The sequence below is a fragment of the Streptomyces sp. NPDC002754 genome (assembly GCF_053592315.1).
On sequence record NZ_JBSFVM010000011.1, the window covers coordinates 54637 to 110934 of the forward strand.

52 protein-coding genes and 2 pseudogenes (2 of these 54 cut by a window edge) are annotated in these 56298 nt (G+C 70.5%); 35 read left to right on the forward strand and 19 right to left on the reverse strand.

Annotated features, from left to right (window positions below; translation table 11 throughout):
• The 3 genes in view from ACWD2L_RS22790 to ACWD2L_RS22800 are tightly spaced (at most 52 nt apart) and all read right to left on the reverse strand, a layout consistent with a single transcriptional unit that may run on beyond the window.
• Positions 1-321 carry the 5' portion of a ribose-5-phosphate isomerase gene (locus ACWD2L_RS22790; RefSeq protein ID WP_451190821.1) on the reverse strand. Its footprint begins 141 nt before the window's first position, so only the first 321 of its 462 coding nucleotides appear in the window; the start codon lies at positions 319-321; its stop codon lies beyond the left edge, outside the window.
• Between the two features lie 52 nt (positions 322-373).
• Positions 374-2101: a dihydroxyacetone kinase family protein gene (locus tag ACWD2L_RS22795; RefSeq protein WP_451190824.1), complete on the reverse strand. Its 1728-nt coding sequence runs from the start codon at positions 2099-2101 to the stop codon at positions 374-376.
• Positions 2098-3465 carry an MFS transporter gene (locus ACWD2L_RS22800; RefSeq protein WP_451190827.1) on the reverse strand — a complete coding sequence of 456 codons (1368 nt, stop codon included), beginning with the start codon at positions 3463-3465 and terminating at the stop codon, positions 2098-2100. Before ACWD2L_RS22800 ends, ACWD2L_RS22795 begins: the two co-directional genes overlap by 4 nt.
• 263 nt (positions 3466-3728) lie before the next feature.
• On the opposite strand from ACWD2L_RS22800, the gene ACWD2L_RS22805 reads away from it, so the two are divergent.
• The gene (locus ACWD2L_RS22805; RefSeq protein WP_451190830.1) at positions 3729-4493 is read left to right on the forward strand and encodes a FadR/GntR family transcriptional regulator; all 765 of its coding nucleotides are present in this window, start codon (positions 3729-3731) and stop codon (positions 4491-4493) included.
• A 66-nt stretch (positions 4494-4559) separates the two neighbouring features.
• Here ACWD2L_RS22805 and ACWD2L_RS22810 read toward each other — a convergent pair whose 3' ends face one another.
• Positions 4560-5351 (reverse strand): SDR family NAD(P)-dependent oxidoreductase, encoded by a 792-nt coding sequence (locus ACWD2L_RS22810; protein WP_451190833.1) that lies wholly within the window; start codon positions 5349-5351, stop codon positions 4560-4562.
• 168 nt (positions 5352-5519) lie between these two features.
• On the opposite strand from ACWD2L_RS22810, the gene ACWD2L_RS22815 reads away from it, so the two are divergent.
• From ACWD2L_RS22815 to manD, 10 genes are all read left to right on the forward strand, one after another.
• Positions 5520-6371, forward strand: coding sequence for a helix-turn-helix domain-containing protein (locus ACWD2L_RS22815; protein WP_451191183.1), 852 nt, complete (start codon positions 5520-5522; stop codon positions 6369-6371).
• 170 nt (positions 6372-6541) lie between these two features.
• Positions 6542-7465, forward strand: a complete 924-nt coding sequence (locus ACWD2L_RS22820) for an ABC transporter ATP-binding protein (RefSeq protein ID WP_451190836.1) — start codon at positions 6542-6544, stop codon at positions 7463-7465.
• A 72-nt stretch (positions 7466-7537) separates the two neighbouring features.
• Positions 7538-8602, forward strand: a complete 1065-nt coding sequence (locus ACWD2L_RS22825) for an iron-siderophore ABC transporter substrate-binding protein (RefSeq protein WP_451190839.1) — start codon at positions 7538-7540, stop codon at positions 8600-8602.
• A gap of 10 nt (positions 8603-8612) precedes the next feature.
• Positions 8613-10727 (forward strand): iron ABC transporter permease, encoded by a 2115-nt coding sequence (locus ACWD2L_RS22830; RefSeq protein WP_451190841.1) that lies wholly within the window; start codon positions 8613-8615, stop codon positions 10725-10727.
• A gap of 2 nt (positions 10728-10729) precedes the next feature.
• Positions 10730-11830: a peptidase C39 family protein gene (locus tag ACWD2L_RS22835; RefSeq protein ID WP_451191186.1), complete on the forward strand. Its 1101-nt coding sequence runs from the start codon at positions 10730-10732 to the stop codon at positions 11828-11830.
• A 65-nt stretch (positions 11831-11895) separates the two neighbouring features.
• Positions 11896-12648 (forward strand): FadR/GntR family transcriptional regulator, encoded by a 753-nt coding sequence (locus ACWD2L_RS22840; RefSeq protein WP_451190843.1) that lies wholly within the window; start codon positions 11896-11898, stop codon positions 12646-12648.
• A 135-nt stretch (positions 12649-12783) separates the two neighbouring features.
• Entirely contained in the window at positions 12784-14094 is a 1311-nt protein-coding gene (locus ACWD2L_RS22845) for an ABC transporter substrate-binding protein (RefSeq protein WP_451190846.1), read from the forward strand.
• A complete protein-coding gene (locus ACWD2L_RS22850) occupies positions 14094-15056 on the forward strand; it encodes a carbohydrate ABC transporter permease (protein ID WP_451190849.1) in 963 nt (320 codons plus the stop codon). The genes ACWD2L_RS22845 and ACWD2L_RS22850 overlap by 1 nt, the downstream gene beginning before the upstream one ends.
• Positions 15053-15883: a carbohydrate ABC transporter permease gene (locus tag ACWD2L_RS22855; RefSeq protein ID WP_451190851.1), complete on the forward strand. Its 831-nt coding sequence runs from the start codon at positions 15053-15055 to the stop codon at positions 15881-15883. The genes ACWD2L_RS22850 and ACWD2L_RS22855 overlap by 4 nt, the downstream gene beginning before the upstream one ends.
• Before the next feature lie 60 nt (positions 15884-15943).
• A complete protein-coding gene (gene manD / locus ACWD2L_RS22860; RefSeq protein ID WP_451190854.1) occupies positions 15944-17140 on the forward strand; it encodes a D-mannonate dehydratase ManD in 1197 nt (398 codons plus the stop codon).
• On the opposite strand, the gene ACWD2L_RS22865 is transcribed toward manD, so the two are convergent.
• From ACWD2L_RS22865 to ACWD2L_RS22880, 4 genes are read right to left on the reverse strand one after another with little or no spacing between them, the layout of a single operon-like run.
• Complete coding sequence (locus ACWD2L_RS22865; protein WP_451190857.1) at positions 17103-18230, reverse strand: LLM class flavin-dependent oxidoreductase; 1128 nt, start codon at positions 18228-18230, stop codon at positions 17103-17105. The two genes, manD and ACWD2L_RS22865, sit on opposite strands and share 38 nt — an antisense overlap.
• A complete protein-coding gene (locus tag ACWD2L_RS22870) occupies positions 18227-19054 on the reverse strand; it encodes an ABC transporter ATP-binding protein (protein WP_451190860.1) in 828 nt (275 codons plus the stop codon). The genes ACWD2L_RS22865 and ACWD2L_RS22870 overlap by 4 nt, the downstream gene beginning before the upstream one ends.
• Complete coding sequence (locus tag ACWD2L_RS22875) at positions 19030-19887, reverse strand: ABC transporter permease (RefSeq protein WP_451190863.1); 858 nt, start codon at positions 19885-19887, stop codon at positions 19030-19032. The genes ACWD2L_RS22870 and ACWD2L_RS22875 overlap by 25 nt, the downstream gene beginning before the upstream one ends.
• Positions 19884-20948 (reverse strand): ABC transporter substrate-binding protein, encoded by a 1065-nt coding sequence (locus ACWD2L_RS22880; protein WP_451190865.1) that lies wholly within the window; start codon positions 20946-20948, stop codon positions 19884-19886. The genes ACWD2L_RS22875 and ACWD2L_RS22880 overlap by 4 nt, the downstream gene beginning before the upstream one ends.
• Positions 20949-21397: 449 nt before the next feature.
• Here ACWD2L_RS22880 and ACWD2L_RS22885 point away from each other — a divergent pair, with 449 nt between their 5' ends.
• On the forward strand, positions 21398-21766 hold the full coding sequence (locus tag ACWD2L_RS22885) for a hypothetical protein (protein ID WP_451190868.1): 369 nt from the start codon (positions 21398-21400) through the stop codon (positions 21764-21766).
• 22 nt (positions 21767-21788) lie between these two features.
• Here ACWD2L_RS22885 and ACWD2L_RS22890 read toward each other — a convergent pair whose 3' ends face one another.
• Complete coding sequence (locus tag ACWD2L_RS22890; protein WP_451190870.1) at positions 21789-22679, reverse strand: carbon-nitrogen hydrolase family protein; 891 nt, start codon at positions 22677-22679, stop codon at positions 21789-21791.
• Positions 22680-22810: 131 nt separating this feature from the next.
• Here ACWD2L_RS22890 and ACWD2L_RS22895 point away from each other — a divergent pair, with 131 nt between their 5' ends.
• The 3 genes from ACWD2L_RS22895 to ACWD2L_RS22905 all read left to right on the forward strand — a co-directional run bounded on the left by ACWD2L_RS22895 (position 22811) and on the right by ACWD2L_RS22905 (position 26709).
• Positions 22811-23722 (forward strand): LysR family transcriptional regulator, encoded by a 912-nt coding sequence (locus tag ACWD2L_RS22895; protein WP_451190873.1) that lies wholly within the window; start codon positions 22811-22813, stop codon positions 23720-23722.
• 94 nt (positions 23723-23816) lie between these two features.
• Complete coding sequence (gene hisD, locus ACWD2L_RS22900; protein WP_451190875.1) at positions 23817-25178, forward strand: histidinol dehydrogenase; 1362 nt, start codon at positions 23817-23819, stop codon at positions 25176-25178.
• A 133-nt stretch (positions 25179-25311) separates the two neighbouring features.
• Positions 25312-26709, forward strand: coding sequence for an amino acid permease (locus ACWD2L_RS22905; RefSeq protein ID WP_451190878.1), 1398 nt, complete (start codon positions 25312-25314; stop codon positions 26707-26709).
• A gap of 4 nt (positions 26710-26713) precedes the next feature.
• Here ACWD2L_RS22905 and ACWD2L_RS22910 read toward each other — a convergent pair whose 3' ends face one another.
• Positions 26714-27712: a LacI family DNA-binding transcriptional regulator gene (locus tag ACWD2L_RS22910; RefSeq protein ID WP_451190881.1), complete on the reverse strand. Its 999-nt coding sequence runs from the start codon at positions 27710-27712 to the stop codon at positions 26714-26716.
• A 247-nt stretch (positions 27713-27959) separates the two neighbouring features.
• Here ACWD2L_RS22910 and ACWD2L_RS22915 point away from each other — a divergent pair, with 247 nt between their 5' ends.
• The 7 genes from ACWD2L_RS22915 (at position 27960) to ACWD2L_RS22945 (ending at position 35297) form a co-directional block, all read left to right on the forward strand.
• Entirely contained in the window at positions 27960-29099 is a 1140-nt protein-coding gene (locus ACWD2L_RS22915; RefSeq protein WP_451190884.1) for a cupin domain-containing protein, read from the forward strand.
• Between the two features lie 5 nt (positions 29100-29104).
• Positions 29105-29800: an alpha/beta fold hydrolase gene (locus ACWD2L_RS22920; protein ID WP_451190887.1), complete on the forward strand. Its 696-nt coding sequence runs from the start codon at positions 29105-29107 to the stop codon at positions 29798-29800.
• Between the two features lie 91 nt (positions 29801-29891).
• Positions 29892-31202: a histidinol dehydrogenase gene (gene hisD / locus ACWD2L_RS22925; protein ID WP_451190890.1), complete on the forward strand. Its 1311-nt coding sequence runs from the start codon at positions 29892-29894 to the stop codon at positions 31200-31202.
• Positions 31199-31978: an SDR family NAD(P)-dependent oxidoreductase gene (locus ACWD2L_RS22930; RefSeq protein ID WP_451190893.1), complete on the forward strand. Its 780-nt coding sequence runs from the start codon at positions 31199-31201 to the stop codon at positions 31976-31978. The genes hisD (ACWD2L_RS22925) and ACWD2L_RS22930 overlap by 4 nt, the downstream gene beginning before the upstream one ends.
• Entirely contained in the window at positions 31975-32742 is a 768-nt protein-coding gene (locus tag ACWD2L_RS22935; RefSeq protein ID WP_451190896.1) for an HpcH/HpaI aldolase family protein, read from the forward strand. The genes ACWD2L_RS22930 and ACWD2L_RS22935 overlap by 4 nt, the downstream gene beginning before the upstream one ends.
• Before the next feature lie 100 nt (positions 32743-32842).
• Positions 32843-34210: an MFS transporter gene (locus ACWD2L_RS22940; protein WP_451190898.1), complete on the forward strand. Its 1368-nt coding sequence runs from the start codon at positions 32843-32845 to the stop codon at positions 34208-34210.
• An 88-nt stretch (positions 34211-34298) separates the two neighbouring features.
• The gene (locus tag ACWD2L_RS22945; RefSeq protein ID WP_451190901.1) at positions 34299-35297 is read left to right on the forward strand and encodes an ester cyclase; all 999 of its coding nucleotides are present in this window, start codon (positions 34299-34301) and stop codon (positions 35295-35297) included.
• Positions 35298-35646: 349 nt separating this feature from the next.
• Here the strand turns inward: ACWD2L_RS22945 and ACWD2L_RS22950 are convergent, their stop codons facing one another.
• The 3 genes from ACWD2L_RS22950 to ACWD2L_RS22960 form a co-directional block, all read right to left on the reverse strand.
• Complete coding sequence (locus tag ACWD2L_RS22950) at positions 35647-36102, reverse strand: GntT/GntP/DsdX family permease (RefSeq protein WP_451190904.1); 456 nt, start codon at positions 36100-36102, stop codon at positions 35647-35649.
• Positions 36103-36216: 114 nt separating this feature from the next.
• On the reverse strand, positions 36217-36843 hold the full coding sequence (locus ACWD2L_RS22955) for a histidine phosphatase family protein (RefSeq protein ID WP_451190907.1): 627 nt from the start codon (positions 36841-36843) through the stop codon (positions 36217-36219).
• Positions 36844-36891: 48 nt separating this feature from the next.
• Positions 36892-37329, reverse strand: coding sequence for a pyridoxamine 5'-phosphate oxidase family protein (locus ACWD2L_RS22960; RefSeq protein WP_451190910.1), 438 nt, complete (start codon positions 37327-37329; stop codon positions 36892-36894).
• A gap of 270 nt (positions 37330-37599) precedes the next feature.
• On the opposite strand from ACWD2L_RS22960, the gene ACWD2L_RS22965 reads away from it, so the two are divergent.
• On the forward strand, positions 37600-38514 hold the full coding sequence (locus ACWD2L_RS22965) for an endonuclease/exonuclease/phosphatase family protein (RefSeq protein WP_451190913.1): 915 nt from the start codon (positions 37600-37602) through the stop codon (positions 38512-38514).
• Between the two features lie 130 nt (positions 38515-38644).
• Entirely contained in the window at positions 38645-41371 is a 2727-nt protein-coding gene (locus ACWD2L_RS22970; RefSeq protein ID WP_451190916.1) for a beta-N-acetylglucosaminidase domain-containing protein, read from the forward strand.
• 99 nt (positions 41372-41470) lie between these two features.
• Here ACWD2L_RS22970 and ACWD2L_RS22975 read toward each other — a convergent pair whose 3' ends face one another.
• Complete coding sequence (locus tag ACWD2L_RS22975) at positions 41471-42430, reverse strand: ABC transporter substrate-binding protein (protein ID WP_451190919.1); 960 nt, start codon at positions 42428-42430, stop codon at positions 41471-41473.
• A gap of 627 nt (positions 42431-43057) precedes the next feature.
• Between ACWD2L_RS22975 and ACWD2L_RS22980 the strand changes: the two genes are divergently transcribed.
• The 10 genes from ACWD2L_RS22980 (at position 43058) to ACWD2L_RS23025 (ending at position 52536) form a co-directional block, all read left to right on the forward strand.
• Entirely contained in the window at positions 43058-44056 is a 999-nt protein-coding gene (locus tag ACWD2L_RS22980; RefSeq protein WP_451190922.1) for an amino acid ABC transporter permease, read from the forward strand.
• A 282-nt stretch (positions 44057-44338) separates the two neighbouring features.
• Entirely contained in the window at positions 44339-44875 is a 537-nt protein-coding gene (locus ACWD2L_RS22985) for a winged helix-turn-helix domain-containing protein (RefSeq protein WP_451190925.1), read from the forward strand.
• Between the two features lie 168 nt (positions 44876-45043).
• A complete protein-coding gene (locus ACWD2L_RS22990) occupies positions 45044-46273 on the forward strand; it encodes an acyl-CoA dehydrogenase family protein (protein ID WP_451190928.1) in 1230 nt (409 codons plus the stop codon).
• 131 nt (positions 46274-46404) lie between these two features.
• On the forward strand, positions 46405-46506 hold the full coding sequence (locus tag ACWD2L_RS22995) for a putative leader peptide (protein WP_451190930.1): 102 nt from the start codon (positions 46405-46407) through the stop codon (positions 46504-46506).
• Positions 46507-46619: 113 nt separating this feature from the next.
• Complete coding sequence (locus ACWD2L_RS23000) at positions 46620-47726, forward strand: ABC transporter substrate-binding protein (protein WP_451190933.1); 1107 nt, start codon at positions 46620-46622, stop codon at positions 47724-47726.
• Positions 47727-47808: 82 nt separating this feature from the next.
• Complete coding sequence (locus ACWD2L_RS23005; protein ID WP_451190937.1) at positions 47809-48606, forward strand: ABC transporter ATP-binding protein; 798 nt, start codon at positions 47809-47811, stop codon at positions 48604-48606.
• Positions 48593-49531 (forward strand): ABC transporter permease, encoded by a 939-nt coding sequence (locus tag ACWD2L_RS23010; protein WP_451190940.1) that lies wholly within the window; start codon positions 48593-48595, stop codon positions 49529-49531. Before ACWD2L_RS23005 ends, ACWD2L_RS23010 begins: the two co-directional genes overlap by 14 nt.
• A 177-nt stretch (positions 49532-49708) precedes the next feature.
• Positions 49709-49963 (forward strand): hypothetical protein, encoded by a 255-nt coding sequence (locus tag ACWD2L_RS23015; protein WP_451190943.1) that lies wholly within the window; start codon positions 49709-49711, stop codon positions 49961-49963.
• 157 nt (positions 49964-50120) lie between these two features.
• Positions 50121-50927: a PTS sugar transporter subunit IIA gene (locus ACWD2L_RS23020; RefSeq protein WP_451190946.1), complete on the forward strand. Its 807-nt coding sequence runs from the start codon at positions 50121-50123 to the stop codon at positions 50925-50927.
• A 37-nt stretch (positions 50928-50964) separates the two neighbouring features.
• Positions 50965-52536 (forward strand): PTS ascorbate transporter subunit IIC, encoded by a 1572-nt coding sequence (locus tag ACWD2L_RS23025; RefSeq protein ID WP_451190948.1) that lies wholly within the window; start codon positions 50965-50967, stop codon positions 52534-52536.
• An 84-nt stretch (positions 52537-52620) separates the two neighbouring features.
• Here the strand turns inward: ACWD2L_RS23025 and ACWD2L_RS23030 are convergent, their stop codons facing one another.
• Entirely contained in the window at positions 52621-53577 is a 957-nt protein-coding gene (locus ACWD2L_RS23030) for a D-alanyl-D-alanine carboxypeptidase family protein (RefSeq protein ID WP_451190951.1), read from the reverse strand.
• 228 nt (positions 53578-53805) lie between these two features.
• Positions 53806-53970: pseudogene (locus tag ACWD2L_RS23035) on the reverse strand (winged helix-turn-helix transcriptional regulator); the annotation flags it as partial.
• Between ACWD2L_RS23035 and ACWD2L_RS23040 the strand changes: the two are divergent.
• A pseudogene (locus tag ACWD2L_RS23040) lies at positions 53955-54068 on the forward strand (RidA family protein); the annotation flags it as partial. The pseudogenes ACWD2L_RS23035 and ACWD2L_RS23040 sit on opposite strands and share 16 nt — an antisense overlap.
• A gap of 30 nt (positions 54069-54098) precedes the next feature.
• On the opposite strand, the gene ACWD2L_RS23045 reads toward ACWD2L_RS23040, so the two are convergent.
• The 3 genes in view from ACWD2L_RS23045 to ACWD2L_RS23055 are tightly spaced (at most 57 nt apart) and all read right to left on the reverse strand, a layout consistent with a single transcriptional unit that may run on beyond the window.
• Entirely contained in the window at positions 54099-54695 is a 597-nt protein-coding gene (locus tag ACWD2L_RS23045) for a gamma carbonic anhydrase family protein (RefSeq protein WP_451190954.1), read from the reverse strand.
• Between the two features lie 57 nt (positions 54696-54752).
• The gene (locus ACWD2L_RS23050) at positions 54753-55364 is read right to left on the reverse strand and encodes a class I SAM-dependent methyltransferase (RefSeq protein ID WP_451190957.1); all 612 of its coding nucleotides are present in this window, start codon (positions 55362-55364) and stop codon (positions 54753-54755) included.
• Positions 55365-55395: 31 nt separating this feature from the next.
• Positions 55396-56298 carry the 3' portion of an MFS transporter gene (locus ACWD2L_RS23055; protein ID WP_451190960.1) on the reverse strand. The gene runs 531 nt beyond the window's last position, so the window shows 903 of its 1434 coding nt (coding positions 532-1434); its start codon lies off the right edge, out of view; it ends in the stop codon at positions 55396-55398.

The window sequence follows — 56298 nt, forward strand, 5'->3', positions numbered from 1 at the left end:
GGCGTTGTTGGAGAGGATCGCGCGCTCGACGGAGAAGGAGTCGTGCGCGGTGACGGCGCGAACACCCTTGACCTTGTTGGCGGCGATGGCGACACCAAGGCCGGTGCCGCACACGAGGAGGGCCCGGTCGGCCCCGCCGCGGGCCACCATCTCGGCGGCGGCGATGGCGACCTTCGGGTAGGCGGTGTGTCCGTCGGCGTCCACGCCCACGTCGGTGACGGAGGCGACCAGGTCGCTCGCCTGAAGGTCCTGCTTCAGGGCCTCCTTGTACTGGAATCCGGCGTCGTCGCAGCCGACGACGATCCGCAGCTTGTCACTCATGTCGCTTTTCCTTAGAAGGAGTTGCTGGAAAAAGGTGTTGCCGGACAGGGTGCTACTCGCAGGTGGCGAGCGCGTCGTGGACGGCGCGGGCGATCAGGGCGAGGGAGTGGGCGCCCGCGTCGGGGGTGCCCAGGGACTTCTCGGCGTGGGGACGGGCGCGGCCCATCCGGGGCAGCAGGTGGGCGGTGCCACGGGCGGCGGTCTCGGCGGCGGTGGCCGCAGTGTCCCAGGCGTCGGTGAGGGATGCGCCCGCGTCGACCTGTCGGCCGAGTGTCTCGGCGAAGGGCACGAGGACGTCGACCATGGTCTTGTCGCCGACCTCGGCGCCGCCGGTCCTGCGGACGCCGTCGGACGCCTGAAGGACTCCGTGGGCGACGGACGCCGGGGTCGGCCGTTCGGTGTCGCCGAGCGCGTCGGCAAGGGCGCGCAGGACGATGCCCCACAGCGCGCCGGAGGTGCCGCCCGCCTTGTCGGCCCAGGCGTCGCCCGCCGCGGTCAGCAGGGAGCGGACTCCCGCGCCCAACTCCTTGGCCTGCAGAGCGGCTTCGTAGGCTCCGGTCGATCCGCGCTGCATGCCGATGCCGTGGTCGCCGTCGCCGGCGACGGCGTCGATGCGGCCGAGTTCGTCGGCGTGGGTGTCGACGGTCTCCTTGAGGCGGCGCAGCGCGTCGAGCGCGGTCGCGGCCGCCTGTCGGGACTCCTCGCTCGCGGTGTACGCCTCCGGGCCGGTCTCGGTCTCGTACGACTCCTCGTCAGCGGGGGCCGCTTCGGGGACGGCGCCCTTGCGGTAGGCGGGGGTGTCGGCCGGGGCGGTCCACAGCGCTTCGAGGGTGTCATCGAGCCACGTAAGGGTGAGCGAGACACCTGCCATGTCGAAGCTGGTGACGAGCTCGCCGACCTCGGGGTCGACGACCGTGACACCCGCCTCCGCGAGCAGTTGCCCGACCCTGCGGTAGACGACGAACAGCTCCTCGTACTTCACGGAGCCGAGCCCGTTGAGGATGACGGCGGCGCGCCGGCCGTCCGGCGACCCGATCCCTTCGGGGAGTTCCTTGAGGAGGGTGGACACCAGGAGTTCGGCGGACTCGTCCGCGCTGGGGACGTCCTCCTCGCCGATGCCGGGCTCGCCGTGGATGCCGAGGCCGACGGCCATCCGGCTCTCGGGGACCGTGAACAGCGGGTGGTCGGCGCCCGGGAGCGTACAGCCGGAGAAGGCGATGCCGAAGGAGCGGGTGCGGTCGTTGGTGTGTGCGGCGATCCGCACCACCTCGTCGAGGGGCAGTCCCTGTTCGGCGGCGACGGCGGCGGCCTTGAAGACGGGCAGGTCGCCTGCGATCCCGCGGCGCTTGTGGGCCTCTTCGGGTCCCGCGCTGGATATGTCGTCGGTGACGGCGAACGTGCGCGTCGGGACGCCCTCGGCGTTCAGCCGCTCGGCGGCCTGCCCGAAGTGCAGGACGTCGCCCGCGTAGTTGCCGTACATGAGCAGCACACCGCCGCCCGTCTGCGCCGCCTTGGCGACGCCGCGTATCTGCTGGGCGGAGGGCGAGGCGAAGACGTTGCCGACGGCGGCGCCGTGCGCGAGCCCCTGCCCCACCAGGCCGGAGAAGGCCGGGTAGTGGCCGGAACCCCCGCCGATGACGACGGCGACCTGGCCGGGGGTCTTGGCGGTGGCGCGGACCACGCCTCCGGGGACGGGGCGCACCCAGCGGCGGTGGGCGGCGGCGAAACCTTCGAGCGCTTCGTCGGCGAAGGCGGCGGGGTCGTTGTGGAGGCGGGTCATCGCTGGTTCTCCGGGAGGGACGAGGTACTGGTGGGTGCGCGGCGGGCGAGGATGATCATGAGCGCCGCGGACAGCAGCATGAAGAGGCCGACGAGGTAGAGCGGTACGTAGTAGTCGCCCGTCCAGTCCTTGAGCCAGCCGGTGATGTAGCTGGAGGCGAAGCCCGCGATGTTGCCGGCGGTGTTGATGAGCGCGATGCCCGCCGCGGCGGCGGCTCCGGTCAGGAAGCGGGAGGGCACGGCCCAGAACACGGGGAGGGCGGCGAAGATGGCGCAGGCGGTCACGGTGATGACGGCGACAGTGGCGGCCGGCGAGCCCATGTAGAGGGCCAGCGGGATGGAGACACCGCCGACGACCGCGGGACCGGCGATGTGCCAGGTGCGGGCGCCGTGCTTGGTGGCGTGCCGGCTCCAGAAGAAGAGGGCGACCGCGGCCGGCAGGTACGGGATCGCGGTGATCCACGCCTTGTCCATCACGCTGAACGTGGTGTGGTACTGGTCCTGGAAACCGTCGATGATCGTCGGCAAGAAGAAGGCGAGCGCGTACAGGCCGTAGACGAAGCCGAAGTAGACGACGGCCAGGATCCAGACGCGGCCGTTGCTGAACGCGGCCTTCAGGTCACCCTTGGCGTGCTTGTCCTCGTGGCCTGTCTTCTGCGCGTTCTCGGCGGCCAGTTCCTCGGTCAGCCAGTCCCGCTCCTCGGTCGTCAGCCACTTCGCGTCGGCGGGGCGGTCGATCAGGTAGAACCAGCCGATGACACCGAGCAGGATCGCCGGGATCGACACGAACAGGAACATCACTCGCCAGCCCTCGAGGCCGAACAGGCCGTGGTGGCCGATCAGCCAGCCGGCGAGCGGGGCGCCGAAGACCGTGGTCAGCGGCTGTGCGAGGTAGAAGAGGCCGAGGATCTTGGTGCGGTGGCGGCTGGGCACCCACTGGCTCAGGAAGAGGATCGCGCCGGGGAAGAACCCGGCTTCGGCGACACCCAGCAGGAAGCGCAGCGTGTAGAGGCCACCGCTGCTGTCCACCCAGGTGAAGAGGAGCGAGACGATGCCCCAGGTCACCATGATCCGGGCGAGCCAGCGGCGGGCGCCGAAGCGGTGCAGCGCCATGTTGCTGGGGATCTCCAGCACGATGTAACCGACGAAGAAGATCCCGGAGGCGAAGCCGAACTGGGCGGCGGTGAGCGCCAGGTCCTGACCCATGCCGTTCGGTTCCGCGAACGAGACCGCGGTGCGGTCCAGATAGTTCACGAAGAACATCAGGGCCACGAAGGGCACCAAGCGGCTCGAGATCTTCTTGATGGCCGACTTCTCGACGGCCGACCTCGCCCCCTTCACGGGCGGCGCGGCAGTGGCGGGCATGGCGACTCCTCGGCTTGCCGGACAGCTCTGTCCGGACTTGGGTCTCGTTCGGCACGAGGGGCGAGGGCACTGCAGCAGCTGGCTGGCCGCTCAGGTCGGGCCGATCTGCGTCTCACGCTAGACCCGATCTTCAAATTGGTCACCAATTTACCAATGTGGCGTGCGTCGCAGTTGTTATTCATGGCTGAACCCTTGACAAAACGGGCATGGAAGGGGCTCGCGCGCGGCCGTGAAAGGACCCGGACGACCCGTCTGGTCTACTGGTGACCGTGACCAACCAGCCCTCCGACGCCACCCCCGAGCCCGATCTCGCCCAGCTTCTGCGCCCCGTCGTACGCGAGTCCTCCGTCAGCGAGGTCGCCAAGCGCCTGCTCGACCACCTCTCCGCGGGGAACATCAAGCCCGGCACCCGGCTGCCCGCCGAGCGCCAGCTCGCGGAGGCCCTCGGGGTCGCGCGCTCCAGCGTGCGCGGCGCGCTGTCCGCGCTCGACGTACTCGGCATCATCGAGATCCGGCCGGGCTCCGGCTCGTACGTGCGCGAGGGCACCTCGGAGTTCCTGCCGCGCGCCATCAACTGGGGCCTGATGCTGGGCCAGCGCCGCACCCGGGACCTGGTCGAGGTGCGCACCTACATGGAGGGTGTCTCGGCGCGGCTCGCCGCGGAGCACGCGGGGGACGAGGACGTGGCGCGCCTGGAGGAGCACCTGCGGCACATGCAGGAGGCGGGCAGCGACGTACAGGCGTTCATCGACGCCGACATCGCCTTCCACCTGGAGTGCGCGCACATCGCCCGCAACACCGTCCTGAGCGACATCCTGCACAGCATCCGCGCGCTGCTCCAGGTCTGGATGGAGCGGGTCAGCGACATCGAGGGCACCGTCAGCGGCACCCTGTGCGAACACGACGCCGTCCTCAAGGCGATCCGCGACCGGGACCCCGAGGGCGCGGACCGCGCCATGGCCGAGCACATGCGGATGGCCAGCGCCCGACTGCGGGAGTCGGTGGCGGACGAACCGCAACAGGGGTGACTTCGGGGCGAGTTGACGCCGCCGCAGCCGTCCCGTAACATCCGCTCGCGTCGACGGGGGCAACCGTCAGATCGCGAGGATGCCCCCGTCCACCGCCACATGACTCCCGGTGGCGAACGACGAACGGTCGCTCAACAGCCACAGCGCCGCTTCCGCCACCTCCTGGGGGTCGGCCATCCGCTTCTGGATCTGGCGTGCCACGAAGGCTTCCTCCAGCGCGGGGTTGTCCTCCACCGCCGCACTGATCATCTCCGTCCGAGTGGTGCCCACGACAAGGGAGTTGACGCGGATGCCCTGTTCTCCGTACTCGGCGGCCGTGGCCTTCGTCAGCCCCAGTACGGCATGCTTCGCCGCGACGTATGGGGACGGTGCGCCGGTGGCGATGACGGCCGCCGAGCTGGCGGTGTTGACGATCGCGCCGCGTCCGGCCTCCAGCATGACGGGGATCTGGCGCCGCAGGCAGTTCCACGTCCCGCGCACGCTGACGTCCATGATCCGGTCGAAGTCCTTCTCCGGCACCTCATGCGTGCGGCCGAAGACGGACCCGGCGTAACCGGCGTTGTTGAAGGCTCCGTCGAGGCCGCCGAAGCGTTCCACGGCCGTCGCGACGGCACGCTCGACGTCCTCGGCCCGCGCCACGTCGCCGACGCTGAAGGCCGCCCGGCCGCCGGACGCCTCGACCTCCTGGGCAAGCTCGGTGAGCCGGTCCTCGCGGCGTGCCATGAGGACGACGGCCGCCCCCTCGGCGGCGAACAGCCGTGCCGCCGCTTCACCGATGCCGCTCGAGGCACCGGTGATCATCACGGTCCTGTCGGTCAGCTGGCCGGTGCCGTTCGCTGGGCGTGTCCGATCATTCATGGCGCCGAGTAAACCCGAACCGACGATCCAGCACGCCGGTTTCCGACCGAACTGGTAGCCGTTGCCGCTGCAGACGTAAGCCGCAGGGCGCCGCCCGGCCTGCAGGAGCCCCCGGCTAAAGTCGTCCGCATGGCCGTTCGAACATCCCGTAGCGAGGCACACCCCGGGATGTGGCGTCGCGAGGCGGGCACCGTCGTGCGGCGGGTCCTGCCGGTCGCGGAGCAGGCCGCGGAGCCTTTCACCATCATCGCCGGGTTCCGTATCCCCCGGGTGCCCACGGAGTGGTCCTCGCACTCGCACTCCCAGCACGAGCTCGTCTGGGTACGCAGGGGAACGCTGACGTCGCGGGTGAACGACCACGTCTTCACCGTGTCCAAGGGGCACGGACTGTGGATGCCCGCCGGAGTGGTGCACGCGGGCCGGTCGACGGCGGGCGCGGAGTTCCACGACGCGTTCTTCGCCCCCGAACGCACCCCCATCACGTTCACGGAACCGAAGGCGATCACGATGACTCCGCTGCTGGAGTCACTGCTGGCCCACCTGTCGCGGACGGATCTGGACGCGGCGGCCAGGGAGCGCGCCGAGGCGGTCGTGTTCGACGTGGTGCGGCCGTCGGAGCACCAGTTCACGCTGCAACTGCCCAGTGACACCCGGATAGTGGCGATCGCCGAAGCCCTGCTCGAGGACCCCGGCGACGGCCGCTCCCTGGAGGAGTGGGCGCGGACGCTGGGCATCAGCGACCGCACGATCACCCGCGCGTTCCGGCACGCGACGGGGCTCTCCTTCGCCCAGTGGCGGCAGATGCTGCGCGTGCACCGGGCTCTGCTGCTCCTCGCCGAGGGCTTCGAGGTGACGACGGTCTCCGAGGTGCTCGGTTACGCGCAGCCCAGCTCCTTCATCGACGCCTTCCGGCGGGTGATGGGGACGACGCCGGGCGCGTTCATCGGCTCGGCCGAGGGTGCCCTCGTCGACACCTCCGAAGATGTCCGGAATCCCGAACCGGGTGTCCAGAACGCCTGATTGTGGACACGGCGAGCGGACTATAGCCTCATCGGGTTAGGTAACCCTTAGTTGGTTCTGGCCGTGTACGGCGCTGCCCGTGCGCGCACAGGACGCTGCCCGCACGGCCACGGTCGCGGCCGGACGGAGGGTGCCGAAGCCCCCGCCCCTCCGAGCACCCGGAACCGTCCATGTTCACAAGCCCCTTCCGGCACACCGCCCGCACCGCGGTCGACTCCGCCGCGCCCGCGGCTGCCCTGCACGGGCACGACCTCGTCCTGCGGTACGGCGGCGAACCGGTCGTCCATGGTGTCTCGCTCGGCCTCGAACCCGGCCGCGCGACCGCCCTGGTGGGGCCGAACGGCAGCGGCAAGTCCACGCTGCTGCGCGCCCTGTCCCGGCTGCACAAGGTGGACGGCGGCCGGGTCACGCTCGGCGCTCCCGAAAGCGCCTCCAAAGAAGCCTCCCAACGCACATCCGAAAGCACCTCCGAAGGCGCCGCCAAGGGGCCGCCCGCCCGGGACGTGTCCCTGCTCAGCGCCCGCGAGTTCGCCCGCGAGGTCACGCTCTTCTCCCAGTCGCGGGCCGCGCCCCAGGGCCTGACGGTCACGGAGGTCGTGGCCTTCGGACGCCACCCCTACCGGCGCGGCTTCGCAGGACCGACCGCCGAGGACCGGGCCGCCATCGACCACGCCATGGGTGTCACCGGCGTACGGGACATGGCACAGCGGCCGGTCGGAGAACTCTCCGGCGGCGAGATGCAACGTGTCTGGCTCGCGGCCTGCCTCGCCCAGGACACCGGTGTCGTGCTCCTCGACGAACCGACCAACCACCTCGACCTGCGCTACCAGATCGAGACGCTCGACCTGGTGCGCGATCTCGTCCAGGAGCACGGCATCGCCGTCGGGATCGTGCTGCACGACCTCGACCAGGCGTCGCGCGTCGCGGACACCCTCGTCCTGATGCGCTCCGGCCGCGTCCACGCGGTGGGCGCACCCGCCGACGTACTCACCGCCGAGAACATCGGCGAGGTCTACGAGTTGCGGGTCGAGGTCGGCGTCGACGCCCGCACGGGCCGGCTCCGGATCGACCCGGTCGGGCGGCACCCCGCCTGACGCGGCACCCCTCGTGCCAAGAAACAGCCGCCCCCGCATCCCACACCGCATCCCAAGAAAGAGGACCCCTTCATGAAGCGTGCCCGTAGATTGGTGGCGTCGGCCTCCACCGGCCTCTTCGTACTCGCCGCGACGGCCTGCGGCACGACCAACGTCGGCAGCGCCGGATCGGACAGCAGCGCCGCCAAGAAGCCCGCGTCCAAGAGCTGCTCCGACGACTCCACGAGCACCTCGACGAAGCCGGTCTCCTTCAAGGACGGCGTCGGCCGGCAGGTGAAGCTCGACAAGCCCGCCAAGAAGATCGCGGTCCTGGAGTGGCAGCAGGTCGAGGACGCGCTCACGCTGTGCGTCACCCCCACCGCCGTCTCCGACGCGAAGGGCTACCGCACCTGGACCAGCGCCGAGAAGCTGCCCAGCGGCGTGAAGGACATCGGCACCCGTGACGAGCCCGACCTCGACACCCTCTACGCGGCCAAGCCCGACCTCATCGTCGTCGAGGCGTTCAAGGCCGACGACGAGACCGTCAAGAAGCTGGAGAAGCGCGACGTCCCCGTGATGGTCACGCGCGGCGCGGACCCGAAGGACCCGATCGGGAACATGCGCGAGGTGTTCAGCATGATCGGCAAGGCGACGGGCCGCACCGAGCGGGCCGACCAGGTGCTCACAGAGTTCGACGAGCACCTCGCGAAGGCGAAGAAGAAGGTCGTCGACGCCGATCTGCCCACGAAGGACTTCGTGTTCTTCGACGGCTGGCTGGAGGGCGGCAACCTCACCGTCCGCCCCTACAGCAACGGGGCCCTGTTCACCGAGATAGGCAAGGAACTCGGTATGAAGCCCGCCTGGACCAATGACGTCAACAAGGCCCACGGCGACGGCGGGGTCGACCCCTCGTACGGCCTTGCCCAGACCGACGTCGAGGGTCTCAGCGCGGTCGGCGACGCCAACCTCTTCTACGCCAACGACGACGGGGCCGGCGGCTACGTCAAGGCACTGGAGAAGAACCCCATCTGGAAGACCCTTCCCGCCGTGAAGGAAGGCCGCGCGCACTCGTTCCCCGCCCGCGTGTGGGGTGCCGGTGGCCCGCGCTCCAACGAGCAGGCCATCGACGCGTACGTCAACGTGCTCGACAAGAAGTGAACGGCACGAAGTGAACACAGCACGGGTATCGGCATCCTCACAAGCACTCGCCGGTAAGCCGCCGTCGCCCGCGAAGCGCGGTGGCGGCCCCGCCGGGGTGGCGGTCCTGGCTCTCCTGCTCGTCGTGACCGCCGTGGTCGGCCTGTGGCACCTGACGCAGGGGACGTCGGGGGTCGGCGCGGGCGATCTGATGCGCTACCTCACCGGGTCCCGTGACACGAGCGGCGGTGCGCCGGTCGGTGAGATCTTCACCGGCTCGCGCCTGCCGCGGCTGCTCGCAGGCGTGGCGGTGGGCTTCGCCCTCGGCTGCGCCGGCACGCTGCTCCAGTCCGTCACGCACAATTCGCTCGCCTCCCCCGACACCCTCGCGGTCACGTCCGGGGCCTACTTCACGCTGACCGTCGTCGCGGCCTTCGGCATCGCCGTACCGCTGTGGGCCTCGGGCGCCGCCGCCTTCGTCGGCGGCCTGGCCGCGGCCGCCCTCGTACTGCTCCTCGCGGGGCGAGCCGCCGGCACCACCGGCACCCGTCTCATCCTCGCCGGATCGGCGACGGCGATGGCCCTGGACGCGGCGACCGGCACCCTCCTCATCCTCTTCGACCAGAACACCACCGGTCTCTTCGCCTGGGGCAGCGGGTCGTTGGCGCAGCTGAACATCGACGCATCGCTGCGCGCCCTGCCCGTCATGGCCGTGGTGCTGTGCGTCGCGCTCGCGCTGTCGCGGCGGCTCGACGTGATGAACCTCGGCGACGACACCGCGGCCACGCTCGGCGTACCGATCCGGACCACCCGCGTGACGGCCGTGATCTGCGCGGTGTTCCTGACGGGCGCGGCGGTGACCCTCGCCGGGCCGATCGGTTTCGTCGGCCTCGGCGCGCCCGTCCTGGCCCGGCTGATCGCGAGTCGGGTCCAGGCGTTGCGCCGGCATCTCTACGCGGTGCCCGCTGCGGGGCTGTTCGGCGCGCTGCTCATCCTGCTCGCCGACGGGACGCTGCGCGCGGTGCAGGGCGCGGACGGCGCGGCCTCCATTCCCACCGGTGTGCCCACCGCGCTGCTCGGCGCCGTCGTGATCATCGTCCTCGCGCTGCGGCTGCGCGACACCGGCCAGATCCGGCAGCCGCCAGGCGCGCGCGTCAAGCTGCGCTCGCGCCGCGCGTTCCTCCTCGTCGTGTGCGGCGCGACGGCGCTGCTGGTCGTGGCCGTGCTCGTCGCGGTCCTCGCCGGGAGTCTGTGGCTGCGCACCGGCGACCTCGCGCTCTGGGCTCGGGGCGCCGCCCCGGACCTCGTCGGGATGGCGCTCGAAGACCGGGTCCCGCGGGTGGCCGCCGCCGTCCTCGCGGGCGCGGCGCTCGGGCTCGCCGGGAGTGTCGTGCAGGGCGCGGTGCGCAATCCGCTCGCCGAGCCGGGCATCCTCGGCATCACGGCGGGCGCGGGGCTCGGTGCGGCGAGCGTGGTCACGTCCGGGCTTCCGGGCGGGCGAGCAGTCATGATCGCGGTCGCGGTGGCGGCCGGGCTCGCCACGTTCGCGGTGATCGCCCTGCTGTCCTGGCGCGGCGGCTTCCTGCCGGACCGGTTCGTCCTCATCGGCATCGGCTGCGGCTACGGCCTCAGCTCCGTCACCACGTTCCTGCTGCTGCGCGCCGACCCGTACAACACGCCCCAGATCTTCACGTGGCTGTCCGGTACGACGTACGGGCGCACGATGTCCGACGTCGTACCGGTCGCCGTGGCCCTTGCGCTCGCACTGCCCGTCCTCCTCGCCATGCGCAGCCGGCTCGACCTGCTCGCGGTCGACGAGGACACGCCGCGCATCGTCGGTGTGCGGGTCGAGCGCACCCGGTTCACCGCGCTGGCGATCGCCGCGGTCCTCGCCGCGCTCAGTGTGATCGCGGTCGGTGTCGTCGGCTTCGTGGGGCTCGTCGCCCCGCACCTCGCCCGGTCCCTGGTGGGCGCCCGGCACGGCCGTTCGATCCCGGTGGCGATGCTGCTGGGCGCGGTGCTGGTCTGCGTGGCCGACGCGCTCGGCCGCACGCTGGTCGCCCCCGCCCAGATGCCTGCGGGCCTGATGATCGCGCTGGTCGGTGCCCCGTACTTCGTGTGGGTGCTGCGGCGGTCCCGCGCGTGACCATGACCCCGCCCGTGGCCCGCGCATCGAACCGAAGCCCCAAGGGAGCGTCCGCACCCGTGAACAGCATCGTTCTCCCCTACGAGCCCGACGCCTCACCGGCCCTGCTGAAGCGGCTCGGACACCATGAGGTGTCCGAGCGTTGGAGCGCGGTCGACCGCTCCACGCACGCCCCGCACGTCGTGGCGGTCCCGGGCGGGGACGGCGGGGAGTGGATCGCGGCGGCGCTCGTGACGGCCCGTCCGCGGACGGCGTACCTGAAGATCGTCGACGCGGTCGGCGACGTACCGGCAGCGGTCGCGGCCGTCGTCGCCCACGCACGCGAACAGGGGCTCGCGGCGGTCAAGTGGGAAGGCTGGACTGCGAGTCGCCAGGACGCCGCCGAAGCCGGCTTCATCCCGCTGCGGCCTCCGCACACGCAGGCCGAGGACGCGAACGGGCCCGCGACCGGGTACGTGCGCTGGCTGCACGACGACGCGGTGTCCGAGCCCCCGTACTACGGGCAGACCACGCACTTCACATGCGGCGCGGTGACCGCGCTCGTCGCGCAGGCGCACGCGGGGACCCTGGCATGCGAAGCACTCGACCGGGAGGCGGAGCTGACGCTGTGGCGGCAGGCGACGAACTTCCCCTCGTGCGAACCCGTCGGCCTCGGCGTCGCCGTACGCCAGGCCTGGCCTTCCTCCCCCGTCACGGTCCATCTGGACACGGACGAACCCGTCCTGCTCGACCACCTCCCGGCCCCCGAGCAGGAGTGGCGGGCCCTGCTCCAACGCACGTCACGCACGCAGGCCACGCGGACCGGCGTCCCGGTCGACCCGCACCATCTGTCGCTGCCCGAGCTCCGCGACACCCTCGACCGCCGCGAGCACGTACTGCTCCTGCTCTCGCTCGCGGCGATGCAGGGCTTCGACGTGCCCCACTGGGTCCTGTGCCACGGCACCGTCCCCGGCGCCGTCGTGATCGACGACCCGTGGTCCAACGCCTCCACCGGGGACACCTGGGTCGACGCCCACATGCTGCCCGTCCCCGACGCGTCACTCGACACGATGTCGACGCTCGGCCCGGAGCGCACGCGGGGCGCGGTGACCATCGGCCGGTAGGCCTCGGCCGTGGGCCGGACCCACGGGGCGTCCCACCGTCGGCCGCCCTCGGTATCCTGCTGATCATGTCCACACCTCCCCGCCAGAGCGGCCTCCTCACCGAGCGCGTCGCGCGGCAGCTGGAACACGACATCCGCTCCGGCGCGCTCGAGGTCGGCGTGAAGCTCCCGTCCGAGCGGGAACTGGCGACCCAGTTCGGCTCCAGCCGCAATGTCGTACGGGAGGCGCTGCGGCAGCTGGAGGCCAAGCGGCTCATCGAAGTGGCGCCCGGGCGCGGCTCGTTCGTGCGCGAGCAGAGCTCGGAACAGGCGCGCGGGTACGACGCCCTGTACCGCGCCGAGCGGCCCACCGTGCGGCAGTTGATCGAGGCCCGGCTGCCGGTGGAGATCGAGATCATTCGGCTCGCGGCGGAGCGCGCCACCGACGAGGACCTCGCCACGATCCGGGCCGCCATGGAGACGACCGAGAGCGCCACGGACGTCGTGACGAAGGCTCGCGCGGACCTGGAGTTCCACGATGCCATCGCGATGGCGAGCGGCAATCCGGTGCTGCGGATCATGCTGTCGTCGATCAGCGGCATGATGTTCGAGATGATGCTGCGCTCCAACTCCGATCCCTCCATCGGCGAGCCCGGCGTGCCGCACCACCCGGAGATCTTCGCCGCCCTGGAGGCGCGGGACGCCGACCTGTCGTGCGCACGGATGCGCGAGCACCTGAGCCTGGGGCTGCGCACCTACGGACCCGATCTGGACGTGCAGTTGGACACCATGGCGCGTCGACACATCGAGACACTGCTCGGTGAGGGCGGGGCCGGCTGACCCGTCGGGGCCGCGCCGACCGGATTCCGGAACAGGGGGTTCCCAGCCGTCCCGGAGGCTGTTAGCGTCCACTCGCATCCCAACTGGTCCTACCAGTTGGACCGGATTTCCGGACTTCAGAGGAACGAGACGACGATGTCCCCCCTGGACACAATGGGCCGACGGGCGATGGGCCGGCGCGGCTTCGTCCGCCTCGCGGCCGGGGCCGGTGCGGCCGGGGCGCTCAGCGCCTGCGGTCGCTCCGGCCGGCCGCCATCGGCGGACACACCACTGCGCATCATGGCGATCAACCACGTCTGGTCGCAGGCCATCGGCCGCCGGATCGAGGAGTTCGAGGAGCAGATCGGCCGCCGGGTCAGCATCACCCTGCTCACCGCCGACCAGCTCACCAGCAGCTACAACGTGAAGCTCAACGCGTCCGGCACGGACGTGGACGTGATGATGGTCCGCGCCCTTCAGGACCAACTGGTCTTCGCGCACAACGGCTGGCTCACCGACCTCGGCGATCGCATCCACGGCGACAGCGGCTTCGACTGGCAGGACTTCCAGCCGGCTCCGCGCCGCGCCTCGTCGACCGGCGGCCGCATCCTGAGCGTGCCGGTCGTCACGGAGCGGCCGGTGCTCTACTACCGCAAGGACCTCGCCGACCCGCCCCGCACCCTCGACCACCTGATGCGGCAGGCGCTCGAACTCACCGACCGGGACAAGCAGTTCTACGGCTACGCGGGGCGCGGCCAGCGCAACGGCGCGGTCTCCCAGTGGTCCAGCTTCCTGTACTCGCACGGCGGGGACTTCACCGTCGAAGGACGCTCCGGCATCGGCACCCCGCAGGCACTCGCCGCCTACCGCTACTACGGCAAGCTGCTGCACCGCGCGGGCCCGCCCGGAGCCACCAACATGAGCCTGGAGCAGGTCACCCCGATCTTCGCCCAGGGCAAGGCGGCGTTCTGCGTGGAGGCGGACGCCGTCTACAGCGGCTTCCTCGACCCCAAGGTGTCGACCGTACGCAAGCACGTGGGCTTCGCCCCGTTCCCCGCGGGCCCTGCCGGGGCGCGGCCGCACAACATCCCGTCGTGGAGCCTCGGCATCAACCGCTTCTCCCGGCTGCAGGACGACGCCTGGCGGTTCATCCGCTGGGCAGCGGGACCACGGATGTCGCGCACCTTGCAGGCGGCCGGGATACCCGGCGCCCGACGCTCGGCATGGGAGGACGCCCGCACCCTGGCCGCCTTCCCGGACGACCTGGCCGCCGCGATGCGCACCAACGCCGCGCACGGCCTCGGCCACGACCGGCCCCAGGTACTCCAGGTGGGGCGAGCCAGGGACATCGTCGGCCGCCCTCTGGTGGCCGGGATCCTCGGCCAGGACGTCGGTCCGGTGGCCCGCGACGCCGACGCCGAGTTCGGCGAGTTCCTCGTCCGCGACAACCGGCACAAGGAGTCGTGATGGCGATCCTCCAGATACCTGGCCGTACCCGCCAGGAGCCCACCGAGCCGGGCCGCGGGCGGCCTCCGCGATCCTTCGAGTCAGCCAACCGGCGCCTGAAGTGGACGATGCTGACCCCGGCGCTGCTCTTCGTCGGCCTGATGATCGCCTTTCCGCTGGCGTACACGATCAACCTCTCCCTCACCGACGCCTTCGGCGCGGTGAACGCCGGGTCGAGCCACGTCGGTCTGCGGAACTTCGCCGACCTGCTCACCGACACCCGCCGCTTCTGGCCCGCGGCCTGGCGCACGCTCGAATTCACCGTGGGCGCCGTGGTGTTGGAGACCGTGCTCGGCCTCGCCGTGGCCATGCTGCTGCGCAAGCCGTTCCGCGGCATCCGCTGGGTCCGCACCGTTTTGATCATCCCGCTGCTGACCACGCCGGTCGCCATCGGCATCCTGTGGCTGTTGATCCTGGACCCGACCAACGGCGTCGCCAACCACCTGCTGTCCGACCTCGGCCTGCCCCGCATGGAGTTCCTCGGCTCGGTCGGCCAGTCACTGCCCACCCTCATGCTGATCGACGTATGGCAGTGGACACCGATGATGGCCCTGCTGCTGCTCGCCGGTCTCACCACGCTCCCCGAGGAGCCGGAGGAGGCGGCGCTCGTCGACGGGGCGGGGCCCTGGCAGCGCTTCCGGTACGTGATCCTGCCGATGCTCGCGCCCGCGCTCGGCACGGCGCTCGTGCTGCGCGCGGTGGACGCGCTGAAGACCTTCGACCTGCTGTACGCCACCAAGGGGCCGGGCGGCGGCGCCGACTTCGAGGTGGAGACCCTCAACGTCTACGCCTACGGCCTCACCTTCGACTACCAGGAGTACGGTCTCGCCGCCGCACTGCTTGTCCTGTTCACCCTCGTGATCGTCGGCGTCGTGGTGGCACTGCGACGGCGCACCGCGAGCAGCGGAAGGAAGGACGCATGAGTACCCCGCGGAGCAGGAGCAAGGCCTGGCTGGGGTGGCTGCGCGCCGCCGCGATCGTGTGCGTGACGCTGGTCTTCGCGCTGCCGATGGTGTGGATGTTCGCCGCCGCGTTCAAGACGAACGTGCAGGTGACCGACCCGTCGGTGGGCCTGTGGTTCCGGCCGACGTTCGAGAACGTCCGCGTGGTGCTGACCGAGGGGCCGATCCTGCGCTCCATGGGCAACTCGCTGCTGGTCGGCGTGGTGTCGACGGCGCTGTCCGCGGTGATCGCGGTGCCGGCCGCGTGGGCGGTGGGCCGGTTCGGGATGCACCGCACCGGCTCGCTGATCCTGGTGGCCCGCATCGTGCCCGCCATCTCGCTCCTGGTTCCCTGGTACTACCTGTTCGCGCAGTTGGGACTGGTCGGGTCCTACACGATCCTGGTCCTCAGCCACATGTTCGTCTCGGTACCGCTGATCCTCTGGATCATGATCAGCTTCTTCGCCGGGCTCCCCGTGGAACTGGAGGAGGCCGCCCGCACCGACGGGCTGTCCGCCTTCGGCGCGTTCCGGCGCATCACACTGCCGCTCGCCGCGCCCGGCACGGCCACCGCCTGTCTGCTCGCCTTCGTCTTCAGCTGGAACAACTTCATGTTCGCCCTGGTCTTCGCCGACGACAGCACGCAGACGGTTCCGGTGACGCTCTTCCAGTTCATGTCCTACGCCTCGACCGACTGGGGCGGCCTGATGGCGGCCGCCACCCTCATCACCGTCCCCGTGCTGATCGCGGCTCTGTTCGGCCAGAAGTACCTGGTGGCCGGGCTCACTTCGGGCGCGGCCAAGGGCTGAGACGCCCTTACGCCCCGTCCTCCCGTACCCGCCTCCCGTACGTTCCACAGAAAGTGACCCATGAAGATCGTAGAAGCGAAGGTCGTCGTCACCTCTCCCGGACGCAACTTCGTCACCCTCAAGCTCACCACCGAAGACGGCCTCACCGGCCTGGGCGACGCGACCCTCAACGGACGTGAACTGGCCGTCGTCAGCTACCTGGAGGACCACGTCGCGCCGCTGCTCCACGGGCTCGACCCGCACCGCATCGAAGACACCTGGCAGTACCTCTACCGCGGCGCCTACTGGCGGCGCGGCCCGGTCACCATGGCCGCTGTCGCCGCCGTGGACACCGCCCTGTGGGACATCAAGGCCAAGGCCGCGGGCATGCCGCTGTACCAACTCCTCGGCGGGGCGAGCAGGGACCGCATCCGCGCGTACGGGCACGCGAACGGTGCCACCGTTCCCGAGCTGATGGACTCGGTGTGCGCCCGCCTCGACGAGGGCTACCAGGCCGTCCGCATCCAGACCGGCGTCCCCGGCCTCAAGGCCGTCTACGGTGTGCACGCGGGCGTCGCCCACCAGCAGCAGCGCCCGCTGGTGGAGGACTGGGACACCGAGGCCTACCTGCGCCACCTGCCGACCGTCTTCGACGCCGTACGCGAGGAGTTCGGCCCCGAGCTGCCGCTGCTGCACGACGCACACCACCGCCTCACCCCGACCCAGGCCGCCCGGCTCGGCCGCGACCTGGAGCCGTACCGCCCGTTCTGGCTGGAGGACTGCACCCCCGCCGAGAACCAGGAGGCGTTCCGGCAGGTCCGCGCCGCGACCACCACGCCTCTCGCGGTCGGCGAGGTGTTCAACTCGGTGCACGACTACCAGACCCTCATCACGGAGCGGCTCATCGACTACGTCCGCTCCGCGGTCACCCACTTCGGCGGCATCACCCCCCTGAAGAAGCTCTTCGACTTCGCCGCCCTCTACCAGATCCGCACCGCCACCCACGGCCCGGAGGACATCTCCCCCGTCGGCCTGGCGGCCGCGCTCCATCTGGACCTCGCGGTGCACAACTTCGGCATCCAGGAGTACTCGGGGCACACCGCCCTCACCGGCGAGGTCTTCCGCCACGCGTACACCTTCACCGACGGACACCTGCACCCCGGCGAGCAGCCGGGCCTCGGCGTCGAGCTGGACGAGGCCCTGGCCGCCCGGCATCCGTACGAGCAGGCCTATCTGCCGGTCAACCGGCTCCAGGACGGTTCACTGCACGACTGGTGAGGTGTGCGTGGGGTGCTGCCAACTCCTGCAACCTGGGGAGGAGTTGGTCGCCGACGCGGGCGGTCTCCTCCCGGTACGGTGTGTCCGACAGGACGAAGTGGGAGATGCCGAGCCGGCGGTATTCGTGCAGCGCCGCCGCGACCTCGTCCGGGGAGCCGACGAGCCAGGTCGTGCCCGCTCCCCCGCCGCCGAAGCGGCCCGGCGTGGTGTAGAGGCAGCTGTCCAGCACCTCGCCGCGTTCGGCCAGGTCAAGGAGGCGGCGCTGGCCGACGGCCGTGCGGCGGTTGCCCGACCAGGTGGTGTCACCGTCACGCTCGGCCATCTTCGCGACCTTGTGCTCGGCCGCCGCCCACGCCTCCTCGCTGGTGTCCCGGACGACGGTGGTGATCCGCAGGCCGAACTCCAGCGGGGCGTGGACGCGGCCCTCCGACTCGCTCAACTTCCTTAGCCGGTCGACGCGTTCGGCGATCCCGTCGAGCGGCTCGCCCCAGAACAGCTGGACGTCGGCCTCGGCCGCCGCGACCCGCTCCGCGGCCTCCGAGGCGCCACCGAAGTACAGCCGCGGGTGCGCGCGGCCCAACACGTCGTACGGGCGGGGAGAGACCGTGGAGTGAGCCACCTGGAAGTGCTCGCCCTCGAAGGTGACATCCTCCTCGGTCCACAGCCTTCGCACCAGGTGCAGAAACTCCCGGGTGCGCGCGTACCGCGCGGCGGGGTCGACGTTCGTGTCACCGTACGCGGCCGGGTTGTCCAGGCCGCTGACGATGTTGACGAGCACCCGGCCCTGGCTGAGCTGGTCCAACGTGGCCGCCGCGCTCGCGAAGTTGGCCGGCCGCCAGTAGCCGGGGCGGATCGCGATCAGCGGCTTGAACGTGGTGGTCCGCGCGGCGAGCGCCGTCGCCACGGTGAAGGTGTCCGGTCGCCCCCACCCGGTGCCCAGCAGTGCGCCGCCCCAGCCGTGCTCCTCGGCGGTGCGGGCGAGCCGCGTGGAGAACTCGATCGAGCCCCAGTCCGCCCTGGTGTCGTCGCCGCGGTGTCCCGGCTCCACGGTGTTGGGGATGTACCAGAGGAATTCCTCGCTCGCCGTCACAGCGTCTCCCGTTCCACGCCAGTCGTCACGCCCTGGGCCGGCTCCGCCGCGGCGCCTTCCGTGATGCTCTCCGATGCCTCGACGCCGAGCTGCCTCAGGAGCCGCTCGCGCAGGGCCGCGGCCTCGGGGCCGCCGCGCCGCCGGGACGCCGGAAGGCGCACCGGGAGGTCGAGGGCGATCCGGCCCTCCTCCAGGAGGACCACCCGGTCGGCGAGGGCGATGGCCTCGTCGACGTCATGGGTGACCAGGAGCACCGCGGGCCGGTGCCGCTCGCACAGCTGTCGGAGCAGTCCGTGCATCCGGATCCGGGTCAGGGCGTCGAGCGCTCCGAACGGCTCGTCGGCGAGCAGGAGTTGGGGCTCACGCACCAGGGAGCGGGCGAGCGAGACACGCTGTTGCTCGCCGCCGGACAGCTCGATCGGCCACGCCCGCTCCCGCCCTTCGAGCCCGACCTCGGCGAGGGCGGTACGCCCGCGCTCCACGGCGTCGGGGCCGTCGAGGCCGAGGACGACGTTGTCCAGCAGTCGTTTCCAGGGCAGCAGCCGGGCGTCCTGGAACACCACGGACACGTTGTCGGGGGCGCTCAGCTCGCCGCCACCCGGCACCTCGTGGTCCAGCCGGGCCAGGGCCCGCAGCAGGGTGCTCTTGCCGGAGCCGCTGCGGCCGAGCAGGGCGACGAACTCCCCTTCCACGATGGTGAGTTGCAGCCCGTTGAGTACGTCGCGCCCGCCGAGGGTGCGGACGAGTCCGTCGATACGTACGGTGGCGGCCCTCGTCTCATTGTGGTGCCGTACGGGGTTCAGCCGGCCAAGGTGCGTCGCCATGTCAGCGCCTTCCTCTCCACGAGCCGTACCAGGGCGTCGGAGACGAGGCCGAGCACTCCGTACACGACGAGCCCGACCAGGATCACATCGGTCTGTCCGTACGTCCGTGCCAGCTCCATCATGTAGCCGATTCCGCTGGTGGCGTTGACCTGTTCGACCACGACGAGGGCGAGCCACGCCCCGGTCACCGCGAACCGCAGCCCGAGCAGAAACCCCGGCAGGGCGCCCGGCAGCACGACATGGCGTATGAACCGGGCCCGCCCCAGTCGGACGGTCTCGGCGAGTTCGACGTAGCGGCTGTCGATGCCGCGCAGCCCGTTGTGGGTGTGGATGTAAATGGGTACGAACACACCGAGCGCGATGGTGACGACCTTCATCGACTCGCCGATGCCGAACCACAGGATCAGCAGCGGAATCAGGGCGAGCGAGGGGATCGACCGCTTGATCTGCACGGGCCCGTCGACGAGCCCCTCGCCGATCCGGCTGAGACCCGACACGAGCGCGAGCGCGAGTCCGGCCAGCACGCCGAACACCAGGCCCAGCAGGGCGCGTTGGGCGCTGATGGCGAGGTTCGACTGGAGCCTGCCTTCGCCGATGAGGTCACCCGCGGTACTCGCGATGGCCCATGGCGAGGGCAGGTTGCGGGGGTCGATCAGGCCGGCGCCCGAGCCGGCCGCCCACACGGCGAGCAGTAGCAGCGGTCCGAGTGCCCAGCCGTAGGGGACGGGTTTTCCGGGGGCGAGACGCCTGCGGGCGCGGGGCGTGTGTGCCGGACGGGCTCTCGGCGCGGCCGAAGTCTCCTCGACCCTCTCATCAACAGCCGTTGAACTCATGCCTGTTCACCACCCTCGCCGGCCACCGCGTCGGCGGCGACCCGCTCGTAACGACGGTCGAACAGGACGCCCGCGTCGAAGCGCTCGTGCTTCTGTTCCTTCGCGAGCAGATCGACGGTCTGCTGCTGCCGCTTGATGGCCGCGCTCCAGCTGGCCGGAAAGACCGGCTCCCCCGCGTGCTCGACGAGATACTCGCCGTCCTCACGACTGAGCCCCTGATCCTTGACGTAGTAACCCTCGATCCACTCCTTGGGATGCGCGTCGATCCAGACCTCGGCGCGTGCCCAGAAGCGGATGAGTTCCTTGATGGCCGCGGACTTCTGGGCGTCGGCGACGGCGTCGGTCAGCGCCCACAGGTGTCCGGGATCGTCCCGCAGCCCGTGCCGGATGGTGGTGGCGCCGTCCCGGCCGTACTTCGTGAGATAGCGCTTGATGTTGACACCGGCGATGGGCGCGGCATCGACCTGGTGATTGCCGAGTGCCGTCGGAAACACATCACCGGTGCTGGCCAGCTCGACGAGCTTCACGTCCTGCTTGCTGAGCCCGGCCTTCTTCAGGATGCGCAGCACGAGCGCGCCCTGCGCCTGTCCGGGGCTGTAGGCGATCTTCTTGCCGCGCAGATCGGAGAGCTTCTTGATGCCGGCGCCCGGCGCGATGCCCAGTTCGTAGATCGGGTCGGCGATCGGATCCTTGCGGAACTCGGCGCCGACGAGTTTGGTGTCGAGCCCGGTCCAGTGGGCGTTGATGGACGGGATCTCGGCTGCGGAGCAGATGTCGAGGGCGTCGGCGCGGAAGGCTTCGGAGCACTGCGGGCCGCCACTGATGTTGGCCCACTTCACCTTGAAAGGCAGCTTGTCGATCTGGCCCGACAGTTCGAGGGCGACCTTGAGGATCGGGGCGCCGACGGTGAGCGTGGTGTCGGACGACACCTTGGCGGGGATCTTCTTCGATGCGACGCTCTGACTGCCGCCGCTCGTCGAGGTCGAGTTGTCGGCGCAGGAGGTGAGCAGCAGAGCCGCGGCGAGCGAGCCGACGACCGCGGCGCTCCGGAATCTGGACATGGGTATGCGGAGACGGGGCTGCATTCGTGCCTTCACAGGGAGGAGGGGCGGCGAACGGGAGACTCGAGTCAGCTACACACGGCGGTGGCGACGCGCATCAGATCGATGGCTCGGCGCTTGTGATACCGCTGGTCGTCGGACATGCCGCCGAAGCTAGCCAGGGCGTCGGAGGCGGGTCAAGGCTGTGGGGCGCGCGGGGCAGGACTGCAATATCCCTTTCATGAAGGGGTCATACGCGTGTTGCGTACAGGGCGGTGGCCGCGGCGTGGCCGCGCCCTGGTCGCATTCGCCTCACTCGATGCGGCGCCGATCGCCCGGACGGGTGAAGACGGCGCGGCTCCGGCAACCGTGCCCGCAGGCGACACCGTCTACCCCAACAGCCGCCCCTGACCAGGGCGGTTCGACCACAAGGTTCGTTGCCCCGGCAGGGGCACCACATGGGGAGTCGCATGAAGAAGAAGCTCGCTTCGGTCCTGGGCGCGGTAGCCCTCGCCGCCGGCGCCGTCGCCACCCTCGCGCCCACGGCCTCGGCCGCGGACGGCTGCTGGCAGGACGGCAACCGGCACTGGTGCCACAACGTCGCCGGCGCCCCGGTGTACGGCACCATCGGCAACAACCACATCTACCCGGACCCCGGAACGGTGGTCGGGTACATGAACTCCAACCCCAGCTGGTTCTACTGCAAGATGGACGGCCAGGACTGGGTCGGCGGGCCGCATCCGACGCGCTGGCTGATGACGGTGGCCGACAACGGGCAGCTCGGCTTCATGAAGGACACGGACATCTACAGCGAGACGGATCCGGTTCGGAACTGCTGATCCCCTAGCGTACGTCGCCGCCCTACCGCCCGTCCGGCATCGCCCCACGCCACCGCTCGGGGTCGATCCGCCCCTCGTACAAGGGGAGTTCGAGGGGCGACTGACCGGTCGTGAACGGATCCCACACCCGCGTCAGGCCCGCCGTGCCGTGCGTACGCACCCGGCGGGCCTCGCCCAGGTCGAGGACGTCCGTGACGATCTGGGCCGTGGCGGACTCGGCCTCGGCGCGCACCCGGCCCTCGGGGTCGACGACGACGCTGCGGCCTATCCCGTCCGGCTGCGCCGCGTTGACGCTGGCCATGGCGACCTGGTTGACGATCGCGTTGGCCCGCGCCAGGACGAGTTCCTGGGTGCGGTCGACGGTCGGTGTGCGCACGAGGTTGAGGACGAGGTCGGCGCCCTGCCAGGCGAGATGCCGGGTGACCTCCGGGAACCAGGCGTCGTAGCAGATGGACAGGCCCACGCGCCCGTACCCGGCCATGTCGAAGACGACGAACCCGGTGCCGGACGCCGTGGTCTCGTAGGGGCGCCACGGGAAGATCTTCCGGTACGCGGCGACGCGCTCGCCCTCGGGCGAGTACACGGGTGCCGTGTTGTAGATCAGGCCGTCACCGCCGCGCTCGTAGACACTGCCGGGCACGAGCCACACACCAGTTTCGCGCGCGAGGTCCGCCAGGCGGGCGCCGCGCGGGCCGTCCAGCGGCTCGGCGGCCGCCGTCATGACCGTCTCGGGGTCCTCGTCCGGGCGGTGGCCGCACAAGTGCAGCTCCGGATAGGCCAGCAGCCGGGCGCCGGGGTGGGCGCGGGTGACACGTCGTACGTCCGCCGCGAACGCGTCCAGGCTGTCGTCCGCGGCGTGCTGGTGCGCGGCCGACTGGACGAGGCAGATCGACAGGGGACGGCTGCTGGTCATCGGCGGGAGGAACCTTCCGGGCAGGGGTCAAGAGTGTGTGGTGTGTTGGGACCGCACGAGCCAATCAGTCCGCACACCATCGGACAACCCCCCTGTTTCCTGCGCCACATACAGGACTAACCTGTGGCCGCATGACCCTCAACCAGCTGAGGGCCTTCGTCGAAGCGGAGCGGCTCGGATCGTTCACCGCGGCGGCGCGGGCCATGGACATCGCCCAGGCATCCGCATCCGAATTGGTACGCCGACTAGAAGCGGAACTGGACGCCGAGCTGTTCGTGCGCGGCAGCCGCACCCTCGCGCTGACCTCGGCAGGACAGGAACTGCTGCCCTACGCCCAGCAGTCCGTGGAGGCAGCCGACAGCGGCACCCGGGCCGTGCACTCCCTCGGTTCGCTCGGCGGTGGCACCGCCACCTTCGGTGTCCTGCGCAACGCGGACTACTACCTGCTGTCCAACCTGGTGCAGCTGTTCCACGCCCGCTACCCGTCCGTGCGGGTGCGGCTCGTGGGGCAGAACTCCGCCGAGACCGCGGCGGCCGTCGCGGCCGGACGCATCGAGGCGGGCCTGGTGGTGCTCCCCATCGACGACGAGGAGCTGCAGGTGACACCGCTGCTGCGCGACGAGGTGTACTACGTCAGCGCGAGCGACGAACGCACCCGCACACCGGTGACCATCGAGGACTTCGCGGCCGCGCCCCTGGTCCTGTACGACGCCCACTACGGCTGGCAGGACCCCACGCGGCGTCAGCTCGCCGAGCGCGCCCAGTTCGCGGGTGTCCGCGTCGACCCGCTGATCGAGCTCGAACACGTGGAAGCCGCCCTGAAGTTGGTGACCACCGGGGTCGGGGACACCATCGCCAGCCGCGCCGTGGTCGACAGTCCGGCGTTCCCCGCGGGGCTGCGCACGGCCTCCTTCGCCGACCCCCTCTACGACACCATCGCGCTGGTACGACGCCGGGGACACCCGCTGTCCCGCGCCACCCGCGAACTGGCCCGCATCGCCGAGGACACCCTGCGCGAGATCCGCCTCGCACGCGGACTGTGAGGGGGCCACGACGACACACCACAGGAGAACCCTGTGGATGAGACAGGACTCGCCCCTCTGGTCCTGTGGCAGCAGCCCGTCTAGCGTCCTCGCCATGCAGATCACGCACGACGAAGCCCAGTCCCTCCCTCCCCTCAAGTGGCTCAAGAAGCCGTCCGTCGACGGACCGCCCGCCCAGCGCGACCCGAAGGTGGTCGAGCGCGTCTCCGAGATGCTGAAAGAAATCGAGCACAGGGGCATGGACGCGGTGCGCTCCTACGCCCAGGAGCTGGACGGTTGGTCCGGTGAACTGGAGGTATCCGCCGCCGAGTTGAAGAAGTCCGGCGACGCCCTGCCCCCGGACGTCCGCACCGCCCTGGAGATGGGCTACGAGCGCACCCACACCTTCGCCGCCGCGCAGCGCGAGCACCTGACGGACTTCGAGATCGAGGTCGCGCCCGGTGTGAAGGGTGGCCAGCGGTACGTGCCGGTGTCCCGCGTCGGCGCCTACCTCCCGGCCGGCCGGTTCCCGCTGCTCGCCAGCGCGTTCATGACGGTCAACGTCGCCAAGACGGCCGGTGTGCCCACGGTCGTGGCGTGCACGCCGCCGTCGGGGGAGCACGGCGCCCACCCCGCGGTGCTGTACGGCGCCCACCTCTCCCGCGCCGACCGGGTGTTCGCCCTCGGCGGTGTGCAGGCGCTCGGCGCGATGGCCTTCGGCCTGCTGGGCGAGGCGCCGGTGGACATGCTGGTCGGCGCGGGCAACGCGTTCGTCACCGAGGCCAAGCGGCAGCTGTTCGGCCAGGTCGGCATCGACCTGCTCGCCGGCCCCTCCGAGGTCGCGGTCATCGCCGACGACAGCACCGACCCGGTGTGGGTGGCGGCCGACCTGCTGGGCCAGGCCGAGCACGGCCCCAACTCCCCCGCCGCGCTGGTCACCACGTCGGAGCGGATCGGGCAGGCCGTCGTCGCCGAGATCGAGCGCCAGCTCACCACCCTCTCCACCCGCGACATCTGCGGTCCGGCCTGGCGGGACTTCGGCTCCGTCATCGTGGTCGAGGACCGGGACGCCGCCGTCGCCGTCGCGGACGTCATCGCCCCCGAGCACCTCGAGGTGCACACCGAGGACGACGACTTCCACCTGGAGAACCTCTCCAACTACGGTTCGCTGTTCATCGGGCCGTGGTCCACCGTCGCGTACTCCGACAAGGGCATCGCCGGCACCAACCACGTGCTGCCGACGGGCAAGACCGCGCGCTACAACGCCGGTCTGTCGGTCTCCCGGTTCCTGAAGCCGCTGACGTACCAGCGGGCCTCGAAGGAGGGCACGGCGGCGCTCGCCCCGGCCGTGGAGCGGATCTCCGCCTTCGAGGGCCTGGCTGCCCACGGCGCGACCGCGACGCTGCGCATGGACAGGATCGGCCGCACCTCGGGCGCGTTCGACGACGTGCCGGCCGCGCTGCGCGAGCAGCTCTGACCGCTCCGCCCACCGCCGGGCCGGGGACGACGTCGACGGCGGCGGCCGTCCCCGGCCCACCCCTCGTACGGGCCCCGCGCGCCGGTCATGCCCCGTGCGGGGCCCCTCTCGTCCGCGAGCCAAGGATCCTCACATGCAACACGCTCCTCCTGAGCCGTCCCCCGCCGCGGGTGCGGCGCTCACCCAGGGCCTGAAGGGCCGTCAGATCACGATGATCTCGATCGGCGGGGTGATCGGCGCGGGTCTCTTCGTCGGCTCGTCGGCCGCCGTGGCCACCGCGGGCCCCGCCGTGATCGTGTCGTTCCTGCTGGCGGCGGCGCTGGTGGTGCTCGTCATGCAGATGCTCGGCGAGATGGCCGTCGCCAACCCCGACACGGGCTCCTTCTCGACGTACGCGGACCGGGCGCTCGGCCGCTGGGCCGGGTTCTCCATCGGCTACTTGTACTGGTGGTTCTACATCCTGGTCATCCCCATCGAGGCCATCGCGGCCGGGGAGGTCGTCGCGGGGCTCACCTCGGTTCCGAGCTGGATACCGGCGCTCGCGGTGATCCTCCTGTTGACCGGCAGCAATCTGCTGGCGGTGCGCAACTACGGCGAGTTCGAGTACTGGTTTTCGCTGATCAAGGTCGTCGCGATCGTGGCGTTCCTGGTCCTCGGGGCACTGGCGATACTCGGTGTGCTGCCCGGGTCCGACGCCCATGGTGTCTCGAACCTGTGGAGCCACGGCGGCTTCGCCCCGCAAGGTGTCACGGCGATCCTGGCAGGACTGCTCACCGCGATGTTCAGCTTCCAGGGCAGTGAGATCGTCACCATCGCGGCGGCGGAGTCCGAGGAGCCGCGCAAGAACATCAAGAAGGCGATCCGCGCGGTGGTGTGGCGCCTCGGCCTCTTCTACATCGGTTCGATCCTCGTCGTGGTGTGTCTCGTGCCGTGGAACGCCGACGATCTGGGGGCCGGGTCCTACCAGGCGGTCCTGGACCGGATGAACATCCCGGGCGCCGCCCGGATCATGGACGTGGTGCTGGTGGTCGCCGTGTGCAGCTGCCTCAACTCCGCTGTCTACACGGCCTCGCGGATGCTGTTCTCGCTGGCCGGGCGTGGCGACGCCCCGGCCGCCTTTGCCCGGACCTCGCCGCACGGTGTGCCCCGCAACGCGGTGCTCGCGTCGACCGTCGTCGGCATCGCCGCCGTGATCGCCAACTACCTGCTGCCGGACGTGTTCTCGTACCTCATCGCCTCCAGCGGGGCGATCGCGCTGATGATGTACCTGGTCATCGCGCTGACGCAGTACGCGGTGCGCCGCAAGGGCGAGCGGCCGACCGATGTACGCATGTGGTGCTTCCCCCATCTGACGCTCGCCACCATCGCGTTCATCGCCGGGGTACTGGTCCTGATGGCCGTACTGCCGGGCCACAGGCTGGAGTTGTGGCTCTCGCTCGGGCTCGCGGCGGTGCTCGCCACCGTGGGTGTGGTGCGGCAGCGGCGCCTTGGGGCGACGCCTGTGGACGCCGCCGAGCCCGTCCGGTCGTAAGGGTTCAGCGGGCCTCGGCGTGGGTGGCTCTGGGGACGAACTCGGTCGGCAGGACGAGGCGTTCGCCGTTGGCGTCGACGTCTCCGGCGATCCGGCGGGCCAGCAACCGGGCGGCCTGGCAGGCGAGTTCACCCAGGTCGTGCCGGACGGTGGACAGTCGGAACACCTCCCAGGCCGCCATGGGCAGATCGTCGAAGCCGATGACGGTGAGGTCGTCGGGCACCTTGACGCCCGCCGCGAGCGCGGCGTTGAGCACGCCGATGGCGACCACGTCGTTGCCGCAGAACACGGCGGTGGGCGGTTCCGCCGCCTTCAGGAGGGAGGGCAGCGCCGCGTACCCGGTGTCGTACTCGAAGGCGCCGCGCACCACGCGGTCGTCCGGCAGCCCGATGCCGGCGTCGGCCAGGGCAAGACGGAAGCCCAGCTCGCGGTCGCGGCCGGTCGTGGTGTTGGCCGCGCCGAAGATACCGGCGATGCGGCGGTGACCGAGCCGGGCCAGCTCCTGCGCGACGAGCCGTCCGCCGCCCTCATTGTCGACGACGGAGGCGAAGTCGCCGGACCGGCCGGTGTCCCGGTTGAGGAACACGTAGGGCATGCCGCGCCGCTCCAGCAGGGCGGGCAGGCGCGAGTCGGTGGTGGCGGTCGCGAGCACGACGCCGTCGAGCGACTGGTCGAGCAGCTTCTCCTCGGCGACCGCCTCGTCGGAGCGCTCGGTGAGCAGCATCATCCGGAAGCCGAGCCGCTCCAGTTCGTCGTGGAGCGGCGCGACGACGTGCGGGTAGAACGGGTTGGTCATGTCGGTCACGATGACGCCGACCCGGCGGGTGGACCGGGTCGACAGCGTGCGGCCCGCTTCACTGGGTACGTAGCTGAGCGCCTGGGCGGCCCGTTTGATCTTCTCGCGGGTGGCCCGGGAGACACGGGGGTCGTCACGCAGGGCGCGGGACACCGTGGGCTGTGAGACACCCGCGAGTTTCGCCACGTCGTGACTCGTGATCGCCATGTCTCTCTCCTCGTCGACACCTCGTACCGCGCACCTCGTACCGCGCACAGCCCGGAATCGGAACCCGTCGCCCGGACAGTATACGTACCCCGCGCCGTATACGTATGTCTGCACCGAATTCCTTGATCGCGACCCACCCGTCGAGCATGTGGAAATTCGATACGAACCTCTTGACAGGACACACCTCCGGAGCCTGTCATGGCAATGCATACGTATTCCACGCTTGCTTGTTCACCAGGGAGCCCCCATGCCCGATGCCATCGTGACCACCCCCGAGCTCGAGCGCCGCACGGTGCGCCGCAGCGACTTCGTCTCGTGCAACCAGGCCTTCATCGACTGCCGTACGCCCGGCTCGGACCGGAAGGAGAACTACGCGATGATCGGGCCGGGCGTCTCGCAGTCCTCCGGCCAGCACGTCAACCTGCGCCTTCCGCACGGCTACAACATCGGCGCCGCGGCCATGCCGCACGGCATCACCAACAACCTGCACCTGCACTACACCGCCGAGGTGTTCGTCTGCACCGCCGGCGAGTACCTGCTGCGCTGGGGCGCCGACGGCGAGGAGGGTGAACTCCCGCTGATTGCCGGGGACATCGCGTCCATTCCCACCTGGATCTTCCGTGGCTTCACCAACACGGGTCCTGACGACGGCTGGCTGTTCACTGTCCTCGGCCATGACCGCACCGGCGGCATCATCTGGGGCCCCTCGGTCCTGCGCGACGCGGCCGAGCACGGCCTGTACCTCAGCGCCGACAACCAGCTGATCGACACTGATGCCGGGGACACCCTCCCGCCGGAGTCCGAGCGGCTCACGCCGATGGCGCAGGAGCACATCGACCGGCTGCGCCACTACAGCGCCGAGGAGATGAAGCGCCGGGTCGCCGCGGCCGACGAGCTCGTGTGGTCCGAGCACCCGTTCCTCGACAGCAGCCTGCCGGGCGGCGGCGCGCGCCTGAGCTGCGTCATCGGCTACGGCATGACCGAGGACCCACACCAGGAGCCGCGCGTGTTCAACCCGCACGGCCACAACGTCGCCTGGCTGCGCGCCGAGCCCGGTCAGGGTGTCTCGCTCCACCGCCAGCAGGAGACGCAGACACTGATCGTCAAGGACGGCGAGTGGGAGGTCACCCTCAACCGCACCGACCCGGTCTCGGTGCGCCTGGGCCCGCGCGACATGCTCTCCGTACCGCAGGACGCCTGGCGCACGGTATGTAACGTCGGCGAGGAGGAGGGCGACCTCCTGGTGGTCAACTCCGGTGACGGGCGCGTCCGTCTGGAGTGGGACGAGGAGGTCCTCAAGGCAGCCGCCGACGCGGGCCTCGGCCTTGACCACAACGGATACGTCGCCCCGTACGCCCTGCTCCCCCGCTCCGCGCGCCGCTGGTGACCGGCGTGCCGCTTCCCCTGGTCGTCGTCCCCGGCATGCTCTGCGACGAGAGCCTGTGGTCGGACGTCACCTTCCCCGAGGGCCACGCCGTCCGCCACGTCGCGCTGCGGCGCCCTGACATCAGCGCGCTCGCGGACGATGTGCTGGCCGCGGCGGACGGGCCGTTCGTGCTCGTGGGGCTCAGCCTGGGTGCCATCGTCGGGTTCGAGGCGCTGCGGCGGGCGCCGGAGCGGGTGGCCGGACTGTGCGTGATGGCGACGAACGCGGCCGCCCCGCGCCCCGAACAGCACGTGGCTTGGCGGGAGTTGGACGCGCTCGTCGCAGCCGGCCGGTTCGCCGGGGTGGTCGAGCGCACGCTGCCGGACATGTTCCCCGACCGCCACTGGTCCGCGGCGGACGCCGAACGCTACCGTCGTATGGCGCGGGCCGTGGGCCCCGATGCCACCCGCGCCCAGCTCGCCGCCCAGCCCACCCGCGAGGACGCCTTCGCGGCGTTGCGCTCGGCGCGCTGCCCCTCCGTCGTCCTCTCCGGTGGCCGGGACACGCTCTGCCCGCCCGCCTTCCACCACGCCATCGCCGAGGCCCTGCCGCACTCCCGGATGCGGGAACTGCCCGATGCCGGACACCTCGTGCCGTGGCAGCGGCCGGACGCCGTGGGCGCGGCGCTGCAGGACCTGGTCGCCGCGGTCGCCGCCGCCTGACACACCGTCCCCGTACCCACACCATTCCCGTATCCACCACCTCCGTACCGACCATCTACGCACCCAACAAAGCGAGTTGAAGAGAGTCGTCATGCCCCGACACCTCAAGTCCCCCGTCCCCGCCGCCGAGGTGACCGCCGCCCGCGCGGACGTCGCCGACCGGGTGCGCGCCATCCTCGACGACGTCCGCGAGCGCGGCGACGAGGCCGTGCGCCAGTACTCCGAGAAGTTCGACAACTGGAGCCCGGAGTCCTTCCGGCTGTCGTCCGAGGAGATCGAGCGCATCGTCGCCGGTGTCCCGGAGCAGGTCCTGGACGACATCCGGTTCGTGCAGGAACAGGTGCGCACCTTCGCCCAGGCGCAGCGGGACTCGATGCTCGACGTCGAGATCGAGACGCTGCCCGGCGTCCGGCTCGGCCACCGGCACGTCCCCGTCGCCTCCGCCGGCGCGTACGTGCCGGGCGGCCGTTACCCGCTGACGGCCTCGGCGCACATGACGATCGTGACCGCGAAGGTCGCGGGTGTGCCCCGCGTCGTCGCTTGCACCCCGCCCATCCGGGGCGAGATCCCGGCCGCGACGGTCGCGGCGATGCACCTGGCGGGCGCCGACGAGATCTACCTGCTGGGCGGTGTCCAGGCCGTCGCGGCGATGGCCGTGGGGACCGGGACGATCGGCAGCGTGCCGATGCTGGCGGGACCGGGCAACGCGTATGTGGCCGAGGCCAAGCGTCAGCTGTTCGGCGAGGTGGGCATCGACCTGTTCGCCGGGCCCACGGAGATCCTGGTGATCGCGGACGAGCACGCGGACCCGTTCGTGGTCGCCGTCGACCTGCTGTCGCAGGCCGAGCACGGCCCGGACTCCCCCGCTGTCCTCGTCACCACGTCGGAGGAGCTGGGGCGTGAGGTCGAGCGGCACATCGAGCGGCTGCTGCCGGGCATGCCGACGAAGGACTTCGCGGAGCCGGCCTGGCGCGACCACGGGGAGATCGTCGTGGCCGACACCCTCGACGAGGCCTTCGAGATCGCCGACTCGTACGCCAGCGAGCACGTCGAGGTACTGACCGAGAACCCGCGCCAGGCACTGGACAAGATGCGCGACTACGGCGCACTCTTCCTCGGCGAGGGTACGTGTGTCAGTTACGGCGACAAGGTCATCGGCACCAACCACGTCCTGCCCACCCGCGGCGCCGCCCGCTACACGGGCGGCCTGTGGGTCGGCAAGTACCTCAAGACGGTCACCCACCAGGAGGTCACCGACACCGCTTCGTCGGCGCTGCTCGGCGAGGTGTGCGGGCGCGCCGCCCGCGTGGAGCTCTTCGAGGGGCACGCGCGTTCCGGCGACGTCCGCGCCGCGAAGTACGGCGACAAGACGCTGGAGTGGAACGAGGAGGCCGGCGCATGACCACCGACCGCACCACGACACCCCTCGCCGGGCGGACGGCGCTCGTGACCGGGGGCGGCAGCGGTCTGGGCCGCGCCATCACCCGCTCACTCCTTGCCGACGGCGCCCGCGTCGTCATCACGGGCCGCGACGTGGACACCCTGGAACGCACCGCCGACGACCTCGGCCCCGGCGTCGTCCCCCAGATGTGCGACGTGTCCCGCCCCGCGGACGTCGACGCGCTCGCCGAGGCACTCGCGGACGACGAGATCTCGGTCCTGGTCAACAACGCGGGCATCGCGGGCCCCGTGGCACCGCTGACCGAGATCGCGCCCGAGGACTGGGACGAGGTCTTCGACATCAACGTGCGCGGCGTGTTCCTGATGTGCCGGGCGTTCCTGCCCGCGATGACCCGTCGTGGCTCCGGTGATGTCATCAACCTCGCCTCCGTGTCGGGCAAGCGCCCGCTCCTGCGACGCACCCCGTACTGCGCGTCGAAGATGGCGGTCATCGGCCTGACGACCACGCTGGCTGGCGAGGTGGGACCGCAGGGCGTCACCGTCAACTCCATGTCCCCCGGCCCGGTTTCGGGACCACGCATGGAGCGCAACTTCCGCCTGGAGGCGGAGCGCACGGGCAGCAGCTACGCCGAGGCCGAGGAGGCCTTCGTATCGCGTGCCGCGCTCGGGCGGATGGTGACCGAGGAGGAGGTCGGCGAGGCGGTGAGCGCGATGCTGCGGATGCGAGGCATGTGCGGCGCCGATGTCGACCTGTCGGCGGGGATGGTGGCCCGATGACCGTTACACGTACCCCGCGCCGCAGCCTCAAACAGCGTCTGGCGGACGGCGATCCGCTGCGCGGCGGGCTGCTGCGGCTGCCATCGGAGACGCTGGTGGAGATGGCGGGCGTCGCCGGTCTGGACTTCGTGGTCATCGACTGCGAGCACGGCCCCGCGGACACCGCCCTGCTCCAGCAGCACATCATGGCGGCCGAGACCCATGGCATCGACGTCCTCGTACGCGTCGGAAGCCACGAACCCGCGCTCGCCCTGCGCGCACTCGACCTCGGTGCGTCCGGGCTCATCCACCCGCACGTGGACAGCGCCGAGGACGCCCGGCTGGCCGTGGCCGCGAGCCACTACCCACCGTGGGGCGAGCGGGGCTTCGCCACGTACAGCAGATCGGGGCGGTTCGGCACGGTCACCGCGGCCGAGCATGTGGCCGCGTCCCGGGAAACGTTGGTCGTCCCGATGATCGAGACACGGCGTGCGTGCGCCGCGGCCGACGAGATCGCCGGCACCGATGGCGTGGACGCGGTTCTGGTGGGCCCCGCCGACCTGGCGGCGGACTGCGGCTTCCCGGAGCAGTCCGTCGTGAACGAACTGATCGGGCAGGCCCATCGGGCGACGTACGAGCACGGGCGCACGGTGATGTCGATCGTGCCCAACCTGCCGTCGGCGCAGGCCGCGGAGGAGTCCGGGGCCCGCCTGATCGTCTTCAACCTGGCGCAGGTCCTGATGGACACCATGAGCGCCCTGGCCCGTCCCGTCCCCACCTCTTGACGCCCCACCCCGGGAACCTTACGGTTCACCCCTAACCCCTCGTTCATACGTATGCACTTGCGCATGCACACCCCTCATCCGCAGCGCGATCGGAGCAGCCATGTCCTCTGCAGCGCCACCCCGCACAAGCCCCGCGTCCGCCCCCGAGGCGGCGGAGAAGCGGAGCGCGATTCGCCGGGCCATCGGCGCGGGCAGCGTCGGTAACTTCGTCGAGCAGTTCGACTACGGCCTGTACGGCTACATGGCGCCGATCATGGCCCCGGCGTTCTTCCCCGAGAGCGACAAGACCCTGGCGGTGCTCGGCACATACGCGATCCTCGCGATCGCATGCCTGGTCCGTCCGCTCGGCGGGACCTTCCTCGGCCGCTGGGGCGACCGGGTGGGTCGCAGGAAGACCCTGCTGTGGACCCTCGTGGCCATGGGTGTGTCCACCGCCCTCGTCGCGGTCCTGCCCACATACCACCAGGTCGGCATCCTGGCGCCGCTCCTGCTCCTGGCGCTCCGCGTGGTCCAGGGCGTCGTCTCCGGCGGCGAGTACGTCGGCGCGGTCGCCTTCATCGTCGAGTGGGCCGAGCCCAACAAGCGGGCGTACTACACCTCGTACGCCTCCAACAGCTGCTTCGTGGGCACGCTGGCCGGCGCCGGTGTGGCCGCGCTGACCAGCTGGGTGTTCGAGGGGCCCGCGCTGGACTCGTGGGGGTGGCGCATGCCGTTCCTGCTGGCGATCCCGCTCAGCCTCATCGGCCTGTGGATGCGCAGCCGCATCTCGGAGAGCCCGGAGTTCATGCGGGCCACCGAGGACGGCACCGATGTCGTCAAGTCGCCCGTGATCGAGGCCCTTCGCTCGCAGTGGCGGCCCATCCTGGTCTACTGCGGGATCTCCATCATGTGCGCGATCCTGTCCTACACCTGGGTCACGTTCTATCCGCAGTACCTGACGAACACGCTCGGCCTGCCGCGCTGGATGGGCCTGGCCTCCAACGCCATCTCGATCGCCGTCCTCATCCCGCTGCTGCCGCTGGCCGGCAAGCTCTCGGACCGCATCGGACGCAAGCCGATGCTCATCACGGGCGCCATCGCCTGCATCGTGCTGGTCCCGCTGGCCTTCCGGGTCGGCGAGGCGGGCACGTTCAGCGCCGCCATCTTCAGCCAACTCATCTATCTGATACCGGAGTTCTTCCTCACCGGCATCATCACCGTCTGCGCGGCCGAACTGTTCTCCACCCGGACCCGGTTCAGCGCGAGCGCCATCGCGTACAACAGCTCGTTCTCCATCTTCATGGGGATCACCCCGTTCGTCGCGACGCTGCTGGTCGACACCTTCGGCTCCATCTACGCCGTGTGGGCCTACCTGGCGGCGGGTGCCTTCCTGGCCCTCGTCGTCGTGACCGGGTTCATGACGGAGACGTACCGGAGCCAGCTGGGCGCGGACAAGTTCCCCCGCCAGGACACACCACAGCCCGCCTGATCCCGAGGCCCGCACCCTCTTGCCCGACACACCACACATCAGTCACGCTACATACGCATTCACACAGCACTGGAACGGAAGAAGCACCATGGCCCTGGACCCCGTCGCGTACGAGCCCTATAACGACCCCGACGAGTTCATCCGCGAGGTGACCGACCGCATCTGGGTCGCGCGGGACATCGCCCACATCGTCGACAACTACGAGCCCGACTCGATCGTCCACGCCAGCCTCGGTACGGTCGTCGGCCGCGACGGCGTGATCGAAGGCAGCACGATGCGGATGGCCGCCGTGCCGGGCCACATCGGCCAGGCCGAGGACGTGGTGTGGGAGGCGCGCGGGGACGACGCGTTCCTCAGCTCGCACCTGGTCTTCTCCGCCGACGAGCACCTCGTGGACGGCCGCAACGTCCGCGTCCGCAAGCGCACCTTCGCCAACTGCCTCTACCGGCGCGGCCGCATGGTCGAGGAGTGGGTGGTGCGCGACGACCTGGCGGACTGCCTTCAGCTCGGCATCGACCCGGACGAGGCCGCCCGGGACCTGCAATTCCAGGGCTACACCGGGTCGATGACCGAGGAGCCGCCGAAGGACGTACTCGTGGAGGGTGTCAGCGGGCCGCGCCCCGACGACTTCCGCCCCGAGTGCGAGATGGTCCTCGAGTTCATCGACCGTGTCTGGTCGCGGCGCGAGCTCAACAAGGTCAACGACTTCATGGCGCGCGACCTCTTCCTGCACACCATCGGCGACCGCACCGTGATCCGGCCGGAGCGCTACCAGGCCGATCTGCTGGACATGGTCGGCCCCTTCCCCGACGCGCGCTTCTCCGTGCTGGACGTCCAGACGCACCACGCGGAGCGGTACGCGGGGCTGCGCATCGCCGTGACCTGGACGATGCACGGCACGTACCGCGGCATCCCGGCCTTCGGCCCGATCACCGGAAAGCCGGTCACGATGCTCGGTGTCTCGCAGTTCACGATCCAGGACGGGCGCATCGTGAAGGAGGTCCGCGTGTACGACGAGATCGCGCTGCGCGCGCAGATCAACGCGGGCCGTGAGGACGGCGCGGACGTCGCGGCGAACATCTACTGATTCCCTCTGTTTCCGCCGCCCCTTGCGGGACGGATGCGGGCCCGGCGCCATGGCGCGCCGGGCCCGCACCCGTCTTTGCCACGCCGAAGTGGCCGCGCGCCGCGCCGTCGTGGGCAGCCCCGGCCGACGCCGTGCCTCGTACCGTGCGATGTCCTCGTCGTGCCGCATCGTCAGGTCGATGTCGTCGAGACCGGCCAGGAGCCGGTGGCGGTCGGCCTCCGGCACCTGGAAGGGCATCGGTTCCAGGCCGGGGCAACGACCCGGCACCGTTCGAGATCGACGGTGATACGGGTGGTGGGTTCGCGGTCGAGCAGCCCGTAGAGCAGCATCGTGCCCAGCGGCACGTCCATCAGCGCGGCGATGGCGGCATCCGGCGCGGGCCGACCCCGCGCATCAGGGCTTCCACCAGGCGGCCGATCGCCCCGCATCGCCGCAGCAGTGCCCCGGTGAGCACCCCGAACACGGCGAGCCGACCGATCTCCGCCATGAGGTCGTCGAACCCCTTGGTGATGGCCTTGACCGTGCCCGCGCCGCCGAGACCGGAGGTGATGCCGAGGTAGGAGGACGCGAGCAGCAGCGCGATGACGGGATGCACCCGCCACCGGACGATCAGCAGGACCGTCGCCGTTACGGCGACGGCGGTGTTCGCCAGGATCAGCGTGTCTGTCGTGTGTGCATCCCCGAGGCCCCGAGCCGGCGCGGCGGGGTGGTCGACGTCGCTGTCCCGGGGGTGCGGCGTCCCCCTTCCACGGCCGATCGGTCCACTGGACGGGGCACGGCCGAGTGCAGGCCAGAAAGCTGGCATCGCACTGCCGTTGTGAGAAGAGATGCGTGAATTGTTGAACCAGTGGTCAGGTGAAACCGCGTTCTGTGTGGCCGGACGGCACAACTGGCCACGCTCCAGGCGGGTTTCTCGACGTCAGTACAGATGGCGCGTGTCCCCGAGGACAACGACCTGCCGGTTGTGGAAGTAGTCGTCTTCGCGCAGGGTCGTGATGCTTCCGGCGGGGGCCCGGAAACTCGCGTAACCGACGGACTCGATCGGCATCTTGATCCAAGATGCCACCACGAACGTCAGGGAACCCCCGTGCGTGACCACGATCTGGTGTGCGCACGGCCGGCGCAGGATGTCGTCCATGGCGGCGTAAATGCGCTGCACGCAGGCCGCCTTGGTCTCAGCACCCGCCACGCCCTCGTCGTGTCGCAGTCGCTCGCCGTGCGCCGGCGGCGGGACGAATCGCCGGTCCAGCCACTCCTGCGGCATGCCGCCCGCCTCTCCGTAGGACTTCTCCCGCAGCCTCCGGTCCAGGACCGGTCGCAGGCCGAACAGCTCGCCGATCGCATCGGCCGTCTGCCGGGTACGCCGCAGGTCCGAGGCGAACAGGTCCACCTCGGCCTCGTCCGGGATGTGGGACCGCAGCGCCCGGGCGATGGAGTCCGCCGCACGGAGGCCGCGGGGCGTCAGCCGGGAGTCGTGCCAGCCGCCGACGACATCCTCGACGTGGTGTGTCGCTTCAGGGTGCGTGACGACGTGCAGCGTGCGCATGAGGGTGTGCCCTTCACTGCAGTGACGAGTGCCGAGTGCCGTGTTCCGTCAGGACCGCGCGGCGGAGTAGCTGAGGTCCTTGGCCGTGAGCGAGTCGGGGCTCAACTTCAGCCACACCGTGCCCCGTTCGCTCGGATCGTCGTACAGATAGCTCACGAACCGCTCGTCCCACAGCGCCTCGTCCGCTCCCAGGTAGCGGGCCAGCTTACGCCGGCCCCGCGGCACGTCGAAGGGCAAGAGCTCGGCCCGCCCCCGGGCGATCACCTGCTGAACGCGCCCCGTCGCGACCTCGCAGTCGTCCACGACGAGCGCGACGGCCGGGTCCCGCCGCACACGGTGGAACAGTCGGGTCCACGGCCCGGTCAACACCCAGAACGCACCGTCCTCCCAGAGGAACCAGACGGGGCGGACGGTGGGCCCATTGGTGGCGAGGCGCGCGGTGAGCGGCTGCCGCAGGAACGTGTCCACATCGAAGTCTCGAGACATCACACCGCCCACCCTGTGGTGTCACGCGCCGCCTGTCGACCGACCTGCGACCTACGACTTCCGGCCCAAGTCGGCGTGAGCAGGATCCCTCCGTCCCCCGCATCACTCCAACACGCCCTGGGCACTAAGGAGTCAAGGGCCCACAGACGTCACATCCACCGCCGCCGAACGTTCATCTCCGCCTCACCCGAGCTTGCCACAGTGGGTCCTTTGCCCAGGGTCCGCCTTTTGGATCAGGCCCTGGCACCCAACACACCGGGAGGATCACCCATGACCGAGCACCCCCGCCTCACGCGCCGCCACGGGCTGCGTGCCGCACTCGCCGTGGCCGCGGCGCTTCCCGCCGCCGCGGCGGTCACCACCACCACCGCCACGCCCGCGAGCGCTGCGCCGGCGGGCCGCGGAGGGCGTCTGCACGTCATGACGTTCAACCTCCGCTACGCCTCCGACACCTCGCCCCATTCCTGGGCCGACCGCCGCCCCGTGATGCGCGAGCTGCTCCGCGCGCAGCAGCCGCACGTCATCGGCACCCAGGAGGGGCTGTACCACCAACTCCAGGACATTCACGCCGACTTGGGTGAGCACTACGCCTGGATCGGCACGGGCAGAGCGGGCGGCAGCCGGGACGAGTTCGGCACCGTCTTCTACGACACGCGGCGGCTGCGCCCCGTCGAGTACGACCACTTCTGGCTCTCCGACACCCCCGAGCTGATCGGCTCGAAGAGCTGGGGCAACTCGGTGATCCGGATGGCCACATGGGTGCGCTTCGCGGACCTCTCCGAAGGCGGTGAGGAGTTCTACGTCCTCAACACCCACTTCGACCACCAGGTCCAGCTCTCCCGCGTGAAGTCGGCGGAGCTGATCGCCTCGCGGATCGCGGCCCTTGACCAGTCCTTGCCGCTGCTGATGACCGGCGACTTCAACGTGGCCGCGCACGGCAACCCGGTCTACGACCAGCTCCTCGCCACGGGCCTCAGGGACACCTGGGACGCGGCCGCCGAACGCAGCAAGCTCTACGCGACGTTCCACGGTTACAAGCCGCTCGTCCCGGACGGCGACCGCATCGACTGGATCCTCGCCACACCGGGCGTGACCGTGCACTCCGCGGCCATCAACACGTACGAGAAGAACGGCCAGTACCCCAGCGACCATCTGCCGGTCCAGGTGAGGCTCACGCTCGGCTGAGTTCCGTCTTGCTTGCCGTGGTGCGTGAAGTTGCTCGAACTCCCGCTGTTTCACGCACCATTGACGCCACATCGCCAAAGTGGTCTAGTCCGCTAGAGCATGTTTCATGTGCCCACCGTGGAGGTTCACTATGTTCCGCCCGAAGCACAGATCCCGTAGGACACCGTTCCTCAGGACGCCGCTCGTCGCCGTCCTCGCCGTGGCGGCCCTGACCGCCGCTCCCCTCACGTTCGGCTCGGGCCCGGCCGTCGCCGGGTCGGGGGCCGGGGCCGATGAGGGCGCGCCCACCATCACCCCGGCCCCGCACAGCGAGCGGCAACGCTCAGACCGGGTCACCATCACCCCCGCCGTCACGGTCGTCACCGGCGCGAAGTCCGACCCGGCCGCCGTGAAGCTGACCACCGCCGCACTGAAGGCGGCCGGTGCGCGGGAGGTCACCACCACGCGGAAGGCTCCCGCCGGCTCCGGTTCGCTGGCGGTCTACGTCGGCGGGCCTTCCGAGAATCCGGCCGCATCGGGCGCGCTCGACGCCCTGCGCACCGACGGCCCTGCCGGGCTCGCCGCCGAGGGATACGTCCTCGCCATGGGCGGCAAGGGCGCGGGCCGCATCGTCCTGTCGGGCGCCGATCCGACCGGCACGTACTACGCGGCGCAGTCACTGCGCCAGGTGCTGCCGCACAGCAAGGCCCCCGGTGCCACCGTGCGAGGTCTGGCCGTGCGCGACTGGCCGGCGACGCCGGTGCGTGGTGTCATCGAGGGCTTCTACGGCACCCCGTGGTCGCACGAGGCGCGCCTGGACCAACTCGACTACTACGGCGAGCACAAGATGAATATCTACGTCTACTCGCCGAAGGACGACCCGTATCTGCGCGCCAAGTGGCGCGACCCGTATCCGGCCGAACAGCTTGACCAGATCCGGGAGTTGGTGGACCGGGCGCGGGCGAACCACGTGGAGTTCACCTACGCGCTCTCCCCCGGCCTGAGCGTCTGTTACAGCTCCGACGCCGATCTCAAGGCGCTCACCGACAAGTTCCAGGCGCTGTGGGACATCGGAGTGCGGCAGTTCGCGGTGCCGCTGGACGACATCAGTTACACCGACTGGAACTGCGACGCGGACAAGGCGAAGTGGGGCACGGGCGGCGGCGCCGCCGGCCAGGCGCAGGCGTACTTGCTCAACCGCGTCAACCAGCAGTTCATCAAGACCCATGACGGCGCCCTGCCGCTGCAAATGGTGCCGACGGAGTACTACAACACCACCTCCACGCCGTACAAGACGGCGATCGCCGAGCAGCTCGACAAGGATGTGCTCGTCGAGTGGACGGGCGAGGGTGTCGTGGCACCGACGATGACGGTGGCTCAGGCGAAGCGGGCCAAGGCGGTCTTCGGGCACTCGATCCTGACGTGGGACAACTATCCCGTCAATGACTTCGCGACCGGGCGGCTGTTCCTCGGCCCGTTCAGCGGACGCGAGAAGGGGCTTGCCGAGGAGTTGGCCGGGATCACCGCCAACCCGATGATCCAGCCGTACGCATCGAAGCTCGCCCTGCACACCGTCGCCGACTACACGTGGAACGACTCGTCGTACGACGCCGACGCCTCCTACCGCGCCGCCGTCGAGGAGATGGCCGGTGGGAACGCCAAGGTCGCGCGGGCGCTGCGGGCGTTCACGGACGTCAACCACAGTTCGCGGATGGACTCCGTGGAGGCGCCGGAGCTGGCGAAGCTGATGGAGGGGTACTGGGACGGTTCCGTCCCGGCCTCCCGGCTGACCGCCGCGTTCGCGGAGCTGCGGGGCGCGCCGGCGACGGTACGGGGCGGTGTCGAGAAGGGCTTCGTCGAGGACTCCGGGCCGTGGCTGGACTCGGCCGGAGCCTGGGGTGAGGCCGGGGTGGCGGCGGTGCGGATGCTGGAGGAGCAGCGCGCCGGACACACCGACGCGGCCTGGACGCTCCGCCAGCGGCTGCCCGAACTGGTCACCAAGGCGACGTCGTACCGGTACACCGACCTCAATGGCAGCAAGGTCCCGGTGGTCGTCGGTGAAGGTGTGCTCGAACCGTTCTTCGCGAAGGTGCGGGACACGTCCAACAAGGACCTCGGCCTGCCTCCGCAGCCGACCGGCACGACCAAGTTGCCCATCTACAACGGCAATACGGCGGACCGGATGACGGACGGCGACGACTCCACGTACTTCTGGAGCAGCCGGGAACCGAGGACGGGCGAGGGTGTCGGTGTCGACCTGGGCGGTGAGCAGCCGCTCGGCTCGGTGACCGTGGCCATGGGCAAGTCCGGCAGCACCGAGGACTACCTGCACAAGGGTGTCCTGGAGTACTCGTCGGACGGCACGACGTGGCACGCGCTGGGCGCGGAGTTCAGCGGGAAGGCTACGTGGGCGGCGGATGCGCCCAGCGGCACGACCGCCCGGTACGTGCGCGCCCGCGCGACGGCCGATCAGACGAACTGGCTGGTCGTCCGGGAGTTCACGGTGGCACGCACCGACCGCCCGACGGTGAGCGGTGGCCCGGAGGCGGCGGATGGCAGCAGCCTCGCGGCGGCGGCGGACGGCGTCCTGGAGAACGCCTACCGTGCCGCCTCCACCCCTGCCTCGGGTGACGCGCTCACGGTGGCGTACCCGGCGCCGCGTGCCATGTCCTCGGTGACAGTGCTGCGCCCTGACGACGCGGCCACCACGAAGGCCCAGGCGCAGCTGCGCGTCGACGGCACGTGGCAGGATCTCGGCCCGCTCGGCGGCCCCGTCACCTCCCTGCCCGCGCCCGCCGGGACGAACGCGGACGCGGTGCGGCTCGTGTGGGGTGATGGCTTGGCCGCCCCGGTGGTGAGCGAGGTGATCGCCCGGTAGGCGAGGTGATCGCCCATTAGGCGAGGTGTCTTGAACGACGCGGGTGCGGGAAAACCCCGGGAAATCCCTACCGGTTTCCCGCACCCGCACGGCACGCCCTCAGGTGTGCTCGGGCGGATTGATGCGTGATGTCTCGATCGCGGACTCGGACGTGCCCCACTTCTTGAGGATCCGCTCGTACGTCCCGTCCTTGACCAGCTCGTTGACGGCGGCCCGGAACGCCTTGGTGAGCCGGGAGTCCTTCTTGAAGGCGAAGCCGACGTCGAGACGGTGGAACTCGCCGAGGAAGGTGGTCTGCGAGGCGGACTTGCTCGCCTGGTAACGCAGGCCGTTGATGGTCGACATGATCACGTCAATACGGCCCTGTTGGAGCGCCGTGAGGGTGGCGCCGTTGTCGGAGAAGACCTGCACGTCGTACGGCTTCTTGCCCGCCTTGGTGCAGCGTGTCTTCTGCGCGTCGAGGGTGGCCTCGAACGTCGTGCCCGCGCCGACGCCTATGTGCCGTCCGCAGAGCTGCGTGAGGTCGGTGATCTTCTTGCCGAACGAGGTGTCACCCGTCTTGACCGCGAAGCCCTGGCCGTCGTTGATGTAGGTGACGAAGTCGATGGTCTTCAGACGCTCGCCGGTGACACCGAAGTTGCCGGTTCCGAGGTCGTACTTGCCGCTCTCCAGCGCGGGCAGGATCGTCTCGAACGAGGCGTCCTGGCGCCGGAGTTGGATGCCGAGCACCTTGGCCGCGGCGTCGGCGAGGTCGATGTCCAGGCCCACGGGCTTCTTGCCGGTGCCGTTCGGGTAGTACGCGGCGGGCGGCCCGCCGGTCGAGCTGCCGATGCGCAACGTCCCCTTCTTGCGGACCTCGGCCGGCAGCAGCTTGGCGGCGGAGTCCACCTTGCGGACGGCGGCGACGGGGTTGCCGGTCGGCGCGGCGGCCGCCTGCGCACCCGCGCCGGCCTCGCCATCGGTGCCGGTGTCACCCGAGCCGCAGGCGGTCAGCGCGAGGAGCGGCAGCAGGAGGAGGCCGGCGAGGCGCGGGCGGGTTCTGGTCCCGGGCAGGTTCACGGGTCGGGGGCCTTTCAGGTGTGCGAACGGCGCGCGGGGCACCGCAGGCATGTCGAATGACGACCCGTCGGAGAAGGAGGGCGACAGGTCGGGACAGGTGACGGGGCAGGTGACGGGACAATGTGACGACGTCGAGCATCGTGAGGTGTCACGAGGAGCCGTGAGGTGTCACGGGAACTCGTGAAGGGAGGGCTCGCGGCAGCGCGCGCCAGGAAAGAAGCTCGGCCCGCGACGGGCTCACCTAGGGAGTCACCGAGGGAGGGAAGGGCCGGTCAGAGGGCCCGCTGCCGCTTCAGACGCAACACGCCGCGGACCACACCCGACCGAAGTCGATGTGGTCACGCGAGACCAGGCGCTGGGCAGTCATGCGGACAATTGAGCCGGACATCGAGCTGTTCGTCAAGCGGCGCCCGGTCGATGTCCGGATGCCGGATGCCCTGCCCCCGCTTCCCGGGTGCCCTCGACTCGGCCGCGTCCGGGCCTTGTTGACACACCCTCGTGACGGGCGCATACGATCGAGGGCGGATCGGCCCCGCCCTTCGCGGCAGCCGCTCCGGCCGCGTTGAGGGACGCGGCGCATGTGACGACGCTCCCCCATGCCCGCGATTCCCTCCCCGGAGAGCCCCGATGACCACGTCGTACGTAGAACCCTCCCCCGCCGCACCGCCCGAGGAGCCGACACGCGAGCCCGACCGGCCCCGGATCGTGCCGCGCCGGCACCTCGGCCGCTGGGCGTCCGCCGCCGTCGCGCTGCTCGTCTTCGCGATGGTGCTGAACTCCGTGGTCCGCAACGGCGCCTTCCAGTGGGAGGTGGTGGGCCACTACTTCACCACCTCCGCCGTGCTCGACGGCCTCCTCCTGACGGTGTGGCTGACCGCCGCCGTGATGGTGCTCGGGTTCCTGCTCGGCACCGTCCTCGCGACGATGCGCCTGTCCGCCAACCCCGTTCTGCGCACGTTGAGTTGGGGCTACGTGTGGATCTTCCGGTCCACACCGCTCCTGGTGCAGCTGCTGTTCTGGTTCAACATCGGCACCCTGTATCCCACGCTCGGGCTCGGCATCCCGTTCGGCCCGGAGTTCTTCACGGTCAAGACGGTGAACCTGTTCGGCCCGACCCTCACCGCCCTGATCGGCCTGACGCTGCACGAGACCGCGTACGCCGCCGAGGTGGTCCGCGGCGGCATCGTCTCCGTGGACTCCGGACAGACCCTGGCCGCCCAGGCTCTCGGGCTGAGCAGGCGCCGCACCCTGCGCCGGATCGTCGTCCCGCAGGCGATGCGCTCGATCGTGCCGACCGCGGGGAACATGCTGATCGGCACCCTGAAGGGCACGAGCATCGTCAGCGTGCTCGCCGTGCACGACCTGCTGTACTCGGCGCAGCTCATCTACAACCAGACCTACCAGGTGATTCCCCTGCTCATGGTGGCCACGCTCTGGTACATCGCGGTCACCAGCGTGCTCAGCGTCGGGCAGTACTACGTCGAGCGACACTACGCGCGGGGCGACTCAGGGACACTTCCGCCCACTCCGCTGCGGCGACTGCGCGGTCGACTCGCCACCGTGCGTGCCTGGTTGAGCAGGGCGACGGCGACCGACGCACGCCCCGCGATCCGCGGCAGCCGGTGAGCTGCGCCACAGCTTCCCCACTTTCCCTACCGAATTACTAGGAAATACTTGACCGGGCCCGCCCGGGCACACAGGATGGTGCACATGTCCCGTACGCAGCAGCGACTCGTTCGTCGTCGGCATGTCGACTTTGGTCACGTCGTCAGCGCCGCGTGCTGTCGCGCGTAAGGCACCCGGCCCACAGGTCGGACCGTGCCGCTCCGCACGCCAATTCGCAGGCCACCAGGGCAGGTTCACCCACCGCGCCCCGGCGGGCCGAGACATCGACGAGGGACAACCCCCATGACCACGGCACCGCAGACCACCCACCCCACCGCGCCACCCTCCGACGCCCGCCACCTCAGCCTCGTCCGCGGCATCCCGCAGGGCGGCGCCGGGCAGCGCGGGTCCGTTCCGATGGTCGGATACCTGCTGCTCGTCCCCGAGGGCACCGACCCGACCGAGCTCTTCGCCGAGGGCGGCCCCCAGCCGGAGATCCGGCCGGTCGACCCCGCGGACCCACCCGCAGTCACAGCCACAGCCGCGCGGCCCACGGACTTCGACGCCATCCGCATCGACCCGGTGCGACACGTGGCCGAGCTGGAGGGGCATGAACTCGACCTCACCTACCTGGAGTTCGCGCTTCTCGCCCACCTCGTGAAGCGCCCCCACCACGTACTGACACGTGAGCTGCTGGTGACGTCCGTCTGGGGCTACGACCACGTCGGTGACGGGCGCACCGTGGACGTCCACATCGCCCGGCTCCGGCGCAAGCTGGGCAGGGCTCACCGCCATCGGATCGTCACCGTACGACGCGTGGGGTACAAGTACGTTCCCTAAGGCCTGACTTCACGCTCCTGCCCGCGCCGCGGCCTCCGGCACACCCCGGACGCCGCGGCGCCGCCCTTCGGGCGTCGGCGGGAGCCCGAGGACAGGATCCGGCGGCGACCGACCGGCAGGCGAGCTCCGACTCCGCGCCCTGCCACCGACCTTGAGGAGATCACCGTGATGGGCCCTGCCACCGCGTCGCCCCGTCCCACCTCGGCCCACGACCGGGCCGGCTCGGACCATCCGTACTGGCTGCGGGTGGCCCGCGAGGTGGCGGACGACCTCGCCACGGACGCGGTCGCCAGGGAGCAGGCGGGCAAGGCCCCCGTCGACGAGGTGTCCCGGTTGCGCGAGGCGGGCCTGCTGACACCACCGGCGTCGACCGAGACCGGCGGAGGCGGCGGGGACTGGGCCGCCGCCCTCGCCGTCGTCCGCGAGATCGCCGCCGCGGACGGCGCGATCGGCCAACTGCTGGGCTGTCACTACTTCTTGGCGGGCAGCGCCCGGTTCTTCGCCGGTCCCGCGCTCGCCGCGCAGATCGAGGAGCGGTCCGCGGCCGAGCAGTGGTGTTGGGGCGGCGGTTTCGCCCGCCAGGAGCCCGCGCTGACGTTGACCAGGAGCGGCGACGGGCTGGTGCTCAACGGGCGGCAGGACTACACCACCGGGGTCCTGGCCGCCGACCGGCTGGCCGTCCGGGCCGTACGGTCGGACACGGGCGCGCCGCTCGCCGTCGTGGTCGACGCCGACCGGCCCGGTGTCGTGATCGACGCCGCCGCGGACACCTTCGGCGGGCGGCTCGCGGCCGGCGGCAGCGTGGAGTTCGACGACGTGGCGGTCGCCGCCGACGAGGTGCTCGGCCCGCTCTCCGCGGACGAGGACTTCCTGCCGCCCCGGACGGCGCTGGCCTCGCCGGTCGCCCACCTCGTCTCCGTCCAGGTGCTGCTCGGCACGGCCGAGGGCACGCTCGCCGAGGCCCGCGAGTACAGCAGGACGGGCCAGACACCCCTGCATCCGGCCTGGCCGGTCGGCAGCCCGCACGACCCGCAGGTGCTGACCACATACGGGGAGCTGACCGTCCTCGTCCGCTCCGCGTCGGCGCTCGCCGACCAGGCGCTGGGAGCCGTACAGGACGCGCTGGCGCTCGGCGACGAGCTCGCCTACGACGCGTACGCGGAGGTCGCCGCCCTCGTGACCATGGCGGAGACCGCCGCCTCGCGGGCCGCGCAGGAGTCCACGACCCGGGCCCTGGACATCGTCGGCCCGCGCGCCGCCTCCGCATCCCTCGGCTTCGACCGTTTCTGGCGCAACGCACGCGCCCACACGCTCCACGAGCCGCTCGGGCATCAACTCCGCGACATCGGCGACTACTTCCTCAACGGCGCGCAGCCGCCGTTCGCCCTGCCCGCCTGAGGGTTTTCGCGGCGTTCTCGAAATACGAGACACGTACGTCCATATGATGAACACCCTCTTGGGGGGAGCGCCTCCTTCTGCCACGATCCCTATCTGTCAGGTAGGAAAACTGGGGAAGTCAGGGGGTGGCCATGCGAACGCGATGCCGCGCGGACCTGTCGCGCCTTCTGCTGACCTCGCGCCGCCACATCGACCTCGGCCGCACGTCCAGCGCCATCTGTCGGGCCGCCTGAGCCGTCCTCCGTCCGCCGGGCCGCCCCAAGCCGCCCACGGGACGACGGCCCGCGGTCCCACGGCGCCCAGCGCGCCTCCCCCGAGCCACCCATTTCCCCGAGAGGACACCTCCGTGTCTGCCGCACGCCCCCGCACCACCCTGCGCACCCTCGCCGCCATATCGGCGCTCCCCCTCCTGCTGACCGCGTGCGGCTACGGGTCCGAGTCGACCGACAGCGGCGACCAGGCCAAGGCCGCATCGGGCGCCAAGAAGCTCTCCGCCGACTCGGTGAAGATCGGCTACTTCCCGAACCTGACGCACGGCACCGCCCTGGTGGGCGTCCAGTCGGGCCTGCTCCAGAAGGAACTCGGCGGCACCCAGATCAAGCCGTCCACCTTCAACGCGGGCCCCTCCGAGATCGAGGCCCTCAACGCCGGCTCCATCGACATCGGCTGGATCGGCCCCTCCCCCTCCATCAACGGCTACACCAAGTCCAAGGGCAAGTCCCTGCGGATCATCGGCGGTTCGGCCTCCGGCGGCGTCAAGCTCGTCGTGAACCCGAAGAAGATCAAGTCGCTGGACGACCTCAAGGGCAAGAAGATCGCCACGCCGCAGTTCGGCAACACGCAGGACGTCGCGTTCCTCAACTGGATCGCGGAGAAGGGCTGGAAGGTCGACCCCCAGAGCGGCAAGGGCGACGTCTCCGTCGTCCGCTCGGACAACAAGATCACGCCGGACGCCTACAAGTCCGGCTCCATCGACGGCGCCTGGGTGCCCGAGCCGACCGCGTCCAAGCTCGTCTCCGAGGGCGGCAAGACCATCCTCGACGAGGCCGACCTGTGGCCCGACAAGAAGTTCGTGATCACGAACATGATCGTGTCGCAGAAGTTCCTCAAGGAACACCCGGACGTCGTCGAGGCCGTACTGCGCGGTTCGGTGAAGACCAACAAGTGGATCAACGCCAACCCGGCGAAGGCGAAGGCCTCGGCCAACGCCGCGTTGCAGAAGCTGTCGGGCAAGGCACTGCCGGCCGACGTCATCGACCCGGCCTGGAAGTCCATCGACTTCCTCGACGACCCGCTGGCCTCGACCCTCGACTCCGAGGCGAAGCACGCGGTGAAGTCCGGCCTCCTCGAGCAGCCCGACCTCAAGGGCATCTACGACCTCGACCCGCTCAACAAGGTCCTCAAGTCCGAGGGCGAGGACCAGGTCGACGACGCCGGCCTCGGTGTGAAGTAGCAACCATCGGACCGGGCACGTCACGCATCTGACGACCCATCAGGACCTTTAAGACCTTCAAGACCCTCAGGAGGTGACGCCCATGGCCACCACGATCGCCAAGTCGGCCGAGGCCGTCGAGACGGTGACACACGCGGCGCGTATCGAGCATGTCTCGAAGTCCTTCCCCGCACCGGGCACACCCGGCGGACAGCAGCTCGTCCTGGACGACATCACACTCGATGTCGCGCCGGGTGAGTTCGTCACCCTCCTCGGGGCCTCGGGCTGCGGCAAGTCCACCCTGCTCAACCTGGCCGCGGGTCTCGACCTGCCGTCCGCGGGCTCCATCGCCACGGACGGCAGGCCCGCCCTGATGTTCCAGGAGCACGCGCTGTTCCCGTGGCTGACCGCGGGCAAGAACATCGAGCTGGCGCTGAAGCTGCGCGGGGTCGCGGCGCAGGAGCGGCGCACCGAGGCCGAGCGGCTGCTCGACCTCGTGCGCCTGTCCGGCGCGCACGGCAAGCGGGTGCACGAACTGTCCGGCGGCATGCGCCAGCGCGTGGCGCTCGCCCGTGCGCTGGCGCAGGACAGCCGGCTGCTGCTGATGGACGAGCCGTTCGCCGCGCTCGACGCGATCACCCGCGACGTGCTGCACGACGAGCTCACCCGCATCTGGCAGGAGACGGGTGTGTCGGTGCTGTTCGTGACGCACAACGTCCGCGAGGCGGTGCGGCTGGCCGAGCGCGTCGTCCTGCTGTCGTCCCGCCCCGGCCGCGTCGCCCGGGAGTGGACGGTCGACCTGCCGCGGCCGCGGCGCCTGGAGGACACCTCGGTCGCCGAACTGTCCGCCGAGATCACCGAAGAACTGCGTGGGGAGATCCGCCGCCATGGCCGCCACTGACCACACCGTCACCCTCGACGCGAAGGACGCGGATCCCGCGAAGGCCGGCTCCGACGAGCCCCGGCGCCCGGGAGACCTCGCGGGCCTGGAGGCCGGACTCGACGCACTCGACTCGGTGCAGAGTGTCCGGGCGCCACTGCGCGAGACACTGCGCCGCAAGGTGCTGCCTCCGGTCACCGCGGTCGCGGTGGTGCTGGTGGTCTGGCAGCTGCTGGTGTGGGCGGGGGTCGTGCCCGACTACAAGCTGCCCTCGCCGTCCGATGTGTGGGGCGAGGTACGCGCGGCCTGGCTCCAGGGCACGCTCCTCGACTCCATCTGGACGTCCGTGTCACGCGGTCTGTTCGGCTTCCTGCTCGCCCTCGTCATCGGCACACCACTCGGTCTGCTGGTGGCCCGCGTCCGGTTCGTGCGCTCGGCGATCGGGCCGATCCTGTCCGGTCTGCAGTCCCTGCCGTCGGTGGCGTGGGTCCCGCCCGCCGTCATCTGGCTGGGCCTCAACGACTCGATGATGTACGCCGTGATCCTGCTCGGCGCTGTCCCCTCCATCGCCAACGGCCTCGTCGCGGGCGTCGACCAGATCCCGCCGCTGTATCTGCGCGCCGGACGGACCCTGGGCGCGACCGGGCTGCGCGGGGCGTGGCACATCGTGATGCCGGGCGCGCTGCCCGGTTATCTCGCCGGTCTGAAGCAGGGCTGGGCCTTCTCGTGGCGCTCGCTGATGGCCGCCGAGATCATCGCCTCGTCGCCCGATCTCGGCGTGGGGCTCGGCCAGTTGCTGGAGAACGGCCGTAACAACAGCAGCATGTCGCAGGTGTTCCTGGCCATCTTCCTGATCCTCCTGGTCGGCATCGCCATCGACCTGCTGATCTTCAGCCCGCTGGAGCGCAGGGTGCTGCGGGGGCGGGGGCTGCTGGTCTCCCGCTGACCGTGCCCGGCGGCTTCTTTTCGGCCTCTTCCGGTCGGCCCGGCGCGCCGGATATGAGGCCGAGCAGGGGAACGCGTTGCTGCATGCGGGTGCCCTGGGAGCGGTCCGGCGTGCGCTTCTTCTCGCGGTCTGGTGATCTTTTAAGTGATCGCTGATCCCTCTCAGAAGGAGAAGTTCATGGTGCGTCGCATCGCAGCCGCTGTCGCCGTCGCCTCGGTGGCTGGGTTCCTTGCCGCCGGTCCCGCTGTCGCCGACGTCGACGACAGCCGTCAGGACACTGCCCACGTGTACGACCACGCCGGAGTCGCCGGCCAGGAGTTCGTCAACGTCGGCGGGCGTGACGGGGTGACCGTCTCCAACTCGCTGGCGGCCCACCACAACGTCGGCGCCTGGAAGCACCACCACCGGTACTACGACTTCGCCGGTCGCTGAGAACCTGGGGACTCTGCCCCTTCGCATGACGCATGACGCAGGCGGCCCCGCTTCGGCGGGGCCGCCTCCGCGTGCACCCGGAGGAACCTCATAACGAAGGTGTCCGCACCCGGCGTGTCGTGCTGACACGGGGCCGCCGCTCGGGACCACTGCTCGTATGAGTGAACTGAGCGATCTGATCCCCGTCGAGGCCATCCGCCTCGACGTGGCCGCCCCCGACTGGCAGTCCGCCGTGCGCACCGCCGGTGACCTGCTCGTCTCCACGGACGTCAGCACCGACACGTACACCGAGGAGATGCTCCGCAACGTCGAGGAGAACGGCCCCTACATCGTCATCGCGCCCGGCTTCGCCTTCGCGCACGCCCGGCCCTCCCCCGCCGTCCGGCGTACGGGCATGTCATGGGTCCGGCTCTCGACGCCGGTGAACTTCGGGCACGAGACGAACGACCCGGTCCACCTCGTCGTCGCCCTCGCCGCCCAGGACGCCGGGGCACACACCCAGGCGATGGGCGCCCTCGCCCGGCTGCTCGCCGACCAGGACACCTCCGCGGCCCTCGACCGGGCGCCGACACCCGAGGCCCTGCGGCAGATCCTCGTAGGGGACACGGCATCGACACCGGCCGCGGCACCGGCCGGCAGCACACCAGAACGGCCCGCGTCCAAGGGTTCCGGGCACGGCATGCACAAGATCCTGACGGTGTGCGGCAACGGGGTCGGCACGAGCCTGTTCCTCAAGTCGACGCTGGACAAGGTGCTCGACCGCTGGAAGTGGGGCCGGTACATCACCACCGAGGCGACCGACACCATCTCCGCGAAGGGCAAGGCGTCCGAGGCGGTGGCCATCATGACGTCGCGGGAGATCGCGCGGACGCTCGGCGACATCGGGGTGCCGGTGCGGGTGATCGAGGACTTCACCAGCACCAAGGAGGTGGACGCGGCGATGCGCGACCTCTACGACGTCTGATCCCCCGCCCCCACCGCTCCCCTTCCCAGGAGTCCCCATGAACACCCTCGTCGACATCGCGAAATTCATCGTCAACGAGATCCTCAGCGTCCCCGCCTATCTCATCGGCATCATCACGGCCGTCGGCCTCGTCGCCCTGAAGAAGTCCGCCGGACAGGTCATCGGCGGTGCCATCAAGGCGACCCTCGGCTTTCTGCTGATCAACGCGGGCGCCACCCTGGTCACCAACTCGCTCGCCCCGCTGGGCACGATGATCACGGGCGCCACCGGTTCGCACGGTGTGATCCCCACCAACGAGGCGATCGTCGGCATCGCACAGGCCGAGTACGGCTCGCGCGTGGCGTGGCTGATGATCCTCGGCTTCCTCTTCAGCCTGCTCCTTGCCCGCTTCACTCCGCTCTCGTACGTGTTCCTGACCGGCCATCACATGCTGTTCATGGCAACGCTGTTGACGATGGTGATGGCCACGGCCGGTGTCACGTCGTGGATCGTGGTTGTCGCGGGCGCGGTGCTGCTCGGCATCATGCTCGTCGCGATGCCCGCCTTCGCGCATCCCTGGACCAAGCGGGTCACCGGCAACAACACCGTCGCCGTCGGGCACTTCGGAACGGCCGGGTACATCCTCTCCGGCGCCACAGGGCAGGCCGTCGGCAAGAAGAGCCGCTCGACGGAGGAGATGAACCTGCCCGAGGGCCTGCGCTTCCTGCGTGACTCGATGGTGGCCACCGCCCTGTCGATGCTGCTCATCTACCTGATCATGGCCATTGTCTTCCTCGCGAAGGTCGGGAAGACGGAGGCGTTCAAGGCGTTCGCGACGGGCGGCGGGACGCCCTCCACGGGTGTCGGCAACTACCTGATGTCATCGGTCGGCCAGGGCCTCCAGTTCGGCATCGCCGTCGCCGTCATCCTGTTCGGCGTCCGCACGATCCTCGGTGAGCTGGTCCCCGCCTTCCAGGGCATCGCGCAGAAGGTCGTGCCCGGCGCCATCCCGGCCCTGGACGCCCCGATCGTCTTCCCCTACGCCCAGAACGCCGTACTCGTCGGCTTCATCTGCTCGTTCGTCGGCGGCCTGGTCAGCCTCGGGCTGCTCGTCGGTGTCTTCAAGCCCGCGTTCGGCACGGCGCTCGTGCTGCCGGGGCTCGTCCCGCACTTCTTCACGGGCGGTGCGGCGGGTGTCTTCGGCAACGCGACGGGCGGGCGCCGCGGCGCCGCGCTGGGGGCGTTCCTCAACGGTGTGCTGATCACGTTCCTGCCCGCGTTCCTGCTGGGTGTCCTCGGCTCGTTCGGCTCGGCCAACACCACGTTCGGCGACGCGGACTTCGGCTGGCTCGGCCTGATCCTCGGCAACGTCGCCAAGGCCGGTGACGTCGCGGGCGTGATCCTCATGCTCGTGGTCGGCCTGCTCATCCTGGCCGCGGCCGTCACATGGCAGAAGCGGGTCGTGGAGACCGGCTGGGACCCGGGCGCCAAGCGCGCCGCGCTGCTGCCGCCGGAGGACCGCCCCGAGCAGCACGACGAGACCGCGGGCGGCGAGACACCGGTCTCCCGCACCTATTCGAAGATCGCACCTCCGGCGGGCGCCCCGGTGCCGCCTCCGCCGGAGGACTGATCGGCCCACTCGACGCACGTACGTCGAAGGCCCGCCGCAACCCTCGGGGGTGCGGCGGGCCTTCGGTGTGTCAGAGGGGGCCGGTCAGTGCGCGAAGCCCCAGTCGAGGATCTTCGTGGCGTCGCCGAAGACCTCCTTGTCGGCTCCGACGATCGCGCCAACCAGGGTGCGGTTGTCCCGCTTCGCTGCGAAGACCAGGGAGTAGCCGGCCTCTTCGCCGCTGCCGGTCTTGATGCCCAGGGCGCCGTTGTAGCTGCTCAGCAGGTCGTTGGTGGTTTCCCAGGTGTAGTACCGGGTGTGACCGTTGGCCGCCGGGGCCTCGGCCTCGAACTTCTTCAGCTTCACCACGTCGGCGAAGATCGGCTGGAGCATGGCGCGCTGGCCGAGCTTGGCGAGGTCGCGGGCGGTGCTGCGGTTGTCGCCGTGCGAGATGCCGTCGAACGAGTCGAAGTGGGTGCCGGTCATGCCCAGCTGCGCGGCCTCGGCGTTCATCTGGCTCACGAAGTCGGCGATCCGCGCCTCCGTGGTGTCCCCGGTGCCGTAGTTGTCGGCGATGGCCATGGCGGCGTCGCCGCCGGAGGGGATCAGCATGGCGTGCAGCAGCTGTCGGGCCGTCAGCTTGTCGCCGGTCTGGAGGTCGGCGGTGCTCGCGCCGTTCTCCTGGACGTAGTCCCGGTACTCCTGCTTGACCGTGATCTGCCGGTCGAGCCACTCCGGGTGCTTGAGCACGATCATGGAAGTCATGATCTTCGTCGTGCTGGCCATCGACACACTGTCGTCGGCCTTGGCGCCGGCCCACATCTCGCGCTCCTGGCTGCCGTCACGGGCGTCCAGGAGGAAGGCGTGGTCGACCGCGACGTCGGGAACGTCCTGGGTGTCAGCGGCCGACGCGCCCTCGTTCTGTTCGGCGGAGTGCGCGGCCGGCGTGGCCGCCTGGGCGATGCCGCCGGCGGTGATCGGCAGAACGGCTCCGAAGAGCGCGACGGTCGCGAATCTGGCTCCAGTCCGGTGCAGTCGGTTGGGTCGGGCGTGGGAACCCATGGAGCGCCCCCTCCTTCCGGCGGGTGTCCGCCGGTTCGTCATGGTAAATCGGTGCATCACGAACCTACTTGCCCACCGTCCCTTCACGTCAAGATCGCCATGTCATAACCGGGTAACAGCCCTCACCTGCGTGAAGACGGTGTGCAGACCGTCGGTCGATCCGGTGACTCCAGCGACGCGTACGTCCGATCAACGCTCTTCTCACACGCGGGACTTGAGCCTGCCCGATCACTCGGCGTCGAAGGTCCGCCGTGCGCGTTCGATCTCGGGCATGTGTGTCGTGGCCCAGTCCAGCAGGACGCCGATCGGGCGACGGAGTGTCGCGGTGAGCGATTTCTGGGTCACCGCGGGGATCGCGCGGCGCAGTTCGTTGAAGAGGAGCCATCGCCCGCACCGCGGACGGTGCCCGGCTCTCGCCGGGTGACCTGGCCGGGCAGGTCGCGCACGCGCTGCGCAACACCGCGACGGGGGTCGCGGGGCGACCGGCTTCCGCCGGGCCCGGCCGTCGCCCTGCGCTCAGGTCAGTCGGGCAGGCGCCTGTCCGCCAAGTGCGCGCCATAGAAGTCGGCCTGGCGTTCCATGACCGTCCGCATCGATGTGTCACGCGGTACTCCGTACACGGTGCCGGGGAAGTCCAGGCCCTCTTGTTCCTCCCACAGCTCGTCGTGCCGGTCGGGGGAGAACAGCCGGGCGGGGTCACCGGCCGCGATCCAACCGATGGGCACCACGGTGTCCGGGCTCAGGCGGGAGTTGACGTGGAGCACGCTGTTGATGCGCAGTTCCGAGCGTGCTCCCGCCACTGCGCCGGGGAACATCGACACCCCGGTGGCCACGAAGACCTCGTCCTCGACGCGTGCCCCGTTGATGTGCGTGTGCGGCCCGATCAGCACAGAGTCGCCCAGCACAGCGGGGTGTTTCGCCCTCCCCCGCACCACGGCGTTCTCCATGACCACGACATCGCGGCCGGTACGTACCTCACCGTCCTCCGCGGTGAGGACGGCTCCATGCAGGACACGCGCGCGCTCACCCAGGACGACCGCGCCGCACAGAACGGCCGACGGGGCGACATAGGCGGAGGCGGGGACCACGGGGCGTTTTCCACGGTGCTCGATCAGCATGCCCACGGAGCGTAGGGCAGGACGGAGAGGACGGCACGTACGTCCACCCGGCCCGCTTCAGGCGGCGGCGCGATGCACGCTGACGGCATAGCCGCCGTCGTCGTACGGCGCGGCGTCCCACGTCGCGAACCGGTCCACGAGGGCCAGTCCGGCCGCCGCGCAGCAGGCGTCGTACTCCGGCAGTGTGATCGTGGGCGGCACCGGCAGGTGGGCCGCGTCCAGGCCGAAGCCCGCGACCAGCAGGCCGCCGGGGCGCAGGGCCGCCGCCAGGCGCTCGACCACGGTGGCCTCGGTGCCGGGGGTGAGCAGCGGCAGGACGTTGCCGGCCGCGATCACGAGGTCGAAGTCCGGGGTGATGTCGAGGGCGGCCGGGTCGAACTCGGCGAGATCGGTCTGGTACCAGGGCAGTTGAGGCGCCCGCTCCCGTGCCACGTCGAGCATGGAGGCGTCGAGGTCGATCCCCACGCAGTCGTGTCCGAGCTCCGCGAGGCGGATCGCGACCCGCCCGGTGCCGCATCCGGCGTCGAGCACGCGAGCCCCGGCGGGCACGAGGGCCGCGCAGAACGACGCCTCTCCGTGCATGTCCTTTCCGCTGCGCGCCAGCGCCTCGAAACGGGCGGCGTACTCGCCACCGGACTTTCCACCGGTCAGATCCTGCCAACGACTCATGAGATCGACTATAGGTCGCCGGGAGGCCCGGTCACGCCTGGGCCTTGTCCCCGTTCTCGCTCGCCGGGAGCCGCAGCACACACGCCGCGAGCAGCGCGAGGAAGGTGAAGCCCGCGGAGATCCACAGTGCCTGCTCGATGCCGCCGAGCGTGCCGGATCCCGCCGCCGGGGCGACGAGCGCGATGCCGACCGAGGAGCCGATGCCGAAGCAGGCGGCGTTGATGCCGGGGATCGCGCCGGGCGCGTCCTTCGGGGAGACGACGACGCCGAGCGCGTTGAGCGGCGTCATGGCCAGGCCGTTGTACGCGATGCCGAGGGCGCAGGCCGCGGCGAACAGCAGCCACCGGTTGTCCGGCAGCAGGGCCGTGCCGAGCAGGATGAGGAGGCTGAGTCCGAGCCCCGTGCGCAGCAGCACCAGCCAGCCCTTGCGCGGCGCGAGCCACCCGGTCAGTGGCGCGGAGAGCAGGCCGATGGCGGCGGGCGGGGTGAGGTAGAGCAGGGAGGAGAGTGTCGCGCTCATCCCGTAGCCGAACTCCCCGTCCTGACTGAGCAGGACAAACGTGAAGTTGATCGCGGAGAAGACACCCATCAGGGTCAGCAGGGTCGTCGCGAGCAGCGGCCACACCTGGCGCGAGCGCAGGTGCTCGATGGCGATGAGCGGGGCCGTGCGGCGCTTCTCCGTCTGCCAGAAGACGACGAGCAGGGTGAGCGCGGCCAGCAGCAGGACGAGCGGCAGCGGAGCCGACCAGCCGTGTGCGGAGCCCTTGCTGAGCGCGAGGTTGACGCAGACGAGCGCGGCGGACAGTGCGGCGGCGCCCCACCAGTCCATCCGCCGCCCGTCCTTGGGCGCGGCCTCGGGCAGGAAGCGCAGCAGCAGGACGATCGCGGTCAGGCCGACGACGAGGATGGCACCGAAGATCCAGCGGAATCCGAC

What these genes read in the sequence shown, in the direction of transcription:
- ACWD2L_RS22890 (WP_451190870.1), bottom strand. Translation starts at nt 22,679, where the DNA reads ATGACCAGCAGCCGTCCCCTGTCGATCTGCCTCGTCCAGTCGGCCGCG.
- ACWD2L_RS23050 (WP_451190957.1), bottom strand. Translation starts at nt 55,364, where the DNA reads ATGAGTCGTTGGCAGGATCTGACCGGTGGAAAGTCCGGTGGCGAGTAC.
- hisD (WP_451190875.1), top strand. Translation starts at nt 23,817, where the DNA reads ATGCAGATCACGCACGACGAAGCCCAGTCCCTCCCTCCCCTCAAGTGG.
- ACWD2L_RS22965 (WP_451190913.1), top strand. Translation starts at nt 37,600, where the DNA reads ATGACCGAGCACCCCCGCCTCACGCGCCGCCACGGGCTGCGTGCCGCA.
- ACWD2L_RS22935 (WP_451190896.1), top strand. Translation starts at nt 31,975, where the DNA reads ATGACCGTTACACGTACCCCGCGCCGCAGCCTCAAACAGCGTCTGGCG.
- ACWD2L_RS22875 (WP_451190863.1), bottom strand. Translation starts at nt 19,887, where the DNA reads ATGAGTTCAACGGCTGTTGATGAGAGGGTCGAGGAGACTTCGGCCGCG.
- ACWD2L_RS22810 (WP_451190833.1), bottom strand. Translation starts at nt 5,351, where the DNA reads ATGAATGATCGGACACGCCCAGCGAACGGCACCGGCCAGCTGACCGAC.
- ACWD2L_RS22840 (WP_451190843.1), top strand. Translation starts at nt 11,896, where the DNA reads ATGTCCACACCTCCCCGCCAGAGCGGCCTCCTCACCGAGCGCGTCGCG.
- ACWD2L_RS23015 (WP_451190943.1), top strand. Translation starts at nt 49,709, where the DNA reads ATGGTGCGTCGCATCGCAGCCGCTGTCGCCGTCGCCTCGGTGGCTGGG.
- ACWD2L_RS22895 (WP_451190873.1), top strand. Translation starts at nt 22,811, where the DNA reads ATGACCCTCAACCAGCTGAGGGCCTTCGTCGAAGCGGAGCGGCTCGGA.
- ACWD2L_RS22915 (WP_451190884.1), top strand. Translation starts at nt 27,960, where the DNA reads ATGCCCGATGCCATCGTGACCACCCCCGAGCTCGAGCGCCGCACGGTG.
- ACWD2L_RS22825 (WP_451190839.1), top strand. Translation starts at nt 7,538, where the DNA reads ATGAAGCGTGCCCGTAGATTGGTGGCGTCGGCCTCCACCGGCCTCTTC.
- ACWD2L_RS22945 (WP_451190901.1), top strand. Translation starts at nt 34,299, where the DNA reads ATGGCCCTGGACCCCGTCGCGTACGAGCCCTATAACGACCCCGACGAG.
- ACWD2L_RS22955 (WP_451190907.1), bottom strand. Translation starts at nt 36,843, where the DNA reads ATGCGCACGCTGCACGTCGTCACGCACCCTGAAGCGACACACCACGTC.
- ACWD2L_RS22940 (WP_451190898.1), top strand. Translation starts at nt 32,843, where the DNA reads ATGTCCTCTGCAGCGCCACCCCGCACAAGCCCCGCGTCCGCCCCCGAG.
- hisD (WP_451190890.1), top strand. Translation starts at nt 29,892, where the DNA reads ATGCCCCGACACCTCAAGTCCCCCGTCCCCGCCGCCGAGGTGACCGCC.
- ACWD2L_RS22970 (WP_451190916.1), top strand. Translation starts at nt 38,645, where the DNA reads ATGTTCCGCCCGAAGCACAGATCCCGTAGGACACCGTTCCTCAGGACG.
- ACWD2L_RS22910 (WP_451190881.1), bottom strand. Translation starts at nt 27,712, where the DNA reads ATGGCGATCACGAGTCACGACGTGGCGAAACTCGCGGGTGTCTCACAG.
- ACWD2L_RS22845 (WP_451190846.1), top strand. Translation starts at nt 12,784, where the DNA reads ATGTCCCCCCTGGACACAATGGGCCGACGGGCGATGGGCCGGCGCGGC.
- ACWD2L_RS23030 (WP_451190951.1), bottom strand. Translation starts at nt 53,577, where the DNA reads ATGGGTTCCCACGCCCGACCCAACCGACTGCACCGGACTGGAGCCAGA.
- ACWD2L_RS23005 (WP_451190937.1), top strand. Translation starts at nt 47,809, where the DNA reads ATGGCCACCACGATCGCCAAGTCGGCCGAGGCCGTCGAGACGGTGACA.
- ACWD2L_RS22995 (WP_451190930.1), top strand. Translation starts at nt 46,405, where the DNA reads ATGCGAACGCGATGCCGCGCGGACCTGTCGCGCCTTCTGCTGACCTCG.
- ACWD2L_RS22850 (WP_451190849.1), top strand. Translation starts at nt 14,094, where the DNA reads ATGGCGATCCTCCAGATACCTGGCCGTACCCGCCAGGAGCCCACCGAG.
- ACWD2L_RS22820 (WP_451190836.1), top strand. Translation starts at nt 6,542, where the DNA reads ATGTTCACAAGCCCCTTCCGGCACACCGCCCGCACCGCGGTCGACTCC.
- ACWD2L_RS22815 (WP_451191183.1), top strand. Translation starts at nt 5,520, where the DNA reads ATGTGGCGTCGCGAGGCGGGCACCGTCGTGCGGCGGGTCCTGCCGGTC.
- ACWD2L_RS22950 (WP_451190904.1), bottom strand. Translation starts at nt 36,102, where the DNA reads ATGCCAGCTTTCTGGCCTGCACTCGGCCGTGCCCCGTCCAGTGGACCG.
- ACWD2L_RS23045 (WP_451190954.1), bottom strand. Translation starts at nt 54,695, where the DNA reads ATGCTGATCGAGCACCGTGGAAAACGCCCCGTGGTCCCCGCCTCCGCC.
- ACWD2L_RS22960 (WP_451190910.1), bottom strand. Translation starts at nt 37,329, where the DNA reads ATGTCTCGAGACTTCGATGTGGACACGTTCCTGCGGCAGCCGCTCACC.
- ACWD2L_RS23025 (WP_451190948.1), top strand. Translation starts at nt 50,965, where the DNA reads ATGAACACCCTCGTCGACATCGCGAAATTCATCGTCAACGAGATCCTC.
- ACWD2L_RS22795 (WP_451190824.1), bottom strand. Translation starts at nt 2,101, where the DNA reads ATGACCCGCCTCCACAACGACCCCGCCGCCTTCGCCGACGAAGCGCTC.
- ACWD2L_RS22990 (WP_451190928.1), top strand. Translation starts at nt 45,044, where the DNA reads ATGGGCCCTGCCACCGCGTCGCCCCGTCCCACCTCGGCCCACGACCGG.
- ACWD2L_RS22885 (WP_451190868.1), top strand. Translation starts at nt 21,398, where the DNA reads ATGAAGAAGAAGCTCGCTTCGGTCCTGGGCGCGGTAGCCCTCGCCGCC.
- ACWD2L_RS22835 (WP_451191186.1), top strand. Translation starts at nt 10,730, where the DNA reads ATGACCCCGCCCGTGGCCCGCGCATCGAACCGAAGCCCCAAGGGAGCG.
- ACWD2L_RS23010 (WP_451190940.1), top strand. Translation starts at nt 48,593, where the DNA reads ATGGCCGCCACTGACCACACCGTCACCCTCGACGCGAAGGACGCGGAT.
- ACWD2L_RS22930 (WP_451190893.1), top strand. Translation starts at nt 31,199, where the DNA reads ATGACCACCGACCGCACCACGACACCCCTCGCCGGGCGGACGGCGCTC.
- ACWD2L_RS23020 (WP_451190946.1), top strand. Translation starts at nt 50,121, where the DNA reads ATGAGTGAACTGAGCGATCTGATCCCCGTCGAGGCCATCCGCCTCGAC.
- ACWD2L_RS22880 (WP_451190865.1), bottom strand. Translation starts at nt 20,948, where the DNA reads ATGTCCAGATTCCGGAGCGCCGCGGTCGTCGGCTCGCTCGCCGCGGCT.
- ACWD2L_RS22855 (WP_451190851.1), top strand. Translation starts at nt 15,053, where the DNA reads ATGAGTACCCCGCGGAGCAGGAGCAAGGCCTGGCTGGGGTGGCTGCGC.
- ACWD2L_RS22870 (WP_451190860.1), bottom strand. Translation starts at nt 19,054, where the DNA reads ATGGCGACGCACCTTGGCCGGCTGAACCCCGTACGGCACCACAATGAG.
- ACWD2L_RS22905 (WP_451190878.1), top strand. Translation starts at nt 25,312, where the DNA reads ATGCAACACGCTCCTCCTGAGCCGTCCCCCGCCGCGGGTGCGGCGCTC.
- manD (WP_451190854.1), top strand. Translation starts at nt 15,944, where the DNA reads ATGAAGATCGTAGAAGCGAAGGTCGTCGTCACCTCTCCCGGACGCAAC.
- ACWD2L_RS22980 (WP_451190922.1), top strand. Translation starts at nt 43,058, where the DNA reads ATGACCACGTCGTACGTAGAACCCTCCCCCGCCGCACCGCCCGAGGAG.
- ACWD2L_RS22800 (WP_451190827.1), bottom strand. Translation starts at nt 3,465, where the DNA reads ATGCCCGCCACTGCCGCGCCGCCCGTGAAGGGGGCGAGGTCGGCCGTC.
- ACWD2L_RS22985 (WP_451190925.1), top strand. Translation starts at nt 44,339, where the DNA reads ATGACCACGGCACCGCAGACCACCCACCCCACCGCGCCACCCTCCGAC.